Annotated in this window: 50 protein-coding genes and 1 tRNA gene (1 of these 51 cut by a window edge); 23 read left to right on the top strand and 28 right to left on the bottom strand. The window is 59.3% G+C overall.

Translation table 11 applies throughout. From position 1 onward, the window contains the following. Positions 1–188 precede the first annotated feature (188 nt). The 5 genes from MUN80_RS07665 to MUN80_RS07645 all read right to left on the bottom strand — a co-directional run bounded on the left by MUN80_RS07665 (position 189) and on the right by MUN80_RS07645 (position 3,620). On the bottom strand, positions 189–344 hold the full coding sequence (locus MUN80_RS07665) for a hypothetical protein (protein WP_244721873.1): 156 nt from the start codon (positions 342–344) through the stop codon (positions 189–191). Positions 345–395: 51 nt separating this feature from the next. Continuing rightward, the gene (locus MUN80_RS07660) at positions 396–1,016 is read right to left on the bottom strand and encodes a Riean_0653 family protein (RefSeq protein ID WP_244721866.1); all 621 of its coding nucleotides are present in this window, start codon (positions 1,014–1,016) and stop codon (positions 396–398) included. Positions 1,017–1,462: 446 nt separating this feature from the next. Then, on the bottom strand, positions 1,463–1,915 hold the full coding sequence (locus tag MUN80_RS07655; protein ID WP_244721861.1) for a hypothetical protein: 453 nt from the start codon (positions 1,913–1,915) through the stop codon (positions 1,463–1,465). A gap of 89 nt (positions 1,916–2,004) precedes the next feature. Then, the gene (gene upp, locus MUN80_RS07650) at positions 2,005–2,685 is read right to left on the bottom strand and encodes a uracil phosphoribosyltransferase (RefSeq protein WP_244721859.1); all 681 of its coding nucleotides are present in this window, start codon (positions 2,683–2,685) and stop codon (positions 2,005–2,007) included. Beyond that, a complete protein-coding gene (locus MUN80_RS07645) occupies positions 2,673–3,620 on the bottom strand; it encodes a GNAT family N-acetyltransferase (RefSeq protein ID WP_244721856.1) in 948 nt (315 codons plus the stop codon). Before MUN80_RS07645 ends, upp begins: the two co-directional genes overlap by 13 nt. 206 nt (positions 3,621–3,826) lie before the next feature. Here MUN80_RS07645 and MUN80_RS07640 point away from each other — a divergent pair, with 206 nt between their 5' ends. Further along, the gene (locus tag MUN80_RS07640; protein ID WP_244721853.1) at positions 3,827–5,713 is read left to right on the top strand and encodes a capsule assembly Wzi family protein; all 1,887 of its coding nucleotides are present in this window, start codon (positions 3,827–3,829) and stop codon (positions 5,711–5,713) included. Positions 5,714–5,781: 68 nt separating this feature from the next. Here MUN80_RS07640 and MUN80_RS07635 read toward each other — a convergent pair whose 3' ends face one another. Next, complete coding sequence (locus tag MUN80_RS07635; RefSeq protein ID WP_244721851.1) at positions 5,782–6,240, bottom strand: QcrA and Rieske domain-containing protein; 459 nt, start codon at positions 6,238–6,240, stop codon at positions 5,782–5,784. Between the two features lie 153 nt (positions 6,241–6,393). Here MUN80_RS07635 and MUN80_RS07630 point away from each other — a divergent pair, with 153 nt between their 5' ends. From MUN80_RS07630 to MUN80_RS07610, 5 genes are all read left to right on the top strand, one after another. Next, positions 6,394–6,747, top strand: coding sequence for a hypothetical protein (locus MUN80_RS07630; RefSeq protein ID WP_244721848.1), 354 nt, complete (start codon positions 6,394–6,396; stop codon positions 6,745–6,747). Between the two features lie 24 nt (positions 6,748–6,771). Then, the gene (locus MUN80_RS07625; RefSeq protein ID WP_244721845.1) at positions 6,772–8,610 is read left to right on the top strand and encodes an ABC transporter ATP-binding protein; all 1,839 of its coding nucleotides are present in this window, start codon (positions 6,772–6,774) and stop codon (positions 8,608–8,610) included. Positions 8,611–8,749: 139 nt separating this feature from the next. Then, the gene (locus MUN80_RS07620; protein ID WP_244721842.1) at positions 8,750–9,346 is read left to right on the top strand and encodes a hypothetical protein; all 597 of its coding nucleotides are present in this window, start codon (positions 8,750–8,752) and stop codon (positions 9,344–9,346) included. 9 nt (positions 9,347–9,355) lie between these two features. Beyond that, positions 9,356–9,949, top strand: coding sequence for a D-sedoheptulose 7-phosphate isomerase (gene lpcA / locus MUN80_RS07615; protein ID WP_244721839.1), 594 nt, complete (start codon positions 9,356–9,358; stop codon positions 9,947–9,949). A 138-nt stretch (positions 9,950–10,087) separates the two neighbouring features. Next, the gene (locus tag MUN80_RS07610) at positions 10,088–11,626 is read left to right on the top strand and encodes a YifB family Mg chelatase-like AAA ATPase (RefSeq protein ID WP_244721837.1); all 1,539 of its coding nucleotides are present in this window, start codon (positions 10,088–10,090) and stop codon (positions 11,624–11,626) included. A 76-nt stretch (positions 11,627–11,702) separates the two neighbouring features. On the opposite strand, the gene MUN80_RS07605 is transcribed toward MUN80_RS07610, so the two are convergent. Beyond that, a tRNA-Lys gene (locus MUN80_RS07605) sits at positions 11,703–11,778 on the bottom strand. A 233-nt stretch (positions 11,779–12,011) separates the two neighbouring features. Here MUN80_RS07605 and MUN80_RS07600 point away from each other — a divergent pair. Then, entirely contained in the window at positions 12,012–13,052 is a 1,041-nt protein-coding gene (locus MUN80_RS07600) for a quinone-dependent dihydroorotate dehydrogenase (RefSeq protein ID WP_244721834.1), read from the top strand. Between the two features lie 16 nt (positions 13,053–13,068). On the opposite strand, the gene MUN80_RS07595 is transcribed toward MUN80_RS07600, so the two are convergent. Next, on the bottom strand, positions 13,069–14,175 hold the full coding sequence (locus MUN80_RS07595) for an acyloxyacyl hydrolase (RefSeq protein ID WP_244721831.1): 1,107 nt from the start codon (positions 14,173–14,175) through the stop codon (positions 13,069–13,071). A 274-nt stretch (positions 14,176–14,449) separates the two neighbouring features. Here MUN80_RS07595 and MUN80_RS07590 point away from each other — a divergent pair, with 274 nt between their 5' ends. The 3 genes from MUN80_RS07590 to MUN80_RS07580 all read left to right on the top strand — a co-directional run bounded on the left by MUN80_RS07590 (position 14,450) and on the right by MUN80_RS07580 (position 17,184). Further along, entirely contained in the window at positions 14,450–15,193 is a 744-nt protein-coding gene (locus MUN80_RS07590; RefSeq protein WP_244721828.1) for a porin family protein, read from the top strand. Between the two features lie 324 nt (positions 15,194–15,517). Next, positions 15,518–16,207, top strand: a complete 690-nt coding sequence (locus MUN80_RS07585) for a porin family protein (protein WP_244721827.1) — start codon at positions 15,518–15,520, stop codon at positions 16,205–16,207. 143 nt (positions 16,208–16,350) lie between these two features. Further along, positions 16,351–17,184 carry a porin family protein gene (locus MUN80_RS07580; RefSeq protein WP_244721826.1) on the top strand — a complete coding sequence of 278 codons (834 nt, stop codon included), beginning with the start codon at positions 16,351–16,353 and terminating at the stop codon, positions 17,182–17,184. A gap of 244 nt (positions 17,185–17,428) precedes the next feature. On the opposite strand, the gene MUN80_RS07575 is transcribed toward MUN80_RS07580, so the two are convergent. Then, positions 17,429–18,796, bottom strand: a complete 1,368-nt coding sequence (locus MUN80_RS07575) for a dipeptidase (RefSeq protein WP_244724847.1) — start codon at positions 18,794–18,796, stop codon at positions 17,429–17,431. A gap of 360 nt (positions 18,797–19,156) precedes the next feature. Between MUN80_RS07575 and MUN80_RS07570 the strand changes: the two genes are divergently transcribed. Both MUN80_RS07570 and MUN80_RS07565 read left to right on the top strand, forming a co-directional pair. Beyond that, positions 19,157–19,807 (top strand): response regulator, encoded by a 651-nt coding sequence (locus MUN80_RS07570; RefSeq protein WP_244721820.1) that lies wholly within the window; start codon positions 19,157–19,159, stop codon positions 19,805–19,807. Between the two features lie 91 nt (positions 19,808–19,898). Beyond that, positions 19,899–22,259, top strand: coding sequence for a sensor histidine kinase (locus MUN80_RS07565; RefSeq protein ID WP_244721817.1), 2,361 nt, complete (start codon positions 19,899–19,901; stop codon positions 22,257–22,259). 158 nt (positions 22,260–22,417) lie between these two features. Here the strand turns inward: MUN80_RS07565 and MUN80_RS07560 are convergent, their stop codons facing one another. The 4 genes from MUN80_RS07560 to prmA all read right to left on the bottom strand — a co-directional run bounded on the left by MUN80_RS07560 (position 22,418) and on the right by prmA (position 29,869). Further along, a complete protein-coding gene (locus tag MUN80_RS07560) occupies positions 22,418–22,648 on the bottom strand; it encodes an HTH-like domain-containing protein (RefSeq protein WP_244721814.1) in 231 nt (76 codons plus the stop codon). Positions 22,649–22,695: 47 nt separating this feature from the next. Then, positions 22,696–23,334 (bottom strand): glycerol-3-phosphate 1-O-acyltransferase PlsY, encoded by a 639-nt coding sequence (gene plsY, locus MUN80_RS07555; RefSeq protein ID WP_244721812.1) that lies wholly within the window; start codon positions 23,332–23,334, stop codon positions 22,696–22,698. A gap of 323 nt (positions 23,335–23,657) precedes the next feature. Next, complete coding sequence (locus MUN80_RS07550) at positions 23,658–29,009, bottom strand: hypothetical protein (RefSeq protein WP_244721801.1); 5,352 nt, start codon at positions 29,007–29,009, stop codon at positions 23,658–23,660. Between the two features lie 29 nt (positions 29,010–29,038). Continuing rightward, positions 29,039–29,869, bottom strand: a complete 831-nt coding sequence (gene prmA / locus MUN80_RS07545) for a 50S ribosomal protein L11 methyltransferase (RefSeq protein WP_244721799.1) — start codon at positions 29,867–29,869, stop codon at positions 29,039–29,041. A gap of 256 nt (positions 29,870–30,125) precedes the next feature. On the opposite strand from prmA, the gene MUN80_RS07540 reads away from it, so the two are divergent. Both MUN80_RS07540 and MUN80_RS25960 read left to right on the top strand, forming a co-directional pair. Next, entirely contained in the window at positions 30,126–30,830 is a 705-nt protein-coding gene (locus tag MUN80_RS07540; protein WP_244721797.1) for a hypothetical protein, read from the top strand. Next, positions 30,716–31,171 carry an OmpA family protein gene (locus MUN80_RS25960; protein WP_262922050.1) on the top strand — a complete coding sequence of 152 codons (456 nt, stop codon included), beginning with the start codon at positions 30,716–30,718 and terminating at the stop codon, positions 31,169–31,171. The genes MUN80_RS07540 and MUN80_RS25960 overlap by 115 nt, the downstream gene beginning before the upstream one ends. A gap of 70 nt (positions 31,172–31,241) precedes the next feature. Here the strand turns inward: MUN80_RS25960 and MUN80_RS07530 are convergent, their stop codons facing one another. From MUN80_RS07530 to MUN80_RS07520, 3 genes are all read right to left on the bottom strand, one after another. After that, on the bottom strand, positions 31,242–31,628 hold the full coding sequence (locus MUN80_RS07530; RefSeq protein WP_244721793.1) for a 7(1) septoil knot domain-containing protein: 387 nt from the start codon (positions 31,626–31,628) through the stop codon (positions 31,242–31,244). A 121-nt stretch (positions 31,629–31,749) separates the two neighbouring features. Then, positions 31,750–32,514 (bottom strand): triose-phosphate isomerase, encoded by a 765-nt coding sequence (tpiA, locus tag MUN80_RS07525; protein WP_244721791.1) that lies wholly within the window; start codon positions 32,512–32,514, stop codon positions 31,750–31,752. Positions 32,515–32,633: 119 nt separating this feature from the next. After that, positions 32,634–33,455, bottom strand: coding sequence for a TspO-related membrane protein (locus MUN80_RS07520; RefSeq protein ID WP_244721789.1), 822 nt, complete (start codon positions 33,453–33,455; stop codon positions 32,634–32,636). Between the two features lie 247 nt (positions 33,456–33,702). On the opposite strand from MUN80_RS07520, the gene MUN80_RS07515 reads away from it, so the two are divergent. Together MUN80_RS07515 and MUN80_RS07510 are read left to right on the top strand one after the other, a co-directional pair. Further along, entirely contained in the window at positions 33,703–36,102 is a 2,400-nt protein-coding gene (locus tag MUN80_RS07515; protein ID WP_244721787.1) for a TonB-dependent receptor, read from the top strand. A gap of 156 nt (positions 36,103–36,258) precedes the next feature. Continuing rightward, complete coding sequence (locus MUN80_RS07510) at positions 36,259–37,413, top strand: PepSY-associated TM helix domain-containing protein (RefSeq protein WP_244721785.1); 1,155 nt, start codon at positions 36,259–36,261, stop codon at positions 37,411–37,413. Positions 37,414–37,581: 168 nt separating this feature from the next. On the opposite strand, the gene MUN80_RS07505 is transcribed toward MUN80_RS07510, so the two are convergent. From MUN80_RS07505 to MUN80_RS07495, 3 genes are all read right to left on the bottom strand, one after another. Then, positions 37,582–37,995, bottom strand: coding sequence for a DUF2251 domain-containing protein (locus MUN80_RS07505; protein ID WP_244721782.1), 414 nt, complete (start codon positions 37,993–37,995; stop codon positions 37,582–37,584). A gap of 76 nt (positions 37,996–38,071) precedes the next feature. After that, positions 38,072–40,909 (bottom strand): excinuclease ABC subunit UvrA, encoded by a 2,838-nt coding sequence (gene uvrA / locus MUN80_RS07500; RefSeq protein ID WP_244721779.1) that lies wholly within the window; start codon positions 40,907–40,909, stop codon positions 38,072–38,074. Between the two features lie 150 nt (positions 40,910–41,059). Then, positions 41,060–41,848, bottom strand: coding sequence for a hypothetical protein (locus MUN80_RS07495; RefSeq protein WP_244721776.1), 789 nt, complete (start codon positions 41,846–41,848; stop codon positions 41,060–41,062). Between the two features lie 256 nt (positions 41,849–42,104). Between MUN80_RS07495 and MUN80_RS07490 the strand changes: the two genes are divergently transcribed. Together MUN80_RS07490 and MUN80_RS07485 are read left to right on the top strand one after the other, a co-directional pair. Beyond that, positions 42,105–43,532, top strand: a complete 1,428-nt coding sequence (locus MUN80_RS07490) for an alpha/beta hydrolase family protein (protein WP_244721775.1) — start codon at positions 42,105–42,107, stop codon at positions 43,530–43,532. Between the two features lie 88 nt (positions 43,533–43,620). Beyond that, entirely contained in the window at positions 43,621–44,172 is a 552-nt protein-coding gene (locus MUN80_RS07485; RefSeq protein WP_244721773.1) for a hypothetical protein, read from the top strand. Here the strand turns inward: MUN80_RS07485 and MUN80_RS25955 are convergent. From MUN80_RS25955 to MUN80_RS07450, 8 genes are all read right to left on the bottom strand, one after another. After that, positions 44,169–44,297: a hypothetical protein gene (locus MUN80_RS25955; protein WP_262922049.1), complete on the bottom strand. Its 129-nt coding sequence runs from the start codon at positions 44,295–44,297 to the stop codon at positions 44,169–44,171. The two genes, MUN80_RS07485 and MUN80_RS25955, sit on opposite strands and share 4 nt — an antisense overlap. Positions 44,298–44,349: 52 nt before the next feature. Then, entirely contained in the window at positions 44,350–46,458 is a 2,109-nt protein-coding gene (locus tag MUN80_RS07480) for an STN domain-containing protein (RefSeq protein ID WP_244721772.1), read from the bottom strand. Positions 46,459–46,523: 65 nt separating this feature from the next. Continuing rightward, positions 46,524–47,648, bottom strand: coding sequence for a FecR family protein (locus MUN80_RS07475; RefSeq protein ID WP_244721771.1), 1,125 nt, complete (start codon positions 47,646–47,648; stop codon positions 46,524–46,526). Between the two features lie 164 nt (positions 47,649–47,812). Continuing rightward, positions 47,813–48,655, bottom strand: coding sequence for a DUF4249 domain-containing protein (locus MUN80_RS07470; RefSeq protein ID WP_244721770.1), 843 nt, complete (start codon positions 48,653–48,655; stop codon positions 47,813–47,815). Between the two features lie 29 nt (positions 48,656–48,684). Further along, entirely contained in the window at positions 48,685–51,054 is a 2,370-nt protein-coding gene (locus MUN80_RS07465; RefSeq protein ID WP_244721769.1) for a TonB-dependent receptor, read from the bottom strand. 204 nt (positions 51,055–51,258) lie between these two features. Continuing rightward, entirely contained in the window at positions 51,259–51,987 is a 729-nt protein-coding gene (locus MUN80_RS07460) for a head GIN domain-containing protein (protein ID WP_244721768.1), read from the bottom strand. Positions 51,988–52,087: 100 nt separating this feature from the next. After that, positions 52,088–52,669 carry an RNA polymerase sigma-70 factor gene (locus MUN80_RS07455; protein WP_244721766.1) on the bottom strand — a complete coding sequence of 194 codons (582 nt, stop codon included), beginning with the start codon at positions 52,667–52,669 and terminating at the stop codon, positions 52,088–52,090. A gap of 119 nt (positions 52,670–52,788) precedes the next feature. Then, complete coding sequence (locus tag MUN80_RS07450) at positions 52,789–54,078, bottom strand: MFS transporter (RefSeq protein WP_244721764.1); 1,290 nt, start codon at positions 54,076–54,078, stop codon at positions 52,789–52,791. A 225-nt stretch (positions 54,079–54,303) separates the two neighbouring features. Here MUN80_RS07450 and MUN80_RS07445 point away from each other — a divergent pair, with 225 nt between their 5' ends. The 5 genes from MUN80_RS07445 (at position 54,304) to nth (ending at position 57,354) form a co-directional block, all read left to right on the top strand. Next, positions 54,304–54,729 (top strand): hypothetical protein, encoded by a 426-nt coding sequence (locus MUN80_RS07445; protein ID WP_244721753.1) that lies wholly within the window; start codon positions 54,304–54,306, stop codon positions 54,727–54,729. A gap of 80 nt (positions 54,730–54,809) precedes the next feature. Beyond that, a complete protein-coding gene (locus MUN80_RS07440; RefSeq protein WP_244721749.1) occupies positions 54,810–55,388 on the top strand; it encodes a DUF6799 domain-containing protein in 579 nt (192 codons plus the stop codon). 309 nt (positions 55,389–55,697) lie between these two features. Further along, positions 55,698–56,333, top strand: a complete 636-nt coding sequence (locus tag MUN80_RS07435; RefSeq protein WP_244721748.1) for an RNA polymerase sigma factor — start codon at positions 55,698–55,700, stop codon at positions 56,331–56,333. After that, the gene (locus tag MUN80_RS07430; protein WP_244721746.1) at positions 56,272–56,502 is read left to right on the top strand and encodes a hypothetical protein; all 231 of its coding nucleotides are present in this window, start codon (positions 56,272–56,274) and stop codon (positions 56,500–56,502) included. The genes MUN80_RS07435 and MUN80_RS07430 overlap by 62 nt, the downstream gene beginning before the upstream one ends. Positions 56,503–56,664: 162 nt before the next feature. Continuing rightward, on the top strand, positions 56,665–57,354 hold the full coding sequence (nth, locus tag MUN80_RS07425) for an endonuclease III (protein WP_244721745.1): 690 nt from the start codon (positions 56,665–56,667) through the stop codon (positions 57,352–57,354). Between the two features lie 50 nt (positions 57,355–57,404). Here the strand turns inward: nth and MUN80_RS07420 are convergent, their stop codons facing one another. Further along, on the bottom strand, positions 57,405–57,671 hold the 3' end of the coding sequence (locus MUN80_RS07420; protein ID WP_244721742.1) for a glycosyltransferase family 4 protein. Its footprint extends 936 nt past the window's final position; 267 of the gene's 1,203 nt are visible here — the last part of the coding sequence; its start codon lies off the right edge, out of view; it ends in the stop codon at positions 57,405–57,407.

The raw sequence follows: 57,671 nt of genomic DNA, 5'->3' as shown, positions 1-57,671 counted from the left end.
GGTAAAAGGTCAGTCAGGCTGACTCAAAGCTGCTGCCTGGCAGTAAGCTATGAGTCAGCCGATTAACAAAATTACTTCCCGTAACCAGGCTCCCGCAATACCTAGAAGTGGGTATTTTGAAACCAGCAGGCCACAAAAAAGCCCTGCTGCTCACGCAACAGGGCTTTGGTTATCAGGGACTCTGCCGTTTAACGGTGGAAAAACGGCAGGTGGCTAAACCGGACCGTGAGCATCGTCAGTACCGAGCCCCAGAACAGCGCGCTCCAGAGCATGTGCAGCAAGATGCGCCAGCGCGGCACGTGCAGCTGAGTGGCAATGACGGTGCCGCCGATGGGGCTGAACAAAGAAATGCTTCATACGCTGATATAAATGATGATAAGTGAAAAGATGAGTGGTTAAAATTTGCAGTCGAAGCGGCCCTCACTGACCTGCACGGTGGCTGCCCCCGAGGCCTCGCGGGCGGTGAACTCGAAGGTGCCGGCCACGACCCGCGCCACGGAGTCGAACCGGGTGATAACCAACTGGCCCGTGGCCGAGGGGCCTGTTAGTAGAACTTGGTCTGGGGCGCGTTTTCCGAACTCAAAGGCTCCATAAGGGGGGTTAGTGCTAGCAAGCATTGGATTAGCGCTCTGGTTGAGCAGGAAAGTGCCAGCAGCGCGTAGGTTGGGCACGAAAAACTCAATACTAGTCTGCGCATGTACTTGCATGTCATCAGTCCTCTTATTGAAACGCAGATTCAACGCATGCTCACTCGTGGCAGAGGATTTGAGCCAGTACGCATAAATGGGTTTAGGACTAAAAAGGCCTGAGGCTTGGGCAGTCCAGGCAATACCATCCACGCGGCAGCCAGCGGTATTCTGGCCGGTTTGGGTAGCGGGCGGAAGTTGGTCTTCGGGGGTTGCCTCTTTCTTTTTGCAATGGCTCAGACCCAACAGCGCAAGCAGGAGCAGGCAGGAGAAATTAATTTTCATACAGGCAGCAGATAAGAAAAATGATAAATAGACGTGAATCAGCAAGGGTGCAGATTCTCTTTGGGGCTGTTGATGGTCGCAACGGGCAACTGGATCAGAAGTCCAGATCGAAGTAGCTACAGGGAAGGCACTAAAATAAAAAAGCTCATCTCCCACAGCTGCGCTACCCACCGAAGTGCGGAAACGAAATCTGTCCGGAAATGAGCAATAGGTAGTAGCGCCTGAACGAGCGCTGTATAGAGGGAGCAGGTCGCAAACCTATCGGATGCGCCACTCAGAAACAATAAAAATCTATATAATCATAAAAAAATACTTTCAAACACCGTCCAACTCTGGCCGGCTTAGCCAGACTACCTCAGATAGCACCCAGAGCTACCACACACGGATACCATACGAAGCCACTAGGCACACATTCAGTCCCCGTTGCAAACGAAAAGGCCAGCCTGCTTCCGCAGACTGGCCTTTTCTCATCCCAGAACCCGATAAACAGGCTAACGGTGAAAAAACGGCAGGTGGCTAAATCGGACCGTGAGCATCGTCAGTACCGAGCCCCAGAACAGCGCGCTCCAGAGCATGTGCAGCAGAATGCGCCAGCGCGGCACGTGCAGCTGGGTAGCAATGACGGTGCCGCCGATAGGGCTAAACAAAACCGGCGTCAGGAAGGCAATGCCGGGCATACCGAAGCGGCGGAAGATGCCCACGATACGGCGGCTGCGCTTGCTGAACAGCGGCTTGCCCTTGTCTTCGCGGCGTTGGCGCTGGTGCAAAGCCCACATGCGCCCCACTCCGGACACCACCACCACGGTGGTCATCATGCCGGCCACGGTCAGGCCCAGGGTCTGGAAAAAGTTGAGGCCCAGCGACACGCCCGCCAGCGGGCCGCCGAAGAACTTGACCATGCTCAGCAGGAAAACGGAGGCGTATTTGGCAATATGAGGCAACACGGCGTTTTCGGGGCTAAAGAGGAAACTGGTATGGGGTAAAGATACGAGGTAAGTACCAGCCCGTTTGGTTCCGAAACGTTACCGGCGCATTACAATTTGCTGCCGTACGACAAGTCGCCGGCGTCGCCCAGGCCGGGCACGATGTAGGCGTGCTCATTGAGGTGGTCATCCACGGCGGCTACCCAGAGCGTGGCTTCGGGAATCTCGCGGGTCACGTATTCCACGCCCTCGGGCGAGGCGATAACGGCCGCAATGTGCACCTGCCGGGGCTGGCCGAAACGCAGCATAGCCCGGTAAGTCTGCACCAAGGACTTGCCGCTGGCTAGCATGGGGTCGGCCAAGATCAGCACCCGCTCGTCGAGGTTAGGCGCCGAGAGGTAGTCCACCTGGACCTGGACCTGCGAGGTGCCCTCGATGCGGTAAGCGGCGGCAAAGGCGCTGGGCGACTGGTCGAAGTAATTCAGAAAGCCCTGGTGAAATGGCAAACCGGCGCGCAGTACGGTGGCCAGCACCGGGAAGTCGCGCAGCTGCTTGCTGCTCGACTCGGCTAGGGGCGTTTTCACCACTTTTTCGGTGTAGCTGAGCTGGGAGCTGATGCGGTAGGCAATGATTTCGCCCAGGCGCTGCAGGTTGCGGCGGAAGCGCAGACTGTCGCGCTGTACGTCCACATCACGGAGCTCAGCCAAAAAGTGATTGGCAATAGAGGGCTCGGCGCACACAATACGGACGCGGTCTGCGGGACTTGCGGAGGGGGTGTTTAGCGTTTCCATAACAGATACCAGGGCTGGCGGGTAAGGGTGAGGGCGGCGTAGGGAACGGGCCGGGCCCCGAAGTTGGCAAAAAAACGGGCAATTGACGGAATCATGCCACCCTCGAAGTCGAGCACGAGGCCCGGTGTGGCAGCGTAGTCCTGAATCAGGTAGTCGAGCAGCAACAGCGGGGCCGCCGCTTTTTTACCGGCCGGCGAGGCAGCGGCAAACAGGTAGATAATGACCCGGGGCGTGACGACGAACAGCGCGCCGGCCAGCAATTCGCCGGAACTGGGCGCCAAAACCTCCAGAATCCGGACCTGGCCCAGCTCCTGCAGGTTGCTGATAAGCTGCTCCAGCTGCCGGTAGTGACGGGGCTTGAGGCTGGCCACTTCCCCACCCTTATGCTTCCGAAACAGGCGCAGCAGCCCGTCGGCCGAGTGAGTTTCCGTGACCTGTAGCGGCTGCTCCAGCTGCTGATTCAGGCGCAGGCGGCGGCGGTAGTCGGCGGCGTAGCCTTTGTGCAAGGTCTCGTAGCTGGCCTCCAGCGGCAGGCAGTAGGTTTGGCGCCAGGCTAGGTGAAAATCCGGGGGGGCAGTCGGCAGTAGGTTGCCGCTGTTGGCCTGCAGATACTGGCGGGCGTAGCGGCCGGTGGCCAGGGCCAGATACTCGGCTAGGTCGCGGTGGCGGCTGCCGATAGTGGTGAGCAGGCCCAGCTGCTGGGTGAAAGGCGGCTGAAAGCTTTCCCGTCCCCAGGGCCGGCGCTTGGCAGGCAACGGCAGCACCGAGAGGTAGCGGCCCGAACCCGGCTCTACTTCCACCACGGCATCCCAGCGGCGGGCTGTGGCCTGCAGCCAGACGCTTTGGGCGTAGGGTACGGCCGGCTCGGCAGCAGCTACGCAGGCATCCCAGGCGGCCAGGTCGAGGTGGGCAAAGGGGAGCAGGTACAGGGGCAACGGCGGAAACAGTAAAGGCGGAAATCCGGACAAAAGTAGAGCAATCTACACGGGCTTGCTGCTTTTTAGCGTTGGTAGCGTACAAGGCCTACCCCGGTAATGCGCAGCTTGTGGCGCTACTTTTCAGCTTGGCCTTAACTCCCACCGTCGAACTGCGTAGGTTTGCCCCGCCGGGTGCCCTACCAGCAGCCTCGCCCCTCGTTCTTATGAAGAAACCGCTAATCCTTTTTGTATCGGCCCTGGGCTTCCTGGCGAGCCGCGCCGTGGCCCAGACAACGACGACGCCGCCCCCCGCAACGGAGAGCAAAGACAACGTCTGGCTGCATTTTGACCATCCGGTGCCGCCGCCTCCCCCACCCGGCACCGATTTGAGCCCGGCCATGCAAGGCCCTACTTACGTGCCGCTCGACCAAGACACGTACCGGCTCATCGACCGCTACGTTATCAAGTACGGCCCCGATACGCTGCACGACCCCTACACTGCCGTGCGGCCCTACCACCGCAAAGCAATAGCCCGGCTGGGCCAGCGCATTCTGCAGGACAGCAGCACGGCCGCATCCCTTTCAGCAGCCGACCGCTTCAACGCCGAATATCTGCTGCGCGACAACTGGAATTATCTGCCCCAGTCGCAGTACGTGCCGCTGAACCGAAGCCGGCGGCCCTTCCTGAAGAGCTTCTACCAGTACCAGACCGACTTGTACAACGTCAAGACCGAGGACTTTACGTTGCGCGTGAACCCGGTGCTGCTGTTGCAGGTAGGCAAGGACACCGAAACCAACGGCATTCAGTACGTCAATACCCGCGGCGTGCAACTGGAGGGTAGTATCGACGGCCGCCTGGGCTTCTACACGTTTCTGGCCGACAACCAGATGGTAGCCCCGCAGTACGTGCAAACCCGCATTCAGCGCGACCAAATCGTGCCGCACGAGGGCTACTGGAAATACTTCAAAACCGAAGGCAGCAACCAGTATGACTTCTTCACGGCCCGGGGCGGAATTACCTACGCAGCTGGCAAGCACGTCAATCTGCAGCTGGCCCACGACCGGAACTTCATCGGCAACGGGTACCGCTCCCTCATTTTGTCGGACTACAGTGCCCCGTACTTCTTTCTGAAAGTCAATACCCGCATCTGGAAATTTAACTACCAGAACCTGTTTGCCGAGCTGACGGCCCAACGGGAAGTGGCCGACCAGGTGTACCCCAAAAAGTACATGGCCCTGCACCACCTCAGCTTCGACGTGACGCCCAACTTCAACATCGGCGTGTTCGAAAGCACGATTCTGGGAGGCCGCAACCCGGAGCCCGATACTGTGTATGCCAACGGCAAAGTAATACCCGGCCGCCGGGCCCGGGGCTTTGAACTCCAATACCTGAACCCCGTAATTTTCTACCGCGCCGTTGAGCAGAACGTCGGATCAGCCGATAACGCCATCCTGGGCCTCGATTTCAAGTGGAACATTCTGCACCGCGGCCAGATCTACGGGCAATTGGTACTGGATGAGTTCAAAATCAGTGAAATCCGGGCGGGCAGCGGCTGGTGGGCCAACAAACAGGCCTTTCAGATTGGCGGTAAATACATCGACGTAGCCGGCATTAAAAATCTGGACGTGCAGGCCGAGTTCAACTACATCCGGCCCTACACTTACCAACACGAGGAAATCTACACCAACTACCAGCACTACCAGCAGCCCCTAGCTCACCCCATGGGCGCTAACCTCTACGAGCTGCTGGGCGTGCTGAGCTACCAGCCTCTGCCCCGCCTGAATGTGGTGGGCAAGGCCTTCTACACCAAGCAGGGCCTCGACAACGTACCCGGCGTGGACCCCGAGCCCAACTACGGCGGCAACGTACTGAAATCCTATAACACCCAGCGGGTGCGTGACTTCGGCAACACGGTGGGCCAAGGCAATACGACCAAGCTGGTGCATCTCGACCTGACGGCCAGCTACATGGTCAAACACAACCTGTGGCTGGATGCCAAGCAAATCGTGCGCCGCCAGAGCGGGGCAGCTACGGCCGTCGGTAATGGCACCGAAGCTTTTACTTCCGTGGCCCTGCGCTGGAATATTGCCCAGCGCCTGCACGAGTTTTAAGCCGACTGCAGGAGTATAAGTAAAAAGCCGATTTGGCGGGAAACATCCACCAGACCGGCTTTTTGCTTTTAACCCGTTACGCGCAGCGTATTGCCCGTGCGGGATACAGTGTACTTTTTCAGGGCGCGGGCGGCGGGGCCGTTGGCTACCGTCCCGTTGGCAGTGAACATGGAGCCGTGGTTGGGGCAGCGGAACATGCTGGAGCTGGCCTCGAATACAATAGTTGTGCCCTCGTGGGTGCAAGGCGCCTGCACGGCAATGTAGCTACCGTCGGTGAGCTTGGCCACGATTACCGCGTTGCTGGCCCCGTACACGTAGCCCTTTTGCGGGTCGTTCAGAGCCGCGTTGGCCGGCTCAGTCAGGTCCAGGGTGAAGTCGACGCCGGCGGGGCCCGTAGGGCCGCCCCCGGTGCCGGGCGCTGGGGTGGGGTTGTCGTCTTTGCTGCCCGAGCAGCCACCCAGGCAGCCGGTAGCTAGAATGGCGGCGGCACCCATGCCGAAGAGCTGGATAAATTCTTTGCGTTCCATGAAAAGTGAGGCAGAAAAAGGCTGGAAAAGCCGTGGTGGAGAATAAGTGCGGTTCTATCCGTCTACTCGCGCCCAAGCCCCCAAAGGGTTGCCTGAATCACAAGCCGAATCCGGGCCTACCTTTGTAGCTTCTCCTTTTCGGCTTGCCTCCCTATGTCTGACACTACGCTTCTCTACCGGCCCGTTAATCAGCAGGAGCTGGATTTGATTGCCGCTTCGGGCTGGCAAGCCTTTCCGCCCCGCCTGCCCGAGCAGCCGATTTTTTACCCGGTGCTCAATGAAGACTACGCCGCCCAGATCAGCCGCGACTGGAACGTGCCGTTCTACGGCGTAGGCTACGTGGTGCGCTTCGCCGTCGACTCGGCCTACCTGCACAAGTTTCCGGTGCAGAACGTGGGCAATCCGCAGCACAATGAGCTCTGGGTGCCGGCCGAGCAACTGGAGGAGTTCAACCAGCACATTCGCGGCCCGATTGAAGTAATTTCCGAGTTCCGCCGTCCTGCCTAGCGTAACGCCTGCCCTGCTTCCCTGATGAAGACCTACCTCCGCATTCTGCAGTACGCCCGGCCCCTGGCCAATACGGTACCGCTCTACCTGCTCTATACCATCTTCGGCATCTTCTTCGGCATCGGCAACTTAGCCCTGGTCATCCCGATGCTGAACGTGCTGTTTGAAACCACCAATAAGCTGGATGCCCCGGCCCGCCTGCCCGAGTTTGCTCTTACCCTGGACTACGTCACGGGCACGTTCAACTACTTTTTTGCCCAGGTAATTGCCGAGCACGGCAAGCTCGGTGCCCTACTATTCGTGTGTTTGGTGCTGATTACGTCAGTGTTTTTCAGCAACGTGTTCCGCTACCTGAGCTTGCGGCTGGCGGCCCGGGTGCGGGCCCGCGTTATCCGCAACCTGCGCCGCGACCTGTACCACCGCATCATCCAATTGCAGCTGGGCTACTTTGCCTCCGAGAGGAAGGGTGATTTGATGTCGCGCTTCACCAACGACGTGCAAGAGGTGGAAATTTCGGTGGTCAACACCCTGCAGGCCGTCGTGCGCGATCCGCTGACTATTGTGGGCTACTTCGTGGTGCTGTTTTACATGTCGGTCAAGCTCACCCTGTTCACTCTGATTCTGCTGCCGCTGTCGGGCGGTATCATTGCAACTCTCTCCAAGCGGCTGCGCACCCAGGCCAAAACCAGCCAGAGCACCCTGGGCACCATGCTGTCGGTGATTGACGAGACGCTCGGCGGCATCCGGGTTATCAAGGCTTTCAACGCCCAGGACTACATCAAGGGCAAGTTTGAGCAGCAAAACGACCAGTACGCCCAGGCCTCCCGTCGCATCGACAACATCCGGGACCTGGCTTCGCCGTTTTCCGAGTTTGCAGGCGTGATGGTCGTGGCGGGCCTGCTGTACTTCGGCGGCACCCTGATTCTGGGCGGCACTTCCACGTTGCAGGCCGCGGCCTTTATTACCTACATCATCATGTTTTCGCAGGTGCTTACCCCGGCTAAGTCCTTGTCGTCCTCGTTTGGCAATATCCAGCGCGGCCTCGTAGCCGGGGAGCGGGTGCTGAGCATTATCGATACCGAGCCGGCCATTCGTGACAAGCCCGACGCCAAGATTCTGCCCGCCTTCCAGCACCAGATTGAGCTGCGCAACCTGCAGTTCAGCTACGGCGAAAAGCCGGTGTTGCAGGACATCAACCTGATTATTCCCAAGGGCAAAACGGTGGCCCTGGTGGGCCCGTCGGGCGGCGGCAAAAGCACCCTGGCCGACCTGCTGCCCCGCTTCTACGACCCCACCGGCGGCCAGATCCTCATCGACGGCCACGAGGTGCGCGACTGCACCATTCACTCCGTGCGCGACCAAATGGGCATCGTGACCCAGGAAAGTATCCTGTTCAACGACACGATTCTGAACAACATCCGCTTCAATACCGAGGCCACCGACGAGCAGGTAATGGAAGCAGCCAAGATTGCCAACGCCCACGAGTTCATCATTCAGGCTCCGGACGGCTACCACACCTTTATCGGTGACCGGGGCAGCCGGCTCTCGGGCGGGCAGCGGCAGCGCCTGAGCATTGCTAGGGCCATCCTGCGCAATCCGCCCATCCTGATTTTGGATGAAGCCACTTCGGCCCTGGATACCGAATCGGAAAAGCTGGTGCAGGAAGCCCTGACCCGCCTGATGCAGAACCGCACCTCGCTCGTCATTGCCCACCGCCTGAGCACCATTCAGCACGCCGACGAAATCGTGGTGCTCCAGCAGGGTCGCATCGTGGAGCGCGGCTCCCACGAGGAATTGTTGCGGCGCGAAGGCGGCGTGTACCAGCGTCTCAATTCGATGCAAACCAACGGCGTGCTGCCTTAGCGGCCAGTATAATCAGAGGGGGAAATATAGGCCGGGCCAACTGTAAGGGCCCGGCTTGCGTTTATGCCGACAGCCGCCGGCCGATGCCTCCGCAGGGAGTCGTCACCGGCTTTTTTCGGACTTCTAGCTCTTCTCTCCTATGCTTGCTCTCAAACGAATTGTTACCGTGCTGGTCATGGTGTACTTGCTGCTGGCACTGCTGTTCATCTTCAGCCCCGCTACCCGCGACACCTTCGCCTCGACCTTCAACCTGACCGGCCCCGAGGGCCTGACGGCGTTTTACTACACGCTGTTCATCATTGGTGCCATTCTGCTAGCCTTGCACCTGATTACCGAAAACATGGACAGCGCCCTGCTGCGCCGCGAAACGACGGTACTCAATGGTAAAATCAACGAGCTCAAAGCCAAGCTCTACGACCACCAGATTGACCAGCGCGAGCGGGAATTTCAGCAGCGCACCGTGACTACCACCACGTCCGCCGCTCCCGTAACGCCTGTTGCGCCGGCCCCGGCTCCTACTACCGTGTACCAGTCGGGCCCCGTGGCACCGGCGCCGGTATACATCGACTCGGCCATCCCGCCCACGTCCGGCGGTACGGTCACGACGGTCCACGAGGTAAATCCGACTGGTTATCAACAGTCTGACCCCAATCTGACGACGGTACCACCCCAGCGGCCCCAAAGCAGTATTCCGCCCGCATCGGCGGCTGACCTGGACAATCGTCCGACGGTGTAACTTTGCGGTGTGACTGCACCCCTAACTGACCTCATCCGCGCCGAGCTGACCGAAGCGCGTACCGTGCTCGACCGTTTTCTGGCCGACCCCGAAAACCTGTCGCGCATCGAACAAGCCGCCCGCCTTATGGCGACCAGCCTGAAGCAACACGGCAAAATCCTGAGCTGCGGCAACGGCGGCTCCCTCTGCGACGCCCAGCACTTCGCCGAGGAACTCAGCGGCCGTTACCGCCTCGACCGGCCCGCCCTGGGCGCCATTGCCCTCACTGAGGCCTCTCACATGAGTTGCGTGGCCAACGACTATGGGTATGAGCACGTGTTTAGCCGCTACGTGCAGGCCCTGGGCCGTCCCGGCGACGTGCTACTGGCCATCAGCACTAGCGGCAACTCACCCAACGTGCTGCGGGCCGCCGAAGCCGCCAAAGCCAGCGGCATGACGGTCGTGAGCCTCACGGGCAAGGATGGGGGCCAGCTGGCGGCCCTGAGCGACGTGGAAATCCGGGCGCCCCACCACGGCTTTGCCGACCGGGTCCAGGAAATCCACATCAAGGCTATCCACATCCTGATCATGCTGATCGAGCAGTTGGTGGCCGACGAAAAATAAGCGGCCTGCACCAACGGATTTCTTCCGAATAGATTACGAAAAAGCCAGTCCTGCCCGGGGCTGGCTTTTTCGTGTTACGTGACCATAACTTCTTCTATCTTAGCTCCGCATTACTTATCGACTTATTCTTTATCCTCTATGCTTACCAAAACGTATGGCTCGGCCGTGCAGGGCGTCAACGCCAACACCATTACCATCGAAGTAGTCGTATCTCAGGGCACCAATTTCTACGTGGTAGGCCTGCCCGACAATGCCATTAAGGAAAGTCAGCAGCGGATTGAGGCGGCGCTGAAAATGCGGGGCTACCGGATGCCGCGCACCAAAGTGGTAGTCAACATGGCCCCGGCCGACATCCGCAAGGAAGGCTCGGCCTACGATTTGCCCATTGCGCTCGGCATTCTGCACGCCTCCCAGCAGCTGAATACCGAACGACTCGGCGAGTATATCATCATGGGCGAGCTAGCCCTGGACGGGGAACTGCGCCCGATTCGCGGGGTGCTGCCCATTGCCATTCAGGCCCGTAAGGAAGGTTTTAAAGGCTTTATTCTACCCCGGGCCAATGCCCAGGAAGCCGCCATTGTAAATAACCTCGACGTTATTGCGGTGGAAAATATGCAGCAGGCCATCGACTTCTTCGAAGGCCGTCTGGAAATTAAGCCGTTGCAGCTCGACACTCGCACCGTGTTTCAAAGCACGGCCAACCAGTACGCCGCCGACTTTGCCGACGTGCAGGGCCAGGAAAACATCAAGCGGGCCCTGGAAATAGCGGCAGCCGGTGGTCATAATGTGATAATGATCGGGCCGCCCGGTGCGGGCAAAACCATGCTGGCTAAGCGCCTGCCCAGTATTCTGCCTGCTCTCTCGATTCAGGAAGCCCTGGAAACGACCAAAATTCACTCGGTAGCGGGCAAGCTGGGGGCTAATGCTTCTCTACTTACCAGCCGGCCGTTTCGCTCCCCACACCACACTATTTCTGACGTGGCGCTGGTGGGCGGAGGCGGCAATCCGCAGCCGGGCGAAATCTCCCTGGCTCACAACGGCGTGCTGTTTCTAGATGAGCTACCTGAGTTTAAGCGCACCGTGCTGGAAGTCATGCGCCAGCCCCTGGAGGAGCGCCGCGTCACGATTTCCCGGGCCAAGGTCAGCATCGACTTTCCCTCGAACTTCATGCTCATTGCCAGCATGAACCCCTGCCCTTGCGGCTATTACAACCACCCCGAGAAGGAGTGCGTGTGTGGCCCCGGCGTGGTGCAGCGCTACCTCAACAAAGTCAGTGGCCCGCTGCTCGACCGAATTGATTTGCACGTGGAAGTCACGCCCGTCACCTTCGACCAGATGACCGAAACGCGCAAGGCCGAAACTAGCGAGAATATCCAGCAGCGTGTCGAAAAGGCTCGAAAAGTGCAAGTAACACGCTTCCGGGAGTTCCCGGAGATTCACTCCAACGCCATGATGCCTTCCCAGATGGTCAAGGAACTGTGTCAGATCAACGAGGCGGGCCGGGCCCTGCTCAAAACGGCCATGGAACGCCTCGGCCTTTCGGCCCGTGCCTACGACCGAATCCTGAAAGTGGCCCGTACCATTGCTGACCTGGGCGGCTCCGAAGAAATCCGGCTAGAGCACCTAGCCGAAGCCATCCAGTACCGCTCCCTCGACCGGGAAGGCTGGGCCGGCTAATGCCGCCGCACAACCAGCACGTCTGGACCCGCACGAACGAAAAACGCCTCACTTGCAGCGTGCAAGTGAGGCGTTGTGGTGATCCCGCTGGGATTCGAACCCAGGACCCGTACATTAAAAGTGTACTGCTCTACCAGCTGAGCTACAGAATCAGAACCCGAAGGCGAAACGTGATTCGCGTTTCGGGGTTGCAAAAGTGGCATAAACCCGGCTATTGTGCAACTATCAGCTCTATAACTTTAGAATTTTATCCCTTCACCACCCCTAGCCTGCTTAGTATCAAGCAAATAAATTTTGCAGAAAACTTACACACCCAGGGGCCTAAGCAGGCAACATTGTAGCCAAATAAGTAAGAGCTTTGTGACCGGATACCTTCTGGCCCGCTATGTACAAAGCCTTGCTTAAACCCCTGCTTTTCCAGCTTGACGCGGAACAGGCCCACCACTTCGTCTTCGACAACCTCAGGCGCGGCTACCGGCTGCCGGGCACGCCAGCTTTGCTACGCAGCCTATACGACTTTGAGCACCCAGGACTAGAGCGGGAAGTTTTCGGATTAAAATTCCGGAATCCGGTGGGGCTAGCAGCGGGCTTCGACAAGAATGCCGAGCTAACTGACGAGCTGGCGGCCCTGGGATTTGGCTTCGTCGAAATCGGGACGGTGACGCCGCGGGCCCAGCCTGGCAACCCTACCCCGCGCCTGTTTCGACTCCCGCAGGATGAGGCTCTTATCAATCGGATGGGCTTTAACAACGAGGGCGCGGAAGCAGCAGCGCGGCGGTTGAGGCAGCGGCGCTCCGGTATTATCATCGGCGGCAACATCGGCAAGAACAAGGACACACCCAACGAGCAGGCCGCCGCCGATTATGTAGCTGGCTTCGAAGCCCTGTTTGATACGGTCGACTATTTCGTGGTCAACGTCAGCTCGCCTAACACGCCTAACCTGCGGCAGCTCCAGGAAAAGGAGCCCCTGATTCGGCTGCTACAGCAAGTGCAGGAAGTCAACCAGGCCAAACCCCGCCCCAAGCCGCTGTTGCTCAAAATTGCTCCCGACCTCACTGATGGCCAGCTCGACGACATCCTGACGATTGCGGCCGAAACCAAGCTCAGCGGCTTGGTAGCAACCAACACGACCATTGCCCGCGACGCGCTGCATACCCCAGCCACCCAGCTGACTTCCATTGGGGCGGGCGGCCTGAGTGGCCGGCCCTTGCGGCAGCGGGCTACTGAAGTGATTCGCTACCTGCACCGCCGCACCGAAGGCAGTTTGCCCATTATTGGCGTCGGCGGCATAGCCTCGGCTGCCGACGCGCTGGAAAAACTACAGGCCGGCGCGGCTCTGGTGCAGCTTTACACGGGTTTTATCTACGAAGGACCGGCGCTGGTAAAGCGGATCAATCAGGCACTGGTAGCCGGCTCGCAGAAGTAGGGACGTGGCCCGTCAGCTACAACTTCAGGCCCAGCTTGAGCTCAACCACATCGGCTGAGCCGCGGTGTACTTTCAGGTCGGCGGCTCCCCAGAGCTGCCGGGTGAAGTGGTATTTGAGGCCGATTCGCTCGTAGTAGAACTTGTTGGATTTGTAGGGATTATACACGTAAAACCCCAGGTGCGACACCACGGCCAGTTGCCCAAACAGTAGCTCGTGCCCAAAGAAGACACCAGCTTTTTTCACATCGGGCAGCTGCTCGCCGGTCCGGGTCGTGTCGCGCAGCTGGGCCAACAATGACCGGTCGTAGAAGCCCTCGGCGCCCAACAGCAAGTTGCTTTTGCGGTTGACGCGCCGCCCCACCGCCACCGTCACCGACTGTACCGTGTACTTGCGGCGGTCTGACTCGTTGCGCTGCTTAAAACCCAGGCTAGTGCTCAGGTTGAGGAAGTTGTGGCCCACGTCGTCAGGCTCCCTACCCGGGTTGGGACTCAACGGCCGGAACGGACGCTGCTGATGATAGTTGAGCCCCAGAAATACGGTGGGCAGGTTGATACCGAAGTTAGGCTTGGTGGTAGCTCCGTTGGAATAATGATTGAGGCCCACGCCCAGCAGCAGCCCATAGTGGGGCGCCAGGGCCACGTCGTACTCCAGGCGCATCTGCAGCGTGGCGTTCAGGCGGGAGCTGACGATGTTGTTCTTGTGGTTGGTAGCTTGGTCGAAGCGGATCGGGAAAAAACCGACGCCCGTACCGATGCGGAAGTTCAGCTCCTGTCGGGCCGAGCGGTAAAACGACTTGTTGAGGTACACCGTGGCCGCGTACGACTTGCCCAGCACCGGATTGTGGTAGTCGTAATATACCAGGGCCAAACCCACTTTGGGGTATTTGTACCAGGCGTGCCATGGCTCTTTGCCGTTGGTCTGGCGCTGCAGATTCAACTCCAGGCCCGTGGGGTGCGAGGCTACCAGATGCTTCACGGAGGGCGTGTGACCAATAATAAAGCTGCCCTGCGCGTAGGCCCCCACAATCAGCGGGGGTCGGGCATCTGTGGCTATGGGCTGCTGAGCCCAGCCGATAGTACTACCGAGCAGCAGAGCCCCGAGCAAACCGTAGCGAATCATCATAGAAAAATAAATCCAAGCTCCTCCAAAAGTAGCTAAACCCAAGCAAGCCCCGACGGAAACGCGCCATTATTCTGCACCTCGCAACAAGCTGAAACCGATGAGCTTTCCCGGAAACAGATTAATTATCATTGGGTTAATTCTAAAGTAATTATGGGCTCGGCCGCAACAATCCCGGGCGGCTTTACGCTATTAGGCCTATCTAACCATTTTTCGAAGCGTGTCTTTCACCTGAAACCACACTTTTTCCACCCCCCATCTTTTCGTCTCTCCTACCATGAAAAAGTATCTAACCATTGCCTTAGCCTTAGCTGCCACTTCCGCTGCTCACGCCCAAGATGCGGGCGGTTTCCGCCTCGGGGTAAAAGTCGGCGGTACCTATTCCAATATCTCCGGCGACAACGTTTCGCAAATCACCGGTACCAATTACAGCAGCGACCTGGGCGACTACAAGGTGGGCTACAACGCCGGTGTGAGCGCCAGCATTCCGCTGAGCAGCGACGGGTTTTTCTCCTTCGCCCCCGAGTTGTTATATAACCGCAAGGGCTACGAAATCAAATCCAAGCAGACGGCGGGCCTGCCCAGCGGGACCTCCTCGGTAGAATTTGAGCAGCAGCGCGTACTGCACTACCTGGATGTGCCCCTGCTGGCTAAAATCAACGCTGGTGGCCTGTTCTTCGAGCTGGGCCCGCAGGTAAGCTACCTGTTTGGCTCCAAAACCAAGCAGCAGACCACTACCAAGTACAGCAACGGCACCAAGGACAAAGTGGAAGACAACAACGGCTTCCAGGACTACACCGGCGTAACCCGCGACGATGCCGACAAGTCGGACTTGGCTCAGTTTGACATCAGCGGCGTAGCCGGCCTGGGCTACCAGACAGAAGGTGGCTTGAGCGTGGGCCTGCGTTATGCCCGCGGATTTAACTCGCTGATTGATTCGAAAGACACCAAAAACGACCCCAAAGCTTTCAACAACGCTTTCACGTTGCAGTTGGGCTACTTGCTCCCACTGGGCAAATAAGGCTCGTTTAGCATTGGCAAAAAGTGGCTGCTCCCAACGGGCAGCCACTTTTTTTATCTACCGACCAGTCTGGGCGGCTTACTTGCACAGCTGAAGCTACACTGCCAGAACCTGGTGATTGAGAGTATAGCCTACCGCAGTATAACTCTGGGTTTTAGTTGCTGGCAGGCTCCCCGTACCAGTTTGCTCTTGCTCAAAAAAGCTCCATTCTAAAGCCAGAATGGAGCTTTTTTCGTTTATGGGTTTCCTAGGCGGAAGCACTCTGGCATATTTTTCGCCTAAGCTGAACCGACAAGTTTCCTTGTACCTCAACCCCCATGTACCATGAAAAAGACCGTAATTGTATTAGCCTCTCTGCTATCGGTCGCGACGATTAGTGCTTCCCGCGCCCAGGGTGTTCGCCTGGGGCTCCGGGCCGGCGCCAATTACTCTAACTTAGCTGGTGACGTTCAGAACGAAAGCACCTACAACAACAAAATCGGCTTCCTGGGCGGCGTAATGCTCAACGCCGACCTAAGCGGCGACGGGTTCCTGTCGGTGCAGCCCGAGATTCTGTTTTCCCAGAAAGGCTTCGAGAATAAGCCTACCGAGTACAAATATCTGCTCACCACCCAGAAGCGGGAAGGCAAGGTAAATTACAACTACCTCGACGTGCCGGTGCTCTTCAAGATCAATGCCAGCGGGCTGGTGCTCGAAGCCGGTCCGCAGTACTCCTACCTGATTAGTGTGAAGGATGAAACGAAGGTAACTACTACCTCGAGCATAAACGGCAACTCTACGACCTCCACGACCAACAATCAGAAGGACCTGAGCAAGCTCAACCGCAATGAACTGGGCTACGTGGCCGGCATCGGCTACCAGGCCGAAAACGGCGTCAGCCTGAATCTGCGCTACACCGGTGGCTTCAGCGACTTTGTGAAGAGTGACGACGGCAGCTACTTCAACGGGGACCTGGGCAAAGCCCGCAATTCGGCCTTCCAGCTTTCCCTGGGCTACCTGCTGCCCAATAAGTAATTTGTCGTACGGCGACACAAGCCCGGCTTTTCCTCGGAAAGGCCGGGCTTTTTCGTGAGTGCCGCATGCAGCAAGGCCCAAACTCTGCTTAGCTTTACTCCCTGTACCGGGCCTTTGAGCACCGCTGTTCCCTTTCTTCGTCCATGAAAAAAGCTTTTCTGATTGCCTCTACTCTGCTGCTGGCGGGCAGTATCAGCCAGGCGCAAGTGCTGCGCGTCGGACTCAAACTCGGGGGCAACGTGTCGAATGTAGTGGGCTACGATGCCAGAGAAAGCAACTGGCGGGTGGGCGCCCATGGAGGCCTAATGGCCCAACTGCGGCCCAGCTTTTTGCCCAATTGGAGCCTGCAGACCGAGGCACTCTATACCATGAAGGGCGACAACTCGCTGCAGTATGGCCCCAGCGTGATGACTCACTTCGCCTACCTCGACGTGCCGGTGCTGCTGCAATACCACTGGGACGAGCTGTTCTTTGAGGCCGGGCCCCAGTTCAGCTACCTGCTGGAGGCCACGCCGGCCTCGCCCACGCTGGTGCTGCCCGGTAAGTCGAGCTTTCGGGACCAGTCGTACGGCTTTGCAGTGGGCTTTGGGTACCAGGATAAATCGGGGGTGCAGATTGGCTGGCGCTACAATGCCGACCTGACTAACGTGCGTAAGCCTGTAGCCTTCGTCAAAGAAAAGCCGCTTGATGGGGCCCAGCTCGCCGACGATTTGCTGCAGGACCAGGTACAGGTGCGCCTGCGCAACAGCGTGATGGAGCTGTATCTGGGCTACAACGTGGGCACGGGCCAGCTCGGCGGCGCCCTGGTTGATGCCGGCACCGGCATTGGGCGCGGGGTTAAATTCCTGGTAACAGCTCCCTTCCGCCTGTTCCGGAAAAAGAGCCGCGCCACGCCCACGGATGCCGCCCCCGCTACCCCGGCCACTACAACACCGCCGACGCCTACTCCCGCTCCGGCCACTACGCCCAAGCCCTAGCGCTGAATCATTGTGTCCTTGCCAGGACCCAGGTCATGCTGTGCATCAAGCGGCGTCAATCCGTTCCTTGAAATGGGCTGAGGCCTCTAAAATGAAAAGCCCTAACGCCTGAGTAGACGTTAGGGCTTTTGATGTAAAATAATGTCACCAGCAGAGGACGGATGGTTTCGGCTCTGCTTAATGCGCAGAAAGCTCGCAAGGCCTCCGGAGTATTAGCACATCAGCACATTTCCTCACTAACTCCTTATTTGCCCGTCATTGCGGCGGCGTAGTTGCGGTAGAAGTGCGGGATGGTTTCGATGCCCTTCAGGAAGTTAAATACGCCGTAGTGCTCATTGGGCGAGTGGATGGCGTCGGAGTCGAGGCCGAAGCCGAGCAGGACGGTGTCGAGGCCGAGCTCGGTTTTGAACATGGCCACAATCGGGATGGAGCCGCCACCGCGGGTGGGGATGGGGCGCTTGCCGAAGGTGGTTTCCATGGCGTCGGCGGCGGCTTTGTAGGCTACCGAGTCGGTGGGCGTCACGACGGGCTCCCCGCCGTGGTGGGGCTTCACCTTCACCGTCACGCTGGCCGGGGCAATGCTTTCGAAGTGCTTCTGAAACAAGGCCGTAATTTCGTCGGAAGTCTGGTGGGGCACCAGGCGCATCGAGATTTTGGCGTAGGCCTTGGAGGCAATAACGGTCTTGGCACCCTCGCCGGTGTAGCCGCCCCAGATACCGTTCACGTCGAGCGTGGGCCGGATGCTGACGCGCTCCGGCGTGCTGTAGCCTTTCTCGCCGTGGATGTCGGTCAGGCCGATGCTTTGCTTAAACTCGTCGTCGGAGTGCGGGGCTTTGGCCATTTCGGCCCGCTCCTCAGCTGAAAGCTCGTCGACGTTGTCGTAGAAGCCGGGAATGGTAATGTGGTTGTTCTCGTCGTGCAAGGAGGCAATCATCTTGCACAGGATGTTGATGGGGTTGGCCACGGCACCACCATACAGGCCCGAGTGCAGGTCGCGGTTGGGGCCGGTTACCTCCACCTCGTGGTAGCTCAGGCCGCGCAGGCCCACCTCGATGCTGGGCGTGTCATTGGCAATCATGCCCGTGTCAGACACCAGAATGACGTCGGCTTTGAGCTTCTCCTTGTTTTCGCGCACGAAGATGCCCAGGTTGTTGGAGCCGACTTCCTCCTCGCCCTCAATCATGATTTTGATGTTGCAGGGCACGCCGCCTTCCTGCATCAGCACCTCGAAGGCCTTGACGTGCATGTACACCTGGCCCTTATCGTCGCAGGCGCCGCGGGCGTAGATCTTGCCGTCCTTGATGACGGGGTCGAAGGGGCCGGACGTCCAGAGCTCGTAGGGGTCGGCGGGCTGCACGTCGTAGTGGCCGTACACGAGCACCGTGGGCAGGCTGGGATCAATGATTTTCTCGCCGTAGACGATAGGGTTGCCGGCCGTCTGGCACAGCTCCACATTCTCCACGCCCACTTCTTCGAGGCGGGTTTTGAGGTAATCGGCGGCGCGCAGCACGTCGCCGTGAAACTTAGGATCGGCCGAAACCGAGGGAATACGCAGCCAGTCGAGCAATTCGCTCAGAAAACGCTCTTGGTTGCTTTCGAGGTAGGAAGCCATGCGGGAAGAATTAGACAAGATGGGATGTGGCGTAAAAGTAACACGCCCGCACGGGAATGCGGCAAGCTCCCGTACCCGACCGGCCACCGGCCGCACCAGCCTGTTGAGACTCGACCAGAGCAGTAGCATTTTTACCCGCCGAGCTTGGCTTTCTGCTCGACAAAAGGTTAAAATTCCTTGTCCAATCCTTCCGTATCACGTACGCTACCTGAGAAATACGCCATTCCTTTCTCGGCCAGAGTCGTGAGCAGCTCCCCCTTGCCTGCTGGGCCGAGCTGCCCATCTGGTTCCTGATTGGGTGGTGCAGTGATCTGCTTAGGCTGCCAGGCGGCGGCGCGTCACCCACCAATTGCAAGCACTATGACCCGGCTTTTCTTAGTTGACGACCACCAAATCATTCGCGACGGACTCCGCTCGTTGCTGGCAGCTGAGCCCACCCTGGAAGTAGTAGGCGAAGCCGGCAACGGCGAAGAGCTGTTGAGCCAACTGCCCTCTACCCCAACCGACGTAGTGCTGCTGGACGTGAACATGCCCACGCTCGACGGCTTTGCCACCGCTGCCCGTCTGCGCGACGAATACCCCGGCATCCGGGTGCTGGCCCTGTCGATGCTCAACGACGAAAGCCACGTGGGGCGGATGCTGGAAAGCGGGGCCCACGGCTACGTGCTCAAATCGGCGGGCAAGCAGGAAATCTTCCAGGCCATTGAGGCCGTCATGGAGGGCCGACGCTACCTGGGCTCGGAAATTGGCATGAGCATGCTCACCAAAGTGCTGCAAGCTCCCGCTGCTACTCCCGACGCGGCAGCAGCCAAGGCCGGCGGACTGTCGAGGCGGGAAATGGAGGTGCTGCAGCTTATTGCCGAAGGCATGACCAACGCCGAAATTGCCGATAAGCTCTTTACCAGCAAGCGTACCGTCGAAACCCACCGCCAGAACATCATCGAGAAAACCCAGGCCAAAAACACCGCCGCCCTGATTCGGTACGCCGCCCGCAACGGCCTGCTGCAATAATTACTTCTACGCTCCGCTTCCGTCTTCCCGCCCTGCTCGCCCCTTCGCCCCTCGTTCTACATCTTTTCTGCAGCCCGCACTACTTGCACCTATGAGCGCACTGGATTTGACCTACCCAGCCAACGCCGACCACCAGGGTACTCCCCTGCGCGATGCGCAACGGGAACAACTGATAACCCAAAATGTGGCCGGCAAAACGCCCGAGCAGGTGCAGGAACTCGTGCGGCAACTGCAGGAGTACCAGCTGGAGCTGGAGCTGCAGAATGAGGAACTGCAGCAGGCCCAGCTAGAAGCCCAGGCCGCCCGGGCCCGCTACGAAAACCTCTACAACGTGGCCCCCCTGGGCTACGTGACCCTCGACGCACAAGGCATTATCGGGCATCTCAACCCGCGGGTGAGCCGCTATTTTAAGACCGAGGCCGAGCACCTACTGGGCCGGCGCTTTGCGGTATTTGTGTTGGAAAGTTACCGGGAAGCCTTTCAGGACTTTTTCCGGACTACCCTGGCCAGCCCCACCGACGTAAACTACACGCTCAAGGTGCAGCTTCAGGCCTTCGATGGCACCATCTTCGATGCCCGCCTCGATGCCATGGCCGCCCCCGATGCCAACGACCAGCCTGGCTGCCGCCTGGCCCTGGCCGATATTTCAACCCTGCAACAGGCCATCCGGCAGCGGCGCGAGCAACAGGAAAGCCTTGACCGGGCCCTCACGGCCAGCCAGCAGGGCATGTGGGAGTGGAGTTTTGCCGACAACCAGCTGCGCTGGGACCAACGGGCCCAGGCCTGCTTCGGGCGCGCCCACGACCCCAATCCAGCGTCGTTTGACGTGCTGGCCCAGGCCGTGCATCCCGGCGACCTGCCCACTGTGCTAAAAGCCCTGCACGCCTGTATACAGTACGGCGCCCAGCTCGACCTCACCCACCGCGTGCTGTGGCCCGATGGCTCGGTGCACTACGTGGCGGCCTACGGCCACACCGTAGCCAACGCCCAGGGCCGGCCGCACTGCCTCAGCGGCCTGATGCGCGACGTGACGGCCCGCTATGCCGCCGAGGAAGAGCTGGCCCACAAAAACCGCCTGCTGGAGCACGTCCTCGACAATATGCCCGTGATTTTGGGGCGCGTAACACCCGAGGGCCGATACGTAGAGATGGTGGGCGCGGGCCTGCGCCGCGTGGGCGTGGCCGACAACCAACTGGTGGGCTACACGGTGTTTGATACCTTTCCCAGCTTAGCCGAGCCCGCGAGGCGCCTGCTGGCCGGCGAGCAAGTCAACTTCGTGGGCGCGGCCGAGCACGAGGGCCAGCAGGTGTACTACCAGAACTACGGCTACTTCGACCAGCAGCGCCAGCAGGGCGTGTTCTTTGCCATCGACGTGACCGAGACCGAGCAGGCCCGCGAAAAGCTGCGGCAGGAACGCAACTTCGTGCGCAGCCTGCTTGACCACAGCACCGACGGAATCCTGGCCTTCGACCAGCAGGGCCACATCACGGCTTGGAACCAGGCCATGGAGCACCTCACCGGCAAGACCGAGCCCGCCATGCTTGGCCAAGCGCTGTTTGACCACCTGCCGTTCACCCCTGATTCGGGACCGGGCCAGGTGATTCAGGCCCTGCTCAGCGGCGAGGCCCGGCCCCGCACCCACCTGTCGTTTTCCCCGTCCGGCTCGCGCCACTTCGACGTGACGGCCATTCCTCTGCCCCCACCGCCCGAGGCCACCGGGGGCGGCCTGCTGATCTTGCGCGACGTGACCGAGCTGACCCGCTTGCAAACCGAAGCCACCCAGACCCAGCTGCGCCAGCAGCGCGAGGTACTGCAGGCCGTGCTGACGGCCCAGGAAGAAGAGCGCCGTCGCATCTCGGAGGCCTTGCACAATGGCATCGGGCAGCTGCTGTTTGCCGCCAAGCTCAACGCCGAGCATCAGCTGCAACTGCCGCCCGGCACGCCCAACAAAGTGCTGGACTTGCTCAATGAAGCTATTCGGGCTACCCGTACGGTGTCGTTTGAGCTTACCCCCATCGTGTTGGAAGACTTCGGGCTGCAATCGGCCTTGCAGAAGCTCACCCAGCACCTGCCGCCCGGCCAGTTACAGCTGCACTCCCACTTCCAGGGCCTGGAGCAGCCCCGCCCCCACCTCATGGACCTGGCTATTTACCGCATCGTGCAGGAGTTGGTCAATAATGTGCTTAAGCATGCTCATACTCTTGAAGCTACCCTACACGTGGTGCACGAAGACGGAGAAGTGTACCTGAGCATGGAAGACAACGGCGCGGGCTTTCTGCCCACCACGCCCTCGGCCCTGTCCAAAACCCTGGGCTTGGCCACCATCCGCAACCGGGTGGCCCTTTTTGAGGGCACCATCGAGCTCAACTCCCTACCCGGCCGCGGCACCATCGTCACGATTACCCTCCCGGTGCAGACGCAGCTCCCAGTGGGGAGTAGGGCTGGTATCTGAGCAGCCCGGGTTGTATTGTCCACGGCTTGGTAGCGGCGGGGTACAGCTTCTAATCATATCCTCTCGGACCGCAGGGCCGCGGCCAGCATCTGGCCGCGGCTATAGCAACACTAGCACCAGCGTCGTCCGAATAACAATCAAACGAAGGCGCGGCATTCTTAGGCCAGTTTCAGATTCTCCTGCTTCATAACAGAAGCCAATTTGAGCATCTTACTATACTCTGCCTTGTAAGAATCCTGTAGGCCCACGGCTTCACAAAAGTCTTTTGGAGACACTGCGGCTAATTCGTCAGCGTGCTTCAAAACCTGTAAATGCAGCATGGCAACTTTTTGATTTGCCAGTGCCGCCTGTTCAATGGCAAGTGAAATTTGAGTAAATAAATGCTTCATGGATTCAAGGTTAGTGGATTTGTGAGTTGTATAGAATTCAACTATTCCTACTTCCGCCCGAACAGGGGCACGCGGCTCTCGGTGCCGGCCCGCAGGCGGCCAATGTTGGCACGGTGGGTATAAATCAGCAGCACGGCCAGCACGAAGCCGAAGCCTAGCAGTAGGTTGTTATCGGGGCGGAACGGGGGCAGCAACTGCAAAAAGGCAAAAGCCACCCCGGCCGACATGGAAGCCAACGACACGTAGCGGAACAAGAACAACATCGCCAGGAACACCAGGATGCAGACGCCCACCGTGGCCGGGGCAATGGCCAGCATCATACCCAGCACCGTAGCTACGCCCTTGCCCCCTCTGAACTGGGCAAATACCGGGTAAATGTGCCCAATAACGGCCAGAGCCCCACAGGCCAGCTGGAAGTAGAGCAGCTGATCGGGGCGGATGGCGCCCTGGTTGAGCATCACCGTCGCCATCATGGTAGCAGCCCAGCCCTTGAACACATCAATGGCCATGACGATGGAGCCCGGCTTTTTGCCCAGCACCCGGAAGGTGTTGGTGGCGCCGGCGTTGCCGGAGCCATGCTCCCGGATATCGAGGCCGAAGAAGCGGCGGCCGACCCAAAGGGCCGTCGGGATGGAGCCGAGCAGGTAGGCGGCCACGAGCAGGGCCAGGACGAGGGGTAGGTTCATAAAAGGCTTAAACGGGGCGGTGGCGGTCAAAGATAACAAAGCCCTCTTACGAGAAACCCACCCCAACCCTTCCCCACTGCGAGAGAGATTTATTTTACGGTCGCCGTAAGACTTGAGCTGTTTCCCGCCCTGTCAAGCAAAGCGAAACGTTTCGCGTGTTGACGGCTAACGAGTACTTCAACGACGCCCCGCAAGGTGTCTGCTCTCCACTTGATGCGCAGAGAATGGCCGACAGGACGGGCTGGAACCTTTATACCAAAAAAACAGCCCCGCGCCGGAAACCGGGGCGGGGCTGTGAGTAGGTGGTGAAGAGCAGGAGAAGCTTAGGAGTCGCCGAAGGGGTCTTCTTCGCCTTTTTTCTTCTTTTTCTCGGCCTCTTTGGCCTTTTTCTCTTCTTCCTTCTTGAGCTTTTCGGCCTCTTTGGCCTTAGCAGCTTCCTCCTTTTTCATCTGGGCGGCCGTCTTGCCTTCGTCCACGGGAGCATCGGTGGGCGGGGTAGCAGCGGTATCATCCTTTTTCTTCTTTTTGCCGGTATCCTCGGTGGGCTCGGCGGCTGGGTCGGTGCCGGTATCAGCAGTGGCGTCTTTGTTCTTTTTCTTCTTTTTGCCGGCGTCTTCTACCGGGGCATCAGCAGCGGGCTGGCTACCGTCGTCGAAGGCGGCATCCTTGTCCTTCTTTTTCTTCTTCTTCTCTTCCATGAAGTCGAAGCTGCCTTCGCTTACCGGCCGGGCGGGAGCGGCTTTGGGCTTGCTGTTGTCGCCGAGGTAGTCCTTGCGGAAATGGCGGGTAAAGAGGTCCTTTTCCTGCTCGTCGCCGAGGTAGAAGCCGTACTCGGTGGCGGTGTTGTAGTCACCCTTGGCCTTGAAGCCGATGATTTCGTCGTAGGAGCCGTGCTGGGCCTTGGTCAGCAGCACGTTATTGGAGTAGCGGATGTGGTACCAGGTCTGAGGCTCGGCTTCCAGGTACATTTCCACGGCGTCGCCGGTAGCTTCCTTCTTGATTTCGATGTAGCCGTCAATCTGGGCGTTAATGTCCTTTTTGCCGACGCTTACCAGGCCAATTTTGCCTACCGAGTACCAGGCCTTGAACTTATCTGACCAGCGCAAGTCCACCTTGCTCAGCACCAGCGTGTGCAGGAATTTCGGCGACACTTTCTGCAGTGGGGTGTAGCCCCCCTTGCGGTCCATGTAGCTCTGCACGCCCTTGCTGCCGATGAATTCGCCCATTTTGTACAGCAGGGCCGGGGAGCCGTCCAGAGCTTCGGGGAGGCCCTTGGTGTTGGTGGCCATATCGGTGCCCATGGCTTCCACCGCCTTTTCGGGCATGTTGATGTCGAAGGTCATGAACGTATCGAGGTGGTAGATGCTGCTGTCGGGTTTGGCATAGCCCACCGCCGCCGACTGCACGTTATAATCCTTGTTGGAATTGAGGAGCAGCACCTTGCCGCGGAAGTCGAGGGCGCCGGTAGAGTCGTGCAGGGTCATGACGCTGCCTTCGTACACGTTGGGGTCGGCCAGGTCGTTGCGGGTGATGGTGTAGTTGCCCTTCTTAGCGTCGAAGCTCAGGATACCATCTACCTGGAAGATGTTCATGTCGGTGATGCCCGGCTTGGCGGCTACGAACAGCGGGTACACCTTGGCCGTAGCGTCGGACAGGAACAGGCCGGTGAGCATGGGCGTGCCGTCGTCGGTTTTTGGTCCGTTCAGCTTGATGCGGATGCCTTTGGGGTCGATACTATCCTGCACGGCAAACCACTCGGCTGAGGCGGCGTTTTTGCTGAACTCCAGGCGGCTTTGCCCGTCGAAGGTGAAACCCCGCTTCTGGGAGTTCAGGTTTACGGCCCCGCGGTAGGCAATGCGGGGCGCGAGGTGGAACTTGTCGGTGGCCTGAATGGTGGCTACGGCCGTGGTGGGCGGCGCAAACGGCGTGTTGCCATCGGTATCCTTTTTCTTGAGCACACCCTTCACGCCTTTCCCGGCCAGCGCCTTGCCCTTGCCGCCCAGCACCGCCGCCGAGTCGACGGCGAAGTTGGTAAACTTGATGGCGAAGGAGTCGGCTGAGGCGTTTTTGTAGCTGTACAGGGCGTTACCCACAAAGGACGTGCGCGACTGAATCTTGATTTCGCCCTTGTAGAGGTTGTGGTACTTGGCCAGGGTATCCATCGTGATGCGCGCGTTCTGGAAGGCCCGCATCTGGGCACCAGCCATTACGTAGACCTTGTTGCTGTCGGGCTCAACCCAGGCATCGGCGGCGGCAATGTAAGGCACCCCGCCGGCAATGAGGCGGTAGCGGTTCAGGTCATACTGCCCGGTGCTGGCCCGGAACTTGAGGCCTTTCTGCTCGGGCTTGGTGGAGTAGAAATAGGAGCGCGACGAGTCGGCGCCCGCCGCCACGCGCATCTGCACCACTTTCTTTTTGAAATCCCACTTACCACCGCTCAGCGTAGTGCGGTAATCCGAATACGGTAAGTCGATGCTGGCCTTGCTGCCTTCCTCGCGCGCGAAGTCGGCGTAGCCCTGCTTGATGTTGTATTGGAAGGACACCTCGTTGGCGGTCAGGGCGGGCTTGTTGGCCTCGGCCGACTTAATACTCAGCGTCGACTTCTTACCCGAGTAGCTCGTAGGTTTGAACACGAACTGACGGGAGCGGATAAACGACTGGGGGCCATCCATGCGGCCGTCGCCAAACAGGCCGGTCGGCGTCAGGATGGCGGTACCTTTGTAGTTGTAGTCGCCGGCGTAGAACTTCATAGCCTGGCCGTCGCGCTGGGTGCTCAGGTACATGGAGTCAGCTTTCACCACCCACTTCATCTGGTAGCCCGGCAGCAGCGAGACTTTGGCATATTCTACCCCGTTGAGCGGCCCTTGAGCAATGGTAGCGGTTTTACCCACCGTCACGACCGAGTCTTTGTAGAAGATAAACTGGTCGCTGAACAGGTCACCGGTCAAATACTTCATTTCGCCTACGCCCTGGATACCACGGTTGCTCATCGTGACTTTGTTGAACAGCCGGGCCTTGCCGCCATATAGCGGGAAGCCGTCCTTGGGCACGTCGTACACAAAACCAAGGGAGCCATCGTCCTGCAGGGTAAGCTTGGTCTTGAACTCGGGCATAATATTGCCCGATACGAACGTTCCCTTGAAGCCCACGGCCGAGCGGTTCTTGTTGTTGAGCGAGTCAATCTTGAACGGGGGAATGTCAAAGTAAATCGTCGTGTCGTAGGCCCCACCCAGTACCTCGGGCTTGTTGAAGAACACATAGGCCCCGGTCGAAGCATCGAACGAGGGGAAGGCGCCTAGCTTCTTGCGGCCCGACTTGTTGTTGGGCGCGTTGATGTAGAGGCGGCCGGCCGAAGTTTTCTTTTTGTTGGTCAGGGTGAAATCGGTTTCCTTGCGGGCCTTCATCACCGAGCCTTTCGTGCCTTTGCCCTTCACAATGATGGAGTCAATCTTGACCAGGTCCACGTAGAAACCGTCGTAGTCGAACTTGAACTCCTTGCCCTTGAAAATAAAGGCCGAGGCCACCACAGTACCATTGAAGAGTACGCCGCGGTTTTTCTGGATCTTGATAACGCTGCTGTCGGGCTTGACGAATACCGTCACGGAGTCGTCGGAGAAGTTGAAACGGTCCACGCCGCGCACAATCAGGTCGTTGGTGGCCAGGTTGAGCGTGGCGTTCTTGCCCGAGGGCGACAACGAGCGAATGGCAATGTGGTCGTAGTCCTTCTTACCGCGCGACGAGTTTACGTAGTGCATGGCCTTGGGCAGGAGCACAATCTGCTCGGTCTGGGGGTTCCACTGCACGTAGCCGTCCTTGGCCAGGCCTGCCACGGCCGAACGGACGTTGGGCTCTTTCACCTGCATGGTCTTGGCCACATCCTGCACCGTAAAGGCTTTGGCGTTGCCGTTCTGCAGGCTGTAGCCCACTACCATCTGCAGCGGGTGCAGCTTATTGATGCCCTTGATCTGCTGGTAACGAGTGTTGGTGTAGAATTCGCGAGACTCGAAGTTGGCCGTCACCTGGTTTTTAGCGGTCAGGATGGCCAGGTTGATGTAGGGCGTCTTGAGCGGCCAGGTCAGCAGCTCCGTCGCAATTTCCATCTGGTGGTAGGAGTCCGTGTAGGGTGTGGTTTTGTAGAGGCCATCCTCGCGGGCCAGCTGCAGCACCTGCCGGGTCTTGGAGTAGCGCAGCTTCACGCCGGGGTGAGTCAGCGAGTCGCTCTTGTCCTGGAAAATGGTCACGGCGGCGCGGTCGGCCGAAATCAGTGTATCGCCCAGCAAATATGCCCGCGACGAGGCCCGGAACTTCGTTTTGCCATCCACGTCCACGATGATGCGCGAAAGACTGCCGTCGAGCGAGGCCGAGAGTGTCCGGCTGCCAGCCAGCGAAAAGCCCCCGAAGTAGCGGATGTTTTCACCGATGTTCTTTACGCGGGCATCGTTGGTAAGAGAAATAAAGCGCGGGTAGCCAGTATCGGCGGCCCCGGTCTTTTTCTTGATGCTCTTGTAGGCAAAAGCTCCCTGAATGGGCGCCTCTAGCACGGCCGGATACGTCAGCGTCACAGGCTCGGCCGTGAATTCGGCCTTGCTCATGTCGAAGTCGTAGTTCACGAAGTCGGCCGTCACCAAGTTCTGCTTGATAGACCACGCGTACTGCCCACCCCGCCCGATGAAGCGGTTGGTGCCGGGCACTACCACCCCGTTGGTCTTGCGGATGAAGATGGAGTCGCCGGCAGTGGCCATAAACAGGTCGGCATCCTTAAGCAGCATTACCGGACCGCGGGTGGCGGGCGCCACGTAGCTGTCGTAGTAAACTGCGGCAGGCTCAGGCGTGGGTTCGGGCTCGGGGGCGGCGGCCGGAGCCGTGCCTTTAGCCGCAGGAGCCTTGGCTACCGGCTTTTTCTTGGGCGTTCCCCAGCCGTCGTCGCTGCCGGTATCCCACACGTCAGCCGTATCCCAGCCGTCGCTGCTTTTCTTTTTGGGCGCGGGTTTGGCGGCCGGCTTCGCAGCGGGCGTGGTCGTGTTCAGGGCCGGGCCCGTCACGACGGCGGCTGGCGCAGCAGGAGCGCCCAGCCGGGGCGCGGGCGCGGGCTGGGGCATGTCGGTTTCGTTGTAGGCGAAGCTGAACGTGCCCCCCACAGCGCGCAGGGTGCTATAGCGGGATTTGTAGAGGGTCTTGGTATCCAGAAACTGGCCGGCGCTGACCAAGAATTTCTCGGCGTTGCCGAGCTGCTCCCGGTTCACGGTTTTGACCACCACTTCCAGAAACTCGTCCATCTGCTTGTCGGAGAAGCTCTGGACGGTAGCGCCGCCCACGACGCCCTGAAAGAAGCCGCTGATAGCCGGCCAGGGCTTGTATTTGCGCAGCAGCATCTGCTGGGAAATTTCCACGATGCGCCCTTGCTGGGTAGCCGTGAGCTTGTTGCTGGCCCAGAGCTGCTGTAGTTTGGCACCCACGGCCTTAGCCTGGGCATTGTTGGCCGCCACCATCATCGACTGCACATCGATGATAAACTGCGCGGGCTCCTTGGACAGCTTCCCCGTGAATTTGGGCAATACCGGCGCGGCCGGCGCGGTGGCCGGCTGCTTGGAGGGAGTTTTTGGTTGTTGGGCCCAGGCGGGGGTGCTTAGTCCCAACACCACCGCGCATAGCCACCCAAAAGCAAGTTGCTTCATACTTTTTCCGTCAAGACCTGATACGACGGCTACAATTTCGTGAAAATCGCCGAAACCCAGTTATTCTTGGTTCGGTGTGACTGATAGACCAATGCGTGTTTCGTCGCCTCGGCTTCAATCTTAGATAAATCCTCTTGGTAAAAGCCGCTGAATAAAATAGGACGTCCCTGCGGCAGCAAGGCTGCATAGGCGTGCATATCCTCCAGCAGCACGTTGCGGTTGATGTTGGCCAGGATGATATCAAAAGGCTTTTCCCCCTCCAGCACTTCCACCCCGCCGAGGCGGCACTCAATATTCGTGCAGTTATTTTCAGCGGCGTTGTCGGCGGCGTTTTCCACGGTCCAGGGCTCCACATCTACGGCCAGCACTTCGGCGGCGCCCAAATGCACAGCCATGATGGCCAGGATGCCGGTGCCGCAGCCCATGTCTAGTACCCGCTTACCATTATGGTCGATGTCGAGCTGGTTTTCAATCATCAGGGCGGTGGTTTCGTGGTGCCCGGTGCCAAAAGACATGCGCGGCATAATCACGATTTCGTACTCCAGGCCCTCGGGCTTTTCGTGGAAAGGGGCCCGCACCGATACTCGGTCGGCAATGATGAGCGGCTGGAAGTTCTTTTCCCACTCGGCATTCCAATTCTGGCGGGTGATGACGCGGTGCTCATAGCCCAGCTCGCCCAGGCCCTCGTAGCGGGACATTACCTCGGCTACGGCGTCGGCGTTGAAGTCGCCTTCGCCGATGTAGGCGCAGAAGCCCTCGTCGTTGTCCTCGAAGGTATCATAGCCCACTTCCGCTAGCTCAGCTACCAGAATATCAGCAAGTTCACGGGGGGCTTGTACGCGTACTTCTACAAAATCCATCTTATTGAGTTGTTGAGGCGGGAAAAGCCCAAAAGGCTTTGGTAATTAAGATGGCAAGTTCGCACGAAAAAACGGGTGCGTCGCAACCAAGCCCCACATTGCCAGTCCGCCGCAACAGTCAGCAGGAGCCTTCGGGTTCCGTCTGGCAGAGCCATCTAGGCCACTAAAATCCAGGCGCAACCATTTAGTAATATAAATACTCGTTTATTTACCACCCGTTTCTTTCGTGTTCCTTTTCTATCCACTTTCCTATTTCATGAAACGAACTCTCCTTTCCGTTGCCTGCCTTACCGTTGCGGGCAGCATTGCCCTGGTAGGCTGCAAAGCCAAGACTGCCGAAGCTTCCGAAACTACTGCCACCACTGAGACGCCGGCGGCCCCTGCCTCTACGGGAACCCCGGAAGCAGCCCCAGCTCCTGAAACGACCACCGAAGCCACGGCGACGTTCGACCTCAACAGCGTCCCGGTTTCGAGTGCCAACTTGGGCGCTTGGCCCTACCTGAGCCGCCTGAAGGGCTACGAAACTCGCTACGACAGCGACAGTTCCGGCTTCGACTTCGACCGGACCTACGTCTTCGACGGCAAGAATATCATTCCCATCGAAGGTAAAATTGTGCGCCGCAGCTACCGGCCTATCGACTCTGAGAAGCCGGCTTCCGAGTTGATGATTCAGCGCAACTACGAGAACCTGGTAAAAGAGCTGGGGGGCGTGAAGGTGTCCTCGGCAAAGATTCCGGATGAGACCCTGAAGAAAATGGGCGAATCGGAGTACGAGAAGCACAGCGGGGGCATGCACAACTACCAGCCGGTGGATACCTACGTGATTCGCCAGAAAGACAAAGAAGTGTGGGTACAAGTGCAGACCTCTGGCGACCACCAGTACAAGCTCAACGTTACGGAAAGAGCCGCTATGCCCCAGCAGGCCGGCGTGGTGGGCGCCGTCGAGCTAAAAAAAAACTAGATACCGAGGGTAAAGCCACCATCTACATCAACTTCGACACCGATCAGGCCAGTATCAAGCCGGAGTCGGAGGCCACGGTAGCGGAGGTGGTGAAGCTGCTCCGGCAAAACCCCTCGCTGCGGCTCTCAGTGGAAGGCCACACCGACAATACCGGCGCGGCGGCCCACAACCGGCAGCTCTCCGAAGCCCGGGCCCAAGCTGTGGTAGCCGACCTGACCAGCCAGCAGATAGCTGCCAGCCGTTTGCGCGCCGCTGGCTTCGGGCCCGACAAGCCCATTGCCGATAACAGCACGGAAGCCGGCAAGGCCCAGAACCGGCGGGTGGAACTAGTGAAACTATAGGCCTGCACCCCAACGAAAAAGCCCGTTCCAACTACTTGGAACGGGCTTTTTCTGTGTAGAACAACTTCCGTTACTCCTTGCGGCAGCCAGCAAACGAGCGGGACTTAGTGTAGTGAATGTAGAAGTCGGCCAGGGCGCGCTTATCGGTGACGAACAGCACGTAGTCGGCGAAGTCGCGGGTGGGCGTCTGGTACCAGAAGCCGGCTTTATCGGCAAATAGCTTGTTGTCTTCCTGGTACACCAGTAAATCGGCAAAGGCTTCCTCAGGCTCCAGATACACCGTAGCAAAGCAGTAGCTGCGGCGGTAGGGGTCGGTTTCAAGGTAGATCGAGCCGTAAATCCGGCAGGGGTCGATGGAGCCGACCGGCACAGCAGCCGCAGCCACGAAAGGCACGGGTGGCGCTGGTCGAAACGGATTCAGGGCCAGCCAGCCGGAAAACAGTAGGGAAGCAAGCATGAGGTGAGAGCTGAGAAGACAGAGCTTGGAACAAAGAAGCAGACGTAAGCCAGAAGCGTGCCGCTACAACCACCTGAAGGGCAGCCTAAGTTCGAAGCGCTGACTTCCCAGCTCTAAAACCTTAGAACGACTTGATAATCTCGGTGAAGTCGCGCGACTTGAGCGAGGCGCCGCCGATGAGGCCGCCGTCCACGTCGGGCTGGCTGAACAGCTCCCGGGCGTTCTGAGCATTAGCCGAGCCGCCGTACAGGATGGTCGTGTTCAGAGCCGCTTCGGCGTCGTAGGCGCCGGCAATCTGTTCCCGGATGAAGGCGTGCACTTCCTGGGCCTGCTGGCTGGTGGCGGTTTTGCCGGTGCCAATGGCCCAAATAGGCTCATAGGCAATAACGACCTGGGCGAATTCCTCGTTGCTGAGGTGAAACAGACCGTTTTTGAGCTGAGTGGTCAGAAAGGCAAAGGTCTCGTCGGCCTCGCGGGTTTCCAGCGACTCACCGATGCAGAAGATAGGCTTCAGTCCGGCGGCCAATACGGCTTTGAGCTTTTGGCTGAGCAGCTCGTCATCTTCGCCAAAGTACTGGCGCCGCTCAGAGTGGCCCAGAATAACGTACTCCACTCCTACCGACTGCAGCTGCTTGGCCGAAATCTCGCCGGTATAGGCGCCGCTTTCCTTCTGGTGGCAGTTCTGGGCTCCCAGGTGAATCTTGCCGCCTTCGGCCAGCAGCTTACCAACGGAATGCAGAAACGGCGCGGGCGGCGCAATGACCACTTCCACGTTGGCACCCAGCGTTTCGTCGGCTACCATGTTGGTGATTTCCGAAACCAGGGCAAGGCCGTCCTGGTAAGTCATGTTCATTTTCCAGTTACCGGCGACGATATTCTTGCGCATAAATCAGAGTTGGGAGAGGAATGAATCGTTTGCCTGCAAAGAAACGATAATTCGCCTGAGCACCGAATGGGGAGCCGCAGGAGCGCAGCTTGAATGCCCATGTTGCTCCTGGCTGCAACCTAGTAGTTGTCCGCTTCGCGCGCTTTCCGCTCCCGGCGGCTCTCTTTGCGCAAGCTCAGTGCTCCCCCCGCTACCGCCGCAATACCGGCGCCGCCCAGGGCAGCCCAGCGCAGCTCCGGATACTGGCCCTGCCGGGCCACCCAGATTCCAACCAGCGCCCAGGCTACTACCAACGGGAAAACCATATCCCGGGCCGCGCTGCTGATAGCCAGGGCCAGCCCCACAACAGCCGCCAGCAGCAGCAGCGTGAGCATCACGGATATGCCGGTTTCGGCGCGCCACAAATGCTGTTGCAGCCCGATGGTGACGTTGATAACCGTGGCCACCGATATCCAGCCCAGATACAGGGAGAAGGGAATACTGGACCAGCGCGGAGCTTTCCGCTCCAGCACCAGGCGCCGGGCCCGGCTATAGACCGTTATCAAACTACCAAGGATGACCAGCATCACCAGGGTGCTGATTTCGATGAGCTCATAAGCAAAAAGCACTACCCAGGCGGCCGTGGCCACGTTGGCTACGGCAAGCGGCCGGGCAATGTGACCAGCTACGTACATGTTGCGCTGGGCGGGCAGCAGCTGCCAGACTCCGTAACCGGCCAGCGCCAGAAAAATCAGGCCCCAGATACTGAACGCATAGCCGGCCGGCGTGAGCAAGGTGGGATACTGCGCCGACACAGCTCCCATCGTCTGCCCATTAAACGGGTGGGTATTGGCCCAGTAATTCAGAGCAATGTTGCCAACAATGCTCAACGCCGCCAACCAGCGCCAGGGTGAAACAGACGACCGGGAGCGGGAGCGTACGACTGAACCAGTTATTTCCATGGAATACTAAGGCAACTTGCCCCGCAGAAGTTAAATAGAACGAAACCTACGGAATATTAATCAACTCAGATTTAGAACTATCTGGACGCATTCTAATTATTATTTATAATTAATCTAAATAAACTTGGATTACCCGAGTTCCGTGCAGAATTTTGCAGCGTTCTACTCAACTATTACCTGCATGCAACCACGACTTGTGCCGCCAACTCACCAGTTGGCTCTGACTTTAGTTACTCTTATACTTTCCTTGCTTGCTCTCACGGCCCAGGGTCAGAATTCTATTATTCAGGGCCGCGTAACCACGGCCGCCGGGCAGCCAGTAGTGGGGGCCGGCGTGGGCATCAAAGGCACCGCGCTGGGCGCCAACACGGATGCGGAAGGCAATTTTCAGCTTTCTAATCTGGCGGCGGGCGCCTATTCGCTGCACGTTCGGTTGGTGGGCTTCGGTCCCCAGGAGCGGCGGGTGAAAGTAGCCGCGGGTGAAACTAGCACCCAGAATTTCGTGCTGACCGAAAGCACCGAGCAGCTCAGCGAAGTGGTGGTAGAAGGCAATAAAACCAACAAGTTTGCTCGCAAAGAATCGGAGTACGTGAGCAAAATGCCGCTCAGCAACCTGGAAGACCCGCAGGTGTACGCCACCGTGGGCAAGGAGCTGCTGACTGAGCAGCTGGTATTTACGGTAGACGACGCCGTGCGCAACGCCCCGGGCCTGCAGCGGATGTGGGATGCCACGGGCCGGGCCGGCGACGGAGGCGGGTTCTACGGCAGCCGCGGCTTTATTCTGCAGAGCCGCCTGCGCAACGGCATCGTGGGCGGCGTGAGCAGCGACATTGACGCGGTGAACCTGGAGAAGCTGGAAGTTATCAAAGGCCCGTCGGCCACGCTGTTTGGCAGCTCACTTACTTCCTATGGCGGCCTGATTAACCGAGTTACGAAGAAGGCCTACGACAAATTCGGGGGCGAAGTAAACGTGGCAGCCGGCAGCTACGGCTTCCACCGCATCAGCGCCGACGTGAACCTGGTGGACCCCAACACGCCAGCCGACCAGCCCAAAACCCTGGCTTTCCGTTTGAACACGGCCTACCAGTACGAAGACAGCTTCCAGGACCGGGGCTTCAACCGCAGCGTAGCCGTAGCACCCAGCCTGACCTACCGCCCCACCGACCGGCTGACCATTAACCTGGACGCCGAGCTTATGCAGGGCCAGAACGTAGGCCGGCAGATGTTTTTCTTTTACTCGCCGGTGAAGGAGCTGGGCGTGTCGCGGGCCGAGGACCTGCCCCTGGACTACCGCAAATACTACGGCGGCAACGGCCTAACGCAATCCTCGCGCAGCGCCAACGTATTCGGCCAGGTTAACTACCGGATTTCATCCAGCTTCACCTCATCGACCAACCTGAGCGCTGGTCAGAGCTTCTCCGACGGTTTCGGCCCCTATTTCTACCTGATTTCGGATGCGGCCGTAGCGGGTAACCCGGCAATAGCTCCGGGCATGCACTCCCTGATTCGGGCCGACCAGTCGACGCGCAACAGCACGCTGAACACGTACGAGGTGCAGCAACTGTTCAATGGCGACTTTAAGCTGGGCAACCTGCGCAACCGCGTGGTAGTAGGCTTGGACTTCCTGCGGCTCGACAACAACATCAAATTCTTCGGCGGCACCATCGATACGGTCCCGCTCAACCAGCCCAACTACGACTACTCGACCTTTAACGGCCCCAACGTAGACGCCTTTTATGCGGGTAAAGCCCCTGCCTCGTATATCAACAACACCAAGTCGAACACCTACAGCGCCTTCCTGTCGGATGTGCTGAGCCTGACCGAGCGCCTCAGCGTGCTGGCCGCCCTGCGCATCGACCACTACGACTACAAGGGCGGCATTCTCTACGGCCCCGTAGACCCGTACACCCAAACCAACCTGTCGCCCAAGTTTGGGGTGGTATTTCAGCCCGTGCTGAACCGGGTGTCGCTGTTTGCCAACTACCAGAACAGCTTCAACAACCAGAACGGCGCCTACATCGACGTCAACAACCAGCAGCAGCGGGCTAAGCCGGAGCGGGCCAACCAGGTAGAGGGTGGCGTGAAGCTGGACGCCGCCGACGGCCGGATCAGCGCGACGGTTAGCTACTACAACATTCAGGTGAAAGACCTGCTCCGCCCCACGCCTACCGTGGACCTGCCCGGCGCCCAAACTCAGGACGGTAACCAGGTCAGCAACGGCGTGGAAGTAAATCTGATTGCCAACCCCTTTGCGGGCTTCAACGCAGTGGCCGGCTTTAGCTACAACGACTCGGAGCTACAGAAGGCCGCCGAAAACGTGAATGGCCTGCGTCCGAACACGGCTTCGTCGCCGTACGGGGCCAACCTGTGGCTGAGCTACCGGTTGCCCGAGGGCCTGCTGCAAGGGCTAGGCTTTGGCTTCGGCGGCAACTACGCCAGCGAAAACAAGGTTCAGAACACGGCGGCCGGCACTTTCACCCTGCCCTCCTACACGGTGCTGAACGCCTCGGCTTTCTACGACCAGCCCCGCTTCCGGCTGTCGGCCAAAGTGGACAACCTCACCGACAAGAAATACTGGGTGGGCTACACTACCGTGAACCCGCAGAAGCTGCGCAGCATTGTAGGTAGCGTGGCCTACAAGTTCTAAGCTAAGAGCTCCCGTCATGCTAAGCTAGTCGAAGCAGCTCACCCGGAAAAGTAAAATCATTTACTCCGGCGGTAGAGTTGATTCGACTAGCTCAGCATGACGTTCTTTATTAACTGAGCCTCCCGTCCTTTTCTCCGCTTCACTACCAGTTCCGTTATGACCACCTTCAAAAAAGTCGTCGGCGTACTGCACCTCTGGCTCGGGCTTTCCACCGGGCTTGTGGTGTTTATTGTGAGTTTGACCGGGGCCATTTTCACGTTTCAGGACGAAATCCGGGATGCTACTCAGGCCTCGTGGCGCAAGGTGGAGGTGCCGGCCCAGCCGACTGAATTTCTGCTACCCTCGCGTTTGCAGGCCATAGTTAAGAAAAGCCATCCGGAGCTAAAGCCGGCTTTCTTCATGTACATGGGTCCGGAACGGTCGACGGTGCTCTACAGCACCGACAAGCAGGGCGAGTATTTTGCCACCGCGCTGAATCCTTATACCGGACGGGAATTAGGTCACCTCGACCTGCACCGCGACTTCTTCAGCATCATCCAGGACCTGCACATGTATTTGCTGCTGCCCGTCGAAATCGGCCATTGGGTGGTGGGCATATCGGTACTGGTATTCGTGGTAATGCTCGTTACGGGCATTATTCTGTGGTGGCCCAAGCGCAAAACCGACCGGAAACGCAGCTTTACCATCAAGTGGGGCGCCCGGTGGCGGCGGGTGAATTACGATTTGCACAACGTACTGGGCTTTTACGCCGCCAGCATTGCCCTAATTCTGGCTTTGACCGGGCTGATGATGAGCTTTGAGTGGGTAATGAAGTCAGTATATTTCGTAAGCAACGCCGGCCAGGATTACCCCACGGAGAAAACCCCACCGACCGTAGATACCCTGCAAGTCGCTATGGCCACTACCCAGCCCGTGGCCGACGTCTACTACCAGCAGATTCGCCGCAGCTCCCCCACGGCGAAAATGATTTTCCTGGGTTTGCCCGCTTCGCCCAAGCAGCCAGTGTACAGCATTGCCTACGAGCGGGCCTTGTACTACTACCACCGCGACGAATACTACTTCCACCCGGTGTCGGGGCAGCTGCTCAAAAGCATTCCGCACGCAAGCAAGAGCAACGGGCAGAAGGTGGCCGACGTGAACTACGACCTACACACGGGCCAGGTGCTGGGCCTGGGCGGCAAAACCCTAGCTTTCCTGGGCAGCCTGATTTCGGCCAGCCTGCCCGTGACGGGCTTTATGGTGTGGTGGGGCCGGCGCAAGAAACCCAAGAAGCAGCGCGGCCGGGAAATGGCCGTGGCCCAACCAGCCTAACCGGCCCGTCAGAGCAGCCAGCCTTTGAAAGACGAGAGGGTCTACCTGCTATACTTTTCTACGGTTTGTAAGAAAAGTATAGCAGGTAGACCCTCTCGCTTTAGCTTTTTGAACATTCCCAAAATCGTAAAGCAAACGGCTGCCGCCGTACAAACTAAAACGGCGCTGCTAGGCAGCGAAGTACTTTTCGACCAGCTCATCGGTCAGCTCCCGGGAGCCGGGCTGGCCGTTTTTAGCGGGCGGGAAGGCGTTGCGGCAAAAGCCCATCCGGCGCTCAAAGTCGTAGAGAGCGTGGCAGTAGCCGGCAATAATGAGGGCCGCGGTGGTTTGGGGTACGTCCCAGAAAACCTGGACGGTCACGGGCGTTTCACGGTCCTGCACGTCATCTACATTATAGATATGCAGCGCGTCGAGGATTTCCAGTTCGTCGCCGTTACGCAGGGCGTAGAGGTAGCCGGTTTCGCCGTCGTCCTCGAACATGACCTCGAACTCGTGGCCGGCGGCCGTGCTGCTGATGAGCTGGTTTTCCTGGCCGGGCTCGGGCTGGCCTACCTTAATTTGTTCTTCGGCACCTAATATCATAGTAGTTTTTATGTAAAAAGGAGCCGCCCGTCGCTGGGCGGCTCCTTTTGTGTACGACTAATTTGGCTTGAAAGCTTTACAGCTTTTCGGCCAGGAAGCGGGCCGTGTGGTTGGTTTCCTTGTGAGCCAGCATGTCTTCGGGTGTGCCTTCGAACAGCAGGTGGCCGCCGTTGGTACCGCCCTCGGGGCCGAGGTCAATAATCCAGTCGGCGCACTTGATGATGTCCATGTTGTGCTCGATGATGAGGACCGAGTTGCCTTGCTCAATCAGGGCGTTGAGGGCCTTGAGCAGCTTGGCAATGTCGTGGAAGTGCAGGCCGGTGCTGGGCTCGTCGAAGATGAACAGAATCTTGTCCTGCTGCAGCGTGGCGCCCTTGGTCAGGAAGGAAGCCAGCTTCACGCGCTGGGCCTCCCCGCCCGACAGCGTGTTGGCCGACTGCCCCAGGCGGATGTAGCCCAGGCCCACGTCGTCCAGCGGCTTGAGGCGCTCGGCTACTTTGGGCTGGCCCTTGAAGAATTCCACGGCGTCGGCCACGGTCATTTCCAGCACGTCGTCGATGCCCTTGTCCTGGAATTTCACGTCCAGGATATCCTGCTTGAACTTGCGGCCGCCGCAGCTTTCACAGGTCAGGTAGATATCAGCCATGAACTGCATTTCAATCTTGACCTGGCCTTCGCCCTGGCACACTTCGCAGCGGCCACCTTCGATGTTGAAGCTGAAGTGGGAAGGTTTCAGGCCCCGGGCCTTGGCTAGGGGCTGGTCCGAAAACAGGGTCCGGATGGCGTCGTAGGCCTTGACATAGGTTACGGGGTTGGAGCGGCTGCTCTTGCCAATGGGGTTCTGGTCAACAAACTCGACGTGGGACACCTGGCCCTGCACACCCATCAGCCGGTCGAACTTGCCAGTGGCCTCGCCCGCTCCGCCACCGAGCTGCTTGGCTACGGCCGGGGCCAGAATGCGCTTCACCAAAGTAGACTTGCCCGAGCCCGACACACCGGTTACCACGGTCATGACGCCCAGCGGGAACTTGGCCGATACGTTCTTGAGGTTGTTTTCCCGGGCCCCGGTTACTTCCAGCGCGTTGCGCCAGGGCCGCCGGATCTGGGGCACCTTCACCTCCATCTTACCGCTCAGGTACTGGCCAGTGTAGGTAGTCGTGTTCTTGAGAATCTCGGGGTAAGTGCCCTGGAACATCAGGTTGCCGCCGCCGCTGCCGGCTTCGGGCCCGATGTCGATAATCTGGTCGGCTTCCTCCATCATTTTCTCCTCGTGCTCCACCACAATAACGGTGTTGCCCAGCTTTTGCAAGGAGCGCAGCACGCCGATGAGCTGCTCGGCATCCTTGGGGTGCAAACCAATGCTGGGCTCGTCGAGAATGTACATGGAACCCACCAGAGCCGAACCGAGCGAAGTTGCCAACGAAATGCGCTGACTCTCGCCGCCGGAAAGCGTGCTGCTCAGGCGGTTCAGGGTCAGGTAGCCCAGGCCCACGCGGTTGAGGTAGCCGAGGCGGTTGGTGATTTCCGTGCTCAGGCGCTCGGCCACTTTCATTTCGTGCTCGGTCAGCGTCAGGTTCTCGAAGAAATCAAGCGCCTTGCTGATGGGCAACAGCACGATGTCGGTGATGCTCTGGTCCTGAATCTTAACATACTGGGCATCTTTGCGCAGGCGGGTACCGCGGCAGTCGGGGCAGGTGGTGCGGCCCCGGTAGCGGCTTTGCAGCACGCGGTACTGGATTTTGTGGGTTTGAGTAGCCACCCACTTGAAGTACTGGTCGAGGCCCTCGAAGTACTTGTTGCCCTTCCAGAGTAGGGTCCGCTCGGCTTCGCTCAGCTCATTATAGGGCCGGTGAATGGGGAAGTCGAAGCGGATGCCATTTTTGAGCAAGGGCTTGAGCCATTCGCTCTGCTTGTCGGTGCGCCAAGGGGCAATGGCACCCTCGTACACCGTCAGGCTCTTGTCCGGGATAACCAGGTCTTCGTCAATGCCCAGCACCGAGCCGAACCCTTCGCAGGTCTGGCAGGCGCCGTAGGGGTTGTTGAAGGAGAAGAAGTTGACGTTGGGCTCCTCGAACACCATACCGTCGAGCTCAAACCGGTCGGAGAAAGTGCGGGTTTCGTTATCCAGGCGGATCAGGCAGGTACCGTGGCCCTCAAAAAACGCGGTTTGCACCGAGTCGGAAAGGCGGAACTGCAGGTCTTCGTCGCCGGGGCGAATCACGGCCCGGTCAATCATGATGTAGACCTCGCCCTTTACTTCGGGCTTGCCTTCACCAATCAGGTCTTCGATAAAGGCGGTTTCGTCGCCGTTGACGACCACCCGGCTGTAGCCCTTTTGCAACAGCAAATCCAACTCCTTGCTCATCGGCCGGCCTTCCTCGGAGGGCAATAGCGGGGCCAGAATGGTGGCGCGGGCCCCATCTTCCAGCTTAAACAGGTAGTCGACTACGTCGGCCACGGTGTCTTTGCGCACCTGCTCGCCGCTGACGGGCGAAAACGTGCGGCCCACGCGGGCAAAGAGCAGCTTAAGGTAGTCGTAGATTTCGGTGCTGGTCCCGACGGTGGAGCGGTTGTTCTTGATGCTGACCTTCTGCTCAATGGCAATAGCCGGCGAAATACCGCGGATATAGTCCACGTCGGGCTTGTCCATGCGGCCCAGAAACTGGCGGGCGTAGGAGCTCAAACTCTCCACGTACATGCGCTGCCCCTCGGCGTAGAGCGTATCGAACGCCAGGCTCGACTTGCCCGAGCCCGACAAGCCCGTGACGACGATAAACTTGTTGCGCGGCAAGGCCACGCTGAGGTTTTTGAGGTTGTGCACCCGGGCATTCTTGATCAGAATGAACTCGCGCGGGTCGAGCTGGTCAATCGGGTCGGCCGCGGGGGCGGCTACTTGTAAAGAATCTTGGGCCATAGAAACGGGAAACAGCCAAGGCGGCCCGTAAGGTTTCCGCCCCGGCAATTAGACCTACGAAGGTACGGCGACGCAGGGCAGGTTTGTTGCCTCCGGTGGAAGTTAGTTGCGCGCCGGGGCGCAGTTGATGTCGGGGAATCGACCTCTAGCTCAGTTGGCTCGGTTCACCAGGGTGTCTAGCACGGCTGGCCAAGCGCCATAATACAAGGCTGAAACGGCGAGGTTATTCTTTTTCAGAAGGCGCCGCTCCTGCTGAGTGGCAAGAAACTGGGTTTCGCTTATCCAACCCTCATACGCCACGGAGGTATATTGGCTGTTGCCATTCCGAAGACGCACCCGCAGCATGGTCTTAAAGCAGCCTTGGTATTTATCGAACAGTAACACCGCCATTTGCCGAGGTCTTATCTTCATTATCCACGCACCGTTTCCACAGGGTTCAGGGCCTCGGCTTTCTATGGGCCGCCATTCGCCGGTACGGTCTTTAGCTTCCTGAATGGCATAGACCGAGAAATCCTTGCCACATAAAAGCTTGGTTCGAGGCGTTGAGTTGACGATATAGACGGGATACGCCAGCCGAGTCAGTAATTCGCTGTAGTTCCGATACGCCGTAGTAGATTGGTAATCAGCGATAAGCTCCAAGCCATCCGTGTTCAAGGTGTCAGCTCCATGGAAAGGCTGACCCGAATCTAAATAGTACTTGTCAGCGCCCAAACTATCGGGCTTGTTCAACTCGAGGTGCTTAGCAAATTGAAATCGGCCAACCAGTTGGGGCCACACCCCACGTATGCTATCTACTCGCAGGGCGGCAGGGGTCTTACCACCCAGCAACTCGGGCTGAAGGACAACCGGCATTTCAAACTGCGGCAGTGTATCATTAGCCGTTTGGCAGCCCACGAACAGCAACAACAGCATAGGGAGCAGCCCAGAAATTCTTTTCATAGCCAGCAAGATACTGGGGCGGGCAACTCAGCCCTATACATTATCCGCCAACACTGGCCTATATTCGAATAATATAATTTTCACTATATCTATTTTTGCTGTTCTGCTCCTGAATCTTTCCCCGGCGGAGTCCCGTAAGTTTGGTATTTTCGGGGCTATTTTCTCTCCCCCCTTGCTCAAGGCCCATCCATAATTGGACTTTATGAAGAATTATTTACACGCTGTACTTGTACTTTTGTTGCTTCTTGGAGTTTCCTTGGCCCCGGTTACCAGCGTGGTGGCGGGTGGGGAGCCCACGCCACTTAGTGGGCAGTGGAAAGGGCCGCTGAAGGTTCCGGGCGGGAGCCTAGAGCTTATTCTGACCATCGTACCCCTAACCGGCGGCTCGTATTACGCGGCCTTGGACGTGCCCAAGCAGCGCGTAAGCCGCATGCCGGTAGACATGACGCTGACCAACAGCGACGTGCTCCTCAAGATTGAGCAGGCTGGCAGCCGCTTCACCGGCAAGCTGAGCAAAGACCGGAAGTCGATGACGGGCACCTGGGAGCAGCCGGGCCTGAAGCAGGAAGTGAAGTTTGAGCAGGGTGCGGCAGCCGTTGTCAGTGCCCCTACCTTCAAGCCAGCCCAGCCCTACAAGACCGAACAGGTAATCATTACCAACGACAAGACCGACTTGTGCCTGGGCGCTACCATTACCACGCCCAACGGTAACGGGCCCTTCCCGGCCGTGGTGCTGGTGTCAGACTCGGGCCCGCAGGACCGCGACGCGGCCCAGCAGGAAGATTACCGCATGTTTGCCATTCTGGCCGACTACCTAGCCCGCCACGGCATGGCCGTGCTGCGCTACGACGACCGGGGCGTGGGCAAGTCGGGCGGCCGGTACGCGGCAGCTACTACGGCCGACCTGATGACGGATGCCGAAACGGCCATGAACTACCTCCGCTCCCGCCCCCGGATTGACAAAAGAAATGTGGGCATGATTGGCCACGGTGAAGGCGCCAACATTGCCCTGCTAGCTGCGGCCGAGGCCAAAGGTCCTGATTTCGTAGTGTCTTTGGCCGGTTATGGCATGCCCGGCCGCGAGGTACTGCGCCGGCAGCAGGTTGAAATCATGCGCATGATTGGCGGCAACGCCACCCAGGTCGATGCGGCCCTGAAGCTGCACGACAAGATGATCAGCATTATCCGCCAGACGCCGAACAGCAACCAGGCCCGGGGCAAGCTTGCAGCCATGATTCGGATGAGCAACGTCGATATTGACCCCACCATGGCCCGGGCCCGGGCGGCCCAGCTCACCTCGCCCTGGTACCGCTACTACCTCGACTTCGACCCGAAAGTGAAGCTGCCCGCCGTGAAATGCCCGGTGCTGGCTCTCAACGGTGTAGAAGACCTGCAGGTAGGTGCCACCAAGAACCTAGCCCTGCTAAGCAAAGGCCTAAAGGCCGGCGGCAACCGGCACGTGAAAACGGTGAAAATTGCGGGCGTCAACCACGCCTTCCAGCCCGACGAGTCGCAATGGCCCCTCATAAATGGGGAACAGCAGCCTAACTTCTCGCCCAAGGCCCTGGCCCTGATGCAAACCTGGCTGGAAGAGAATACAAAGCCTGGTCCCATTATCAACACGCCACGCTCGAACCCCAAGTCGGACGTGAAGAAAGTTTCCAAACCCACGGCCCAGAATTAAGCTCTGGCGCCTTGGTCTTACCTGAGCGGCCCCGCCAGCAAGTTCGATTCCGGAACTTGTCGGCGGGGCCGCTGCTTATAGCTGCGCTATGCCCACCTTGTTCACCGACTTAGAGGACTTACTGGCTTTCGGAATGCTCAGCGCCCACACGCTGGATATCCTGCAGCACAAGTATGGGGTGAGCGAAGGGGACCTCTTTTCGGCCGTTACCAAAGTGGTACGCCAGCGCCGGGCCGATGCCGAGCAGCCCGAGATGCTGCGGGAGCTGCAGCAAAAGCGGCAGGCTATGCTCACCGATGCCCGCGTCTGCCGGCACTGCGGCGAGGCCATTGCCGCCCGCGCTGCCATGCGTCACCTTTGGCAGGCCCATGATATTATAGCCCGCACCACGTGGCCGGCCCACTATTCGGCATCTAGCTTTGGGACCCCGGCCGAAGTTGGGTCTGGGACGGAAGCCGCGGTGGCGCCCACCAACGCCCGGCGCTACCTGGTGCGCAGCCGCGGCTACACCATTATGATAGTAAGTGAGCGGGGCCTGAACAACCGCTACCGCACCGCCGACCTTAAGCGTGACAACCAGCGCCAGGGCTTTCGGCAATGTTTGCGCGGCACCTTTATCCTGGTACCAATGCGGGCCTAGCGGCTTTTCTCTTCCTGCTTACCTAACAAAAGTAAAAAGCCCTTGTTGAGGTCTTCCGACGCCAGTTCGGTGGCGGATCGATGGGTACCCAGCACGCGCACGTTGTAGCCCAAGTAGTCGGGCATGTCGAGTCGAGGGTACGGGTGTAGATCGAGTTGTTGGCTGGTAGGCCCTTAATTAAAACCGCAGTCCAATTTGCCCACCTAACCACAGGCGTACGGGCGTAGAGCCTGAATTGGCATCCAGAATTAGCAGCTGGTTTTTGCCAAATTTTGAGTTAGTACCATTACCGTCGTTTTCATACAAGCCCAAATTGAGCGTGGGCGAAACCACCAAACCTAGCCGGCCTTGAGGCTCAATCTGCCAGACGAGCGAAGGCCGCAGCTGGGTGTAGGAAAGCAGCGAGCCTTCCGTACCAGGTTGCTTGAGCAGGTACCAATCGAGCAAATCCAGATTCCAGCTGAAGCGCCCGTGCTGCCGGCTAGCCGTACCAATGCCAAAGCCGGTGGCCCAGTGTACCCGGCTTTCAAAGGGCTGCGCCGCCGCGGACAGAATCGTGTAGTAGCGCCTTACGCCCAGCTTCAGGGCCGCATTCAAGGGCAGGGTTTCACTGGCCCATACCTCCCCGTGCAGGTAGCCGTGCCGCACGATGTTGATGAGCCCCAGCGCCACGCCATCTACCGAGTCGGCCACGTTGATGAGGCCAAGCTGGACGCCTTTGACGTGCTTAGCTACGTTAATCAGCCCCAGCTGCAGGCCCTGAACGCGCCGGGCCGAGTTCAGTATCGGCGCCGTTTGCAGCCCACGAATGTCGGTACCGGTTAGGTTGACGAGGCCGGCCGCCTGCACCAAAGGTCCGGGCAAGGACATGGCGCTGGGTGCTCCCAGGTACTGAGCCGCTGAGTCGGTGGCCAGCAGGCGGGGCAGGCCCAGCAGGCGGCGGGCCCGGGCCGGCCGGCCGTCGTTTTGCCGGGAGCGGGCCGCCCCACCCACGATATTAACCAGGCCTGCCAGCTGTAGGCCCCGGGCATCATCGCGCACCAGGTTTACCAGCCCCGCAGCCTGCGCTCCCCGTACCGAGCCGCCCGTCACGTTGAGCAAGCCCGCGGCCTGAAAGCCCTGCACTTCGGTACCGGTCACGTTGAGCAAACCGGCCGCCTGAAAGCCTTGCACGGTGTCGCGCACCACGTTGGCTAGGCCGCCCAGTTCCACTCCACGCACGCCAGCTGAGTAGCCAGCTAGCGCGTTCAGGGAAAACCGGTTGATACTGCGCCCACTGCGCAGCCAGTTGGAGCTCAGCGGCGTTACGAAGCCTACCTGCCAGTTGTGCCGGTCGTAGGTGTGGCGCGCTACCGTGGGCTTCACGGGCAGCTCGTCCAGCACCGTATCCCGGCCCGGCAGCCCGCTCTGCACCGCTATGGCCCGGCTAGTCAGGGAGTCGCGCCGGGCGGAGGCCGACAACAGGCGGGCCCCTTTGCGGAGCGGCTCCTTCAATTCGGTGGTTGCCACGACCATCGTATCCAGCACTGCCTTGGCGCCGGTGCCCACGGTACGGCCTGTGCGCGCCAGGGCTCCAGTGGCAGCCTGGGCTGCAGCTTTGGCTTTTTGCCGCAGCCGGGCCAGCACAGAGGCCGTTGCGGGAGCAGTCGTATCAGCGGAGCTGGCGGCAGGTGTAAGGGGCGCGGGAGGCGCTACTACCGGCGGGGGCACGGACTTGGCCGGAGCCGTACTCAGCGCCACCGGCTTCGGCCCTGCTACCCGCTGCGTGCTGGCCGTAACGCTGGATGTAGGCCTCACCGCCAGGCTCTTGTAGCTGGCTGGGCCTGGGCGTTTGGCATCCTTTTCTGCTAGGGTGGCCCGGGGGCTGCCCTTACTGCTGGTTCCAGTGCCGGTTTGGCCGGTAGCTGCGGCTTTGGACGGGGTACGCTCCGTTACGGGCCTGCTTGGCTTCGATGCTCCCAGCGGCGGCCGCTCACCCGTGCGCCACAGCACTACCTGGCCGCCGATAACCTGGTAAGAAACGCCTTGCCCCTGGAAAAGCTGCTGGAGCACATGGCTTACCGGCTGGGGGCTGGCCATGTGCAGGGTGACGCGCTTTTGCAGGGGAATAAACGTGCTGCTATAGCTGAACGACACGCCGCTCTGGTGCGCAATATCCCGCAATACCTGCTGCAAAGGCGCATTAGTGGCTTGCACGCTCACCCGTCGGGCCAACAAGGGCGGCTGAGCCCCGGCAGGGCTTCCCAGCAGCCACAGGCCGACCATAAGAGCGAATAAATACCGCATAGCCGCGGAAGTGAAGATTAAAGCAGGAAAGTCGGAAAGCCAGAAGTCAGGCGGCCCGACTCGGGTTACTCGCAGCCTTTGCCGCCGAGGATGTAGCCGTTGAGGGCGTCGCCGGCCAGCGTGGCATTAGTCGCTACGCTTACCACTTGCAGCACCTCCGCCGGGTTGGGCTGGCGGAATGTACCCGTGAAGCGGCATTTGAGCAGGTCTCTGTCAGCCACGGTGATGGTGGTGCCGAAGGTAGTGCGCAGCGTCCGGATGACCTGCGCCAGGGAAGTATTGTCGAACACCAGCTCATCGGTTTGCCAGGCCCGGAAGTTGGCGTCGGCGGTGGCCGTCTGCCGCACCGACACCGGCACGTTGGCCGCCGCCGACGTCAGCAGCACGCCCCGCATACCCGGCGTGAGCAGCACTGAATCCTGGTGGGTGGAACGGCTGGCAAAGGCCACCTTGCCCGTCACCACCGACACTTCCACCGAGTCTTCGGCCGCATAGGCGCGCACGTTGAACGAGGTGCCCAGCACCCGGGTGCGCGACTCCGCGCTGAGTACCGTGAAGGGATTCTCGGGGTCTTTCTGCACCTCGAAGAAGGCTTCGCCGGTGAGTTTTACTTCCCGGCCGCTGCCCCCGCTAAAGTCGGCGGCGTATTCCAGCGTCGAGTGCTTGTTGAGCCAGACTTTGCTGCCGTCAGGCAGGGCTACCAGGCGCTTCTGGGAGCCCGCCGATACGGCCACGGGCGGGGTGGGCAGCAGTTCGCGCCGGTAGTTCTGCATGGCGTACACCACCCCTATTAGCAGCAGAATAGTGGCCGCAATGCGCAACAGGGAAGGTAGCGGATTGGGCCGCAGCGGAATGATTTTGGCTTCCTGCTCGGCCTCGGCGGAGGTGGAAGTGGCCCGCTCTGAGCGCACTACTCGTAGTGGTGGTTGGGTTTCGGCGGCGGGTTTGGCCCCGGTCATTTTCGGCCGGAACCGTTGCCAGGCTGCTTCCACATCCGCGTCGCTAAACAAGTCGGCGACGGTGGCCGCGCCGGTCCGCTCCCAGGCCCGGGTGGCGTCGGTGAGCAGGCCCAGGCGCTTGGGGTCGGCCGAAACCCAGGTGCGCAGCTGCTCCAACTCACCGGGCGTGGCTTCGCCAGCCAAGTGTTTGGCCAGCAAATCCCAGGGCGCCTCAGCTTCGGGGTGGAGCATGCTAGTTGTTCGTTATTAGTTGTCAGTTGTTAGCCGCGTTAGTCCAGGAGCTGAACGGTAAGCGGGAACACAAATATGCCATTGATTCCAGAAGAACTCTACATGATGAAGGCAGTAAGTAACCAAACCGAAGAACTGATAACTAGCAACAAATAACTAGATACCTACTCAATCACCAAGGAATCGGCGCGCAGGGTGTGGCCGGCGAAGTAGCCCACCGCAACTTTCTCGGAGCCGGGCTGCACGTTGCGGACGTTGGTACGCACGTTGGCCGGCGGAGTGGCAAACAAGCCCACGTTGTTGATTTGGGTTTCCATTTCGTTCAGGAAGTAAAAATAGTCGCGCGGAATGGACATGGTTTCGACGCGCACTTTGTCGCCCTTTTTGAACGGAACGCCGCCCGCGCCTTCCTCGTCGGTCAGCTCCACGCCGTTGATGTACTTGCCGTCCACCATTTCGTCGTTGGTCACAATCAGGTCGCCGGGCTGGTTGAGCTGCCGGCCGTTGTGGTACACCGTAAACCGGTAGTAGTCGCCCACGCCGGGCAGTTCCTCGCCGTAGTAGAGGATGTAGTAACCCTCGTCGTCGGTCGGCGACTTGGCCCGGTACTCGGCCCGGATACTGTCGATTTCGGGCGTGCGGCGGATTTCGGTTTCGGCCCGGTATTCCTCCCCTTCGGCCTTAATGGTCAGCACGTACTGGTTGCCGATTTTACCCCGCAGCGTGCTGGTAGCGTAGCGGCCCGGGCTGATTTCCTTCAGCGTTTCGCGGTTGCCCTCACTGTCTTCCAGCGTCAGCACGGCGCCGGTTACGCGGGGTAACTCGGCCTCGTCGAAGTAAGGAGCCGTCTTGGTGAGCGTGACGTAGTATGGGCCGGGCTGGTCGGTGATTTCCCCTTCGACGGCCAGCAGGGGCTTGCCTTCGGGAATTTTTACGTCGACTACATCAACGCAGCTGGAAAGGGAAAGCAGGCCGGCGGCAAACAGAAAAGCAGCTATACGTTTCATAAGCACTGGTATGGTAAGCAAGCCGAAGCTTAGAAGTTGAAGTTGTAAGACACCGAAGGCAGCACGGAGCCGAACACGGCCAGGCGCACGGCCTCGGTTTTGGCCGGGTTGTCCTCGTTCTGGCGGAAATAGATGCTGTAGGCGTTGCGGCGGGCATAAGCATTATAAACCGAGAAGGTCCAGCTGCTGTGCCAGCGCTTACTGGGGTCAATTTTGCCTTCCCGAGTGGCGGCCAAGTCGAGGCGGTGGTAGGCCGGCACGCGGTAGTTGTTGCGCACGTCGCCGTTCACGTTGGGCACTACCAGGCCCTGGTACACGTAGCGGGAGTCGGGGAAGGTGGTGGCAATGCCGGTGCTGTAGTTGAACGTGCCCGACACCGTCCAGCGCGGCGACAGGGTGTAGATGCCGACCACCGAGAGGTAGTGCGTCTTGTCGTACTTGTTCACGTACCAGTCGTTGTTGTTGATGCCGTCTATCTGGCGCTCCGAGCGGCTCAGGGTGTAGCTGATCCAGCCCGTCATCTTGCCCTCGTTCTTTTTCGCGTAGAACTCGGCCCCGTAGGCCCGGCCCCGACCGTAAAGCAGCTCGGCTTCCAGGTTCTTATTCAGCAGCGTATTGGCCCCGTTGATGTAGTCAATCTGGTTGTCCATGCGCTTGCCGTATACTTCCACCGAGGCTTCGTAGGCGTTGTCCTGGAAGTTGCGGAAGTACCCCAGCGCAATTTGGTCGGCGTGCTCAGGCTTGATATTCTTGGTGCTTGGCGTCCAGACGTCTAGGGGCGAGGAAGCCGTGGTATTCGACACCAGATGGATGTACTGCACCATGCGGTTGTAGCTGGCTTTCAAGGAGCTGTTGTCAGTCAAGACATAGCGCAGCGAGGCCCGGGGCTCCAGGTTGGGGTAGCGCTTAATGACCTCGCCGCTGCCGTACTGCCGGGGGTTGACCGGGGTTTTCTGGCGGCCGTTGGGGCCTTCGTAGTCGTACACGGTGCCGCCGCCGAGGTAGTCAAACATGCTCAGGCGCAGGCCGTACTGGGCCGAAAGACGGGGCGAAAAAGTCTGCTCATTGTCGATATAGGCTCCGTACTCCACGGCCTGCTGGTTGTCGAGGGCAATGGGCCGGAAGATAGACGTGGGGCTTAGCGGCGTGACTTGGCCGGGCAGGAAGGTGTAGTAGATGCTGCTCACCCCAAAGTTGAGCGTGCTCTGGGGCGTGCGGTAGTAGTTGAAGTCGGCCTTGAGACTGTAATTGACGATGTTCGACTTCCACTCAAACGACTGGTTGCCCTCAGGCACACCCAGGCCGTAGTCGTACTTGCTGACCAGGCCCGTCACGTTGGCAAACAGCCGGGAGTTGAACACGTGGTTCCAGCGCACGGTGCCGGTCCGGTTGCCCAGCGTATTCTTAAAGGCCTTGCCGAAGGCAAACACGTCCCGTCCCAGGTAGCCCGACACGTAGAGCCGGTCCTTCTCGCCCAGGGTGTAGTTGGCCTTGGCCGAGAGGTCGTAGAAATAGGCCTGGTTGTCTTTCTGGTCGGGCACGAACTTCAGGAACAAGTCCCCGTAGGAGCGCCGCCCGGCCACGATAAACGAGCCTTTGTCTTTCACAATGGGCGCCTCCACGGCCAGGCGCGACATAATCAGCCCCACGCCCCCACTCACGCCCAGGCGCTGGGTGTTGCCTTCCTTCATGCGCACGTCGAGCAGGCTGGAAAGCCGGCCACCGTACTGGGCCGGGATGCCGCCCTTCACCAGCTTGATGTCCTTAACGGCATCAGGGTTGAAGGTCGAGAACAGGCCAAACAAGTGGGAGGCGTTGTAAATCGGGGCCTCGTCGAGCAGAATCAGGTTTTGGTCCACGCCCCCACCGCGCACGTTGAAGCCCGAGGCTCCCTCGCCCACCGTACTGATGCCGGGCAGGAGTTGAATGCTGCGAATCACGTCGACTTCGCCCAGCAAAGCCGGCACCAGCTTCACGGTTTTCATATCCAGGCGGTTGGTGCCCATTTCGGTGCTGCGCACGTTCTCGTCGGGCTTGCGTCCGGTTACCACTACTTCGCCGGTTTGCAGGCCCTGGGCGCCGAGCCGGATAGAGCGGGTTACGTTTTCACTTAGCGTAAGCGTCACGTTTTGGGGCTCATAGCCCAGAAAAGTATAGGTAATGGTGTAAGTGCCCCTGGGCAAGGTCAGAGAATAAAAGCCGTACTCATTGGCTGTGGCGCCCACCCCAATGCTTTTCACCACCACCGTAGCGCCCACCAGGGCCTCGCCGTTGGCGGCATCTTTGAGGTAACCGCTCACCGTTACCTTGCCGGTAGCGGCCGGGCCCGTTGGCTGCGCCCAGACAACAGGGGTCAGCAGGAGAAACAGCAGGGATAAAAGCGTGATAAGTCGAAGCATAGCTACACGAGCAAATGAAGTTCAGACAAAGAGAAGAGTGAGCATTGGCTGGACAGACGGGCCAGCGGCATAAATACTGTCAGAGAGGCGAAAAAACGAACCCGTTCATTTTTGAAATCGACGGGACGATTTTGAAAAAGGTCCCGTCGATTTGGGCAAACGGCCCTGTCCGTTTGTAAAAGTTTGCCGGAAGCCTCGCCCAGGCTAGTTGGCATCTACTACCCGGCCTGAGCCGGAGGTGTGGGCCGTCACGCTGGGCCGGCCCCGGTAGTAGACTTTGCCCGAACCACTGATGGAGGCATTCAGGGCTTGGGTAATGGTCAGGTAGGTGCTGCCCGAGCCACTCAGGCTGACCTCAGCCTGCTGTACCGTCAGCGGGTAGCCCTCGACGGCCCCCGAGCCGCTGATATGCACGTCAGCGCGGCGGGCATCGCCGGCCAGGCGCACCTTCCCCGAGCCCGAAATATCGGTGCGCAGGTTCTGGGTTCCGGTCACAGCCAGTTCGATACCGCCCGAGCCCGACAGGCTCAGGTCCAGGTTATCGGTCCGCCAGGCGCTTTGCCCCACCACGTTGCCCGAGCCCGACACGGCCACGTCGCTCAGGCTCGGTGTCACGATAAACACCTTGACGGGCTCGTGCCGGCGCACATTTACCCGGCCGTAGCGGATGGACAGCTTTTCGCCGCTCACGTTGGTTTGCAGCACATCCAGGATGTTTTGCTGTGCCTCTACGCGCACCGTTTGGCTGGGCCCCTGGGTTAAGAATACTTCAGCATCCACGTTCAGGTCGAGACGGGAGAAGTTGGCCACGGTGCGGTTTTCGGTTACCACCGGGCCGCTGCCGGTTACTTTGTCGGGGAAGACGTCGTCGCAGTCACAGGCGGTCAGGCCCAGGGTCAAAGTCAGTAGGCTGAGGCAGAAGAGGTTTTTCATAGCCGGAAAAAGTTGAGGTCAGGAAATGAATGCTTTCCTCTCTGATCCGCAACCCGGCTCCTACCCCTACGCCGCTGCGAAAATATTTTTCTAAGCCACGCTACAGCAGCAATGAATACAGGTTTTTGAGCACGCTGCTGAGCTGCTGCCGCATAATGCGCAGGGCCTTGCCCATCTGGTTTTCCACGGTTTTAGGGGAAATTTCCAGGGTGTCGGCAATTTCCTGGTAGCTCATTTCCTCGTAGCGGCTCATCGTGAACACCACCCGGCACTGGGGCGGCAGTTGGTCGAGGGCGGCTTCCACTGAGTCTTCGGCTTCCCGGTGGTAGAGAGCGTGCAGGGCATTGTCTTCGCGGGGCTCGGCGGCGGCCGGGGCATCGTCCCAGGCTACTTGCCGCTGGCCCCGCTCCTGGTAGCGCAGGGCCGCATTCAGGGCCGCCCGGTACAGGTAGGCCCGGTAGGTAGTGCTGATAACCAGCGTCTCGCGGCCGTTCCAGATGCGCAGAAACACGTCCTGCAACAGGTCCTCGGTGGCTTCCTTATCTTTCACGACCCGCTGAATCACGTTGCCCAAAGGGCGGTAGAATTCCCGGAACAGCACCTCCATAAAGGCTTCGGCGTCGGTGGCCCGTAAGTGGGCCAGCCGCGCTTCTAACGCGTCGGAGGTATCGGAAGTAGCCATAGCGCGGGGTGGCCGCTAAGCCATAAGGTGCCGGGAAGTGGCATAATTCGGGGGCAAATCTACACTATATAGCGTTCTGGCTACGCTTCCCTCACATACTTATGCTACATAATTCCGGTCTAGGCTACCGGCTCAGGCTTGGGCGGGGTCATATCCAGGCTCCGCAGCTTGTCGGCCCGCCAGGTTGTAAAGAGCACCACCACAATGGTCATGATGCCGCCAAACACCACCGAGGGCACCACCCCCATGAGCTTGGCCGCCGCCCCCGATTCGAAGGCCCCGATTTCGTTGCTCGACCCAATGAAGATATTGTTGACGGCCGAGACTCGGCCCTTCATGTATTCCGGCGTGTAGGTGTGAATCAGCGTGGAGCGCACAATCACCGATACCGAATCGAAGACGCCCGTCAGAAACAGTAGTCCCAACGACAGCCAGAAATTGGTGGACAAGGCAAAGGCAATGGTAGCGGCCCCGAAGCCGGCCACGGCCCACAGGAGCTTACGCCCGGCGTGGCGCTTGAGCGGGAAATACGTCAGCACTACGGCCATCAGTACCGAGCCCACGGCCGGCGCCGCCTCCAGATGGCCCAGCCCGGCCGCCCCCACGTGCAGAATATCCACGGCAAATACCGGCAGCAGCGCCACGGCCCCGCCGAAGAGCACGGCAAACATATCCAGTGCCAGGGCCGCCAGCACCAGCTGATTGCTGAAAATGAATTTCAGCCCGCTCAGCACGCTTTCCTGCAAGCTCAGCTTTTCACCCTCCCGCGGCGGCAAGGGCCGTGAGGCAATACCAGCAAATTGCAGCAAAGCCAGCAGCAGCAAGGCCGTAGCCACGGCGTAGGAGTTGGCCACGCCCAGGTGGGCCACCAGATAGCCGCCAATGGCCGGCCCCAGCACCGCCGAGGCCTGATAGGTCGTGCTGTTCCAGGTAATGGCGTTGGCCAGCTTATCCCGGTTAGGCAGCAGCTGGGGCATAAACGAAAACAAGGCCGGCCCCAGAAACCCGCGGGCAATGCCGCTGATAAAGATAACTACGTACAGCGGCAGCGTGTACAACGAGCCCTTGGCCAGCAGCGGCAAGCCCGCCGGCGAGGCCAGCGCCCAGAGCGCCGCCGCGCACAGCAGCAGCACCGCCACGGTCACGATAATGATGTTTTTGCGCTTCACCGAATCGGCTACGTGCCCGGCGTACAGCGAGACGCCAATGCTGGGCAGCGCCTCGGCCAGCCCGATGAAGCCCAAGGCCAACGGGTCGTTGGTCAGCCGGAAGATCTGCCAGGCTACCACCAGGCCCTGCACTCTGGTAGCCACCGTGAAACACACCCGGGCCGAAATCAGCCGACGAAAATCAGGAATTCGGAGTGCCGCGTACGGGTCGTGGGATGTGGGCGAAGTATCAGCAGCCATAAAGCAGGAACAGGAGAAGGAAGCAGGGCAAAGGTAAACCGAAAGTGGGGCCAAAAGTCACGGTTCAGGTCGGGCTCTAGCGCACAGACGGCGCGTAGAAGAGCCGTAAAGCCGAGTTCTACGCCGGTTTTCCGCGGGGCTGGGTTTGTATAATTCCCCGATTTACCTATCTTACTTGCCTGCCCCGCTGGTTTTCTGGCCGTTCACCCTTCTCCCCCGATGCCCGTGCCTACTGTCACTGCCGTTGCCGATTTTGTGGAGCTTACCCTGCGCGAAGACCTGGGTACGCTGCTGGGCCGCTGGTTGCGCCAGGTCAGCCCGGCCGAAGTGCAGCAGGGCTATGAGGCTACGTTGCGCGTAGCCGCCCCCCAGAAAGTCCGCTATTGGCTGCTCGACCTGCGCCGCCGCGGCACCATCAGCGAAGACTCCACCCAGTGGGTGCTGTCCACTTTTCTGCCCCGACTCACGCCCCTGCTCGGCGGCCGGGTGTATTTGGCATTTTTGATGTCGCCAGCCCATTTGAGCAACGTGGATCAGGAGAATGGGGCACCGCTGGTTTCCAACGCCGACTGCCACGTGCGCCTCTTCAGCGACGAAGGCCAGGCCACCGACTGGCTGGCCCGCCGCCGGGCCCACGAGTCCAACGCGTAACCTTCCCGCAGCAAAGCGCGTCAGCAGCAGTACCGGCCGCTGTGGCCTGGTTGATTTGGTTTCCACCTCTGCCCGCCATCATGCACTACGCCACGCTTGCCTGCTTTGCCCTCGCCGGCCTTTTGCTGTCTGCCGCTCCCGCTTTGGCTCAAGCCACGCCGCCGGCCACTTCGGCGGCGGCACCTTCCCTGAAAGACGGCGTAGCTCGCCGCAACGGACTTACCATGCGCATTCAGGCTGGCCAGATGTCTCGCCTTTCGGCCCCCGTCACGATGGACAACGGCCTAGTGGTGCGCCCCGATGGCATCATGATCAGCAAAGATGGCACCCGTCAGATGCTGTCCGAGGGCAAGGCTGTCAATCTGCAGGGTAACATCGTCAATTTCACCGACGACATGATGTCGGCGCCGGCCATCGAGCAGCGCGCCCGCCAGGTCACCGGACAGCCCACCGAAACCCAGTTGCCCGGTACCACCGTCCTGACTCCGGTACCTCAGCGCCTGGCCAACGAGCTGCGCCGCACCGAGCAGCGCTTGCAGCTGCTCGAGCAGCTTTCCGACCGCCTTGCCGAGCGTGCCAAAACTGCCGTTGGCCAGAATCCTGGGGCGGCGTCTATCGATAGCCAGCTCCAGACCATTGACTCCCAGCTCCGCCGCTGATCTTTTCACCCGGCCCGTGTAGAAGCCCGCTTTGGCGGGCTTTTTTAGCTTAAAATGCCCGCGATAACGAACCCAGAGGCAATAAATTTTTTCGTTAGTGCCTTCAATTTGAAATAGTTGATATACTCTATTCAATAATTTGTTTCAAAAGGCAAAAATTATTTTGGTTTTGAAGCAACCACTCGTTGCGAATGGTGTTGCCGTTTTCTACATTTGGAAACTTCATCTGCTCTTCAGAAACTTTCTCGATTTCACCGGCAACTGCACTCTATGGCCTAAAGCTCTACGTTCCTCTAACCCGTAGCCTTTATGGACACCTTGCAGCCGAGCGACTCCGCTCTCATAACCCTTTACATCGCCGGTAAGGAAGATGCCTTTGCCCTATTGCTAGATCGGCACAAAAGCCGCGTTTTCACCACGATTATGCTGATCGTGCGCGATGAAGACGTCGCCGAAGATTTGCTGCAGGATACCTTTATCAAAGCTATCCACACCATGAAGAGTGGCCGCTACAACGAGGAAGGAAAATTCTCGTCCTGGATCTGCCGTATCGCTCATAATCTGGCAATTGACTTTTTCCGCCGCGAAAAACGCAGTCCTTTATTAAATCTTGACACAACAAGTCATGCGTTCAATTCGTTGTCGTTGGCAGAAGAGGGAGCGGAGGCTGCCATCACCCGTGAGGAAACCCACGCCCGTCTTCGGGAGCTAATCCAAGACCTGCCCGCAGTGCAGAAAGAAGTGCTCATCATGCGTCATTACGGCGACATGAGCTTTCAGGAAATTGCGGACGCGACGGGGGTTAGCATCAACACAGCGTTGGGACGCATGCGTTACGCGCTGATTAACCTGCGGAAGAAGATGGCCGCACAACCCGTTTTCTATGATCAAAACCTTTACCCACGAGAAGCTGCTCCGGTACGTATACAACGAATTGCCGGCTAATGAGCACCAGGAGATTGAGCGCGCCCTGCTCCACGACGCCGAACTGGCAACCGTCTGCGCCGACCTCCTCCTAGCCCAGCGCTGCCTGGATGGCCTTAAAAGTGCCCCCAGCAAGCGGACCACCGATTCAATTCTGCAGTACTCCCGCACTTTTCTCAAGGCTGGGTAAAAGATTAACCTCCCTTATCATCCTGAGCTTGCAAGCCGGCTTGCTGTTCTGCACCACCCTCTTTAAGGGTGTTCGGCAGGCAGTAAGGAGAGCCTGCCGAGCTCAGGATGACTTTTTTTGGCGTTATTTTGCTGCTCTTCCAGTGCTTATCAGCTTCCAGCCATGCGCAAGCCCGAGCGGTTCCGCCATTTCCTCAATTACTTCACGACTCACTTTCCCGAGCCCAAAACGGAGCTGCACTACGGCAACCCCTACGAGCTGATTGTGGCCGTGGTACTCAGTGCCCAGTGCACCGATAAGCGCGTCAATCAGATTATGCCGGCTTTGCTAGAGCAATTTCCGACGCCGGCTCACCTGGCTCTGGCTTCGGCCGAGGAGATATTTCCGTTTATTCGCAGCGTTTCTTACCCCAATAACAAAGCCAAGCACCTGGCGGGCTTAGGCCGCCTGCTAGTCGAGGAATTCAACTCGGAGGTACCCAGCACGATTGAGGAGCTGCAGCGCCTGCCGGGCGTGGGCCGTAAAACGGCTAACGTCATCGTCTCGGTCATTTACAACCAGCCCGCCATGGCCGTCGATACCCACGTCTTTCGGGTGTCGCACCGCCTGGGCCTCGTAACCCAAAAAGCCACGACACCCCTGGCAGTGGAAAAAGAGCTGGTGCGTTATATACCCGAGAAGCTAATTCCCAAAGCCCACCACTGGCTAATTCTGCACGGCCGTTATGTGTGCGTGGCCCGCACGCCAAAGTGCGGAATCTGCCCGCTAAAGGACTTTTGCAAGTACTACGCCTCCCATTTCGGCAAGCCCAGCGCCGCGGACCTAGACCCCGCCACTACCGTGGAAATCTGAGAATTCCAGAGTAATCAGTACAACTTAGTACAAAACTAGTTCTCCCAGGTTTAAACTACGGAACTGGTTTCGAGGATTTCTTGAATGGTTTGGGCAATGCGCTGCCGGTTAAATTGGGTAGCCGCTGCCTGCTGCCCCCGGCGACCGGTTTCGATTAGCAGCTGGGGCTGAGCCAGTACATCGGTTAGCAATTGCTGCAGGGCCGGAGCGTTGCCGGCCGGGGCATACCAGCCGCAGGCCTGCTGCTCTACCAGCTGCTTCGTCCAGCCCTGATTGGTGACTACTACCGGAGTGCCTACGGCCAGACTGTCGTAGAA

It is taken from the genome of Hymenobacter cellulosivorans (genome assembly GCF_022919135.1).
GTDB classification, from domain to species: domain Bacteria; phylum Bacteroidota; class Bacteroidia; order Cytophagales; family Hymenobacteraceae; genus Hymenobacter; species Hymenobacter cellulosivorans.
The sequence above is the reverse complement of the archived record's forward strand: the minus strand, read 5'-3'. Positions and strand labels throughout refer to the sequence as shown.

Coding starts and splice junctions, on each gene's coding strand:
- MUN80_RS07570 (WP_244721820.1), top strand. CDS start 19,157: ATGACCCGGCTTTTCTTAGTTGACGACCACCAAATCATTCGCGACGGA.
- MUN80_RS07610 (WP_244721837.1), top strand. CDS start 10,088: ATGCTTACCAAAACGTATGGCTCGGCCGTGCAGGGCGTCAACGCCAAC.
- tpiA (WP_244721791.1), bottom strand. CDS start 32,514: ATGCGCAAGAATATCGTCGCCGGTAACTGGAAAATGAACATGACTTAC.
- MUN80_RS07470 (WP_244721770.1), bottom strand. CDS start 48,655: ATGAAACGTATAGCTGCTTTTCTGTTTGCCGCCGGCCTGCTTTCCCTT.
- MUN80_RS07485 (WP_244721773.1), top strand. CDS start 43,621: ATGCCCACCTTGTTCACCGACTTAGAGGACTTACTGGCTTTCGGAATG.
- MUN80_RS07440 (WP_244721749.1), top strand. CDS start 54,810: ATGCACTACGCCACGCTTGCCTGCTTTGCCCTCGCCGGCCTTTTGCTG.
- MUN80_RS07565 (WP_244721817.1), top strand. CDS start 19,899: ATGAGCGCACTGGATTTGACCTACCCAGCCAACGCCGACCACCAGGGT.
- MUN80_RS07620 (WP_244721842.1), top strand. CDS start 8,750: ATGCTTGCTCTCAAACGAATTGTTACCGTGCTGGTCATGGTGTACTTG.
- MUN80_RS07625 (WP_244721845.1), top strand. CDS start 6,772: ATGAAGACCTACCTCCGCATTCTGCAGTACGCCCGGCCCCTGGCCAAT.
- MUN80_RS07465 (WP_244721769.1), bottom strand. CDS start 51,054: ATGCTTCGACTTATCACGCTTTTATCCCTGCTGTTTCTCCTGCTGACC.
- uvrA (WP_244721779.1), bottom strand. CDS start 40,909: ATGGCCCAAGATTCTTTACAAGTAGCCGCCCCCGCGGCCGACCCGATT.
- MUN80_RS07590 (WP_244721828.1), top strand. CDS start 14,450: ATGAAAAAGTATCTAACCATTGCCTTAGCCTTAGCTGCCACTTCCGCT.
- MUN80_RS07505 (WP_244721782.1), bottom strand. CDS start 37,995: ATGATATTAGGTGCCGAAGAACAAATTAAGGTAGGCCAGCCCGAGCCC.
- MUN80_RS07550 (WP_244721801.1), bottom strand. CDS start 29,009: ATGAAGCAACTTGCTTTTGGGTGGCTATGCGCGGTGGTGTTGGGACTA.
- MUN80_RS07430 (WP_244721746.1), top strand. CDS start 56,272: ATGATCAAAACCTTTACCCACGAGAAGCTGCTCCGGTACGTATACAAC.
- MUN80_RS07595 (WP_244721831.1), bottom strand. CDS start 14,175: ATGATGATTCGCTACGGTTTGCTCGGGGCTCTGCTGCTCGGTAGTACT.
- MUN80_RS07600 (WP_244721834.1), top strand. CDS start 12,012: ATGTACAAAGCCTTGCTTAAACCCCTGCTTTTCCAGCTTGACGCGGAA.
- MUN80_RS07560 (WP_244721814.1), bottom strand. CDS start 22,648: ATGAAGCATTTATTTACTCAAATTTCACTTGCCATTGAACAGGCGGCA.
- MUN80_RS07475 (WP_244721771.1), bottom strand. CDS start 47,648: ATGCTCCACCCCGAAGCTGAGGCGCCCTGGGATTTGCTGGCCAAACAC.
- plsY (WP_244721812.1), bottom strand. CDS start 23,334: ATGAACCTACCCCTCGTCCTGGCCCTGCTCGTGGCCGCCTACCTGCTC.
- MUN80_RS07585 (WP_244721827.1), top strand. CDS start 15,518: ATGAAAAAGACCGTAATTGTATTAGCCTCTCTGCTATCGGTCGCGACG.
- nth (WP_244721745.1), top strand. CDS start 56,665: ATGCGCAAGCCCGAGCGGTTCCGCCATTTCCTCAATTACTTCACGACT.
- MUN80_RS07640 (WP_244721853.1), top strand. CDS start 3,827: ATGAAGAAACCGCTAATCCTTTTTGTATCGGCCCTGGGCTTCCTGGCG.
- MUN80_RS07460 (WP_244721768.1), bottom strand. CDS start 51,987: ATGAAAAACCTCTTCTGCCTCAGCCTACTGACTTTGACCCTGGGCCTG.
- MUN80_RS07495 (WP_244721776.1), bottom strand. CDS start 41,848: ATGAAAAGAATTTCTGGGCTGCTCCCTATGCTGTTGTTGCTGTTCGTG.
- MUN80_RS07520 (WP_244721789.1), bottom strand. CDS start 33,455: ATGGAAATAACTGGTTCAGTCGTACGCTCCCGCTCCCGGTCGTCTGTT.
- prmA (WP_244721799.1), bottom strand. CDS start 29,869: ATGGATTTTGTAGAAGTACGCGTACAAGCCCCCCGTGAACTTGCTGAT.
- MUN80_RS07630 (WP_244721848.1), top strand. CDS start 6,394: ATGTCTGACACTACGCTTCTCTACCGGCCCGTTAATCAGCAGGAGCTG.
- MUN80_RS07435 (WP_244721748.1), top strand. CDS start 55,698: ATGGACACCTTGCAGCCGAGCGACTCCGCTCTCATAACCCTTTACATC.
- MUN80_RS07450 (WP_244721764.1), bottom strand. CDS start 54,078: ATGGCTGCTGATACTTCGCCCACATCCCACGACCCGTACGCGGCACTC.
- MUN80_RS07635 (WP_244721851.1), bottom strand. CDS start 6,240: ATGGAACGCAAAGAATTTATCCAGCTCTTCGGCATGGGTGCCGCCGCC.
- MUN80_RS25955 (WP_262922049.1), bottom strand. CDS start 44,297: ATGCCCGACTACTTGGGCTACAACGTGCGCGTGCTGGGTACCCATCGA.
- MUN80_RS07530 (WP_244721793.1), bottom strand. CDS start 31,628: ATGCTTGCTTCCCTACTGTTTTCCGGCTGGCTGGCCCTGAATCCGTTT.
- MUN80_RS07510 (WP_244721785.1), top strand. CDS start 36,259: ATGACCACCTTCAAAAAAGTCGTCGGCGTACTGCACCTCTGGCTCGGG.
- MUN80_RS07455 (WP_244721766.1), bottom strand. CDS start 52,669: ATGGCTACTTCCGATACCTCCGACGCGTTAGAAGCGCGGCTGGCCCAC.
- MUN80_RS07580 (WP_244721826.1), top strand. CDS start 16,351: ATGAAAAAAGCTTTTCTGATTGCCTCTACTCTGCTGCTGGCGGGCAGT.
- upp (WP_244721859.1), bottom strand. CDS start 2,685: ATGGAAACGCTAAACACCCCCTCCGCAAGTCCCGCAGACCGCGTCCGT.
- MUN80_RS07480 (WP_244721772.1), bottom strand. CDS start 46,458: ATGCGGTATTTATTCGCTCTTATGGTCGGCCTGTGGCTGCTGGGAAGC.
- MUN80_RS07540 (WP_244721797.1), top strand. CDS start 30,126: ATGAAACGAACTCTCCTTTCCGTTGCCTGCCTTACCGTTGCGGGCAGC.
- MUN80_RS07575 (WP_244724847.1), bottom strand. CDS start 18,796: ATGGCTTCCTACCTCGAAAGCAACCAAGAGCGTTTTCTGAGCGAATTG.